Annotated in this window: 59 protein-coding genes (2 of these 59 only partly in view); 10 read left to right on the top strand and 49 right to left on the bottom strand. The window is 64.6% G+C overall.

The window, feature by feature from the left end:
- The 11 genes from metK to RRU_RS19425 all read right to left on the bottom strand — a co-directional run.
- Positions 1-491, bottom strand: partial view of a methionine adenosyltransferase gene (gene metK / locus RRU_RS19475; RefSeq protein WP_011391523.1) — the start only. It extends 679 nt beyond the left edge of the window; the window shows 491 of its 1170 coding nt (coding positions 1-491); its start codon is at positions 489-491; its stop codon lies beyond the left edge, outside the window.
- Positions 492-638: 147 nt separating this feature from the next.
- Positions 639-1112, bottom strand: coding sequence for a helix-turn-helix domain-containing protein (locus tag RRU_RS19470; RefSeq protein WP_042440526.1), 474 nt, complete (start codon positions 1110-1112; stop codon positions 639-641).
- A gap of 317 nt (positions 1113-1429) precedes the next feature.
- Positions 1430-3025 carry an apolipoprotein N-acyltransferase gene (lnt, locus tag RRU_RS19465; RefSeq protein WP_011391521.1) on the bottom strand — a complete coding sequence of 532 codons (1596 nt, stop codon included), beginning with the start codon at positions 3023-3025 and terminating at the stop codon, positions 1430-1432.
- 1 nt (position 3026) lies between these two features.
- Positions 3027-3983, bottom strand: coding sequence for a hemolysin family protein (locus RRU_RS19460; RefSeq protein ID WP_011391520.1), 957 nt, complete (start codon positions 3981-3983; stop codon positions 3027-3029).
- Entirely contained in the window at positions 3980-4582 is a 603-nt protein-coding gene (gene ybeY / locus RRU_RS19455; RefSeq protein ID WP_011391519.1) for an rRNA maturation RNase YbeY, read from the bottom strand. The genes RRU_RS19460 and ybeY overlap by 4 nt, the downstream gene beginning before the upstream one ends.
- A complete protein-coding gene (locus RRU_RS19450; RefSeq protein WP_011391518.1) occupies positions 4572-5540 on the bottom strand; it encodes a PhoH family protein in 969 nt (322 codons plus the stop codon). Before RRU_RS19450 ends, ybeY begins: the two co-directional genes overlap by 11 nt.
- Positions 5537-6940 (bottom strand): tRNA (N6-isopentenyl adenosine(37)-C2)-methylthiotransferase MiaB, encoded by a 1404-nt coding sequence (gene miaB / locus RRU_RS19445; protein ID WP_011391517.1) that lies wholly within the window; start codon positions 6938-6940, stop codon positions 5537-5539. The genes RRU_RS19450 and miaB overlap by 4 nt, the downstream gene beginning before the upstream one ends.
- Positions 6941-7006: 66 nt before the next feature.
- Entirely contained in the window at positions 7007-7966 is a 960-nt protein-coding gene (locus RRU_RS19440) for a lysophospholipid acyltransferase family protein (protein ID WP_011391516.1), read from the bottom strand.
- The gene (locus RRU_RS19435) at positions 7963-8763 is read right to left on the bottom strand and encodes a GNAT family N-acetyltransferase (RefSeq protein ID WP_011391515.1); all 801 of its coding nucleotides are present in this window, start codon (positions 8761-8763) and stop codon (positions 7963-7965) included. Before RRU_RS19435 ends, RRU_RS19440 begins: the two co-directional genes overlap by 4 nt.
- A 61-nt stretch (positions 8764-8824) precedes the next feature.
- Entirely contained in the window at positions 8825-9247 is a 423-nt protein-coding gene (locus tag RRU_RS19430) for a Fur family transcriptional regulator (RefSeq protein ID WP_011391514.1), read from the bottom strand.
- 121 nt (positions 9248-9368) lie between these two features.
- A complete protein-coding gene (locus RRU_RS19425; protein ID WP_011391513.1) occupies positions 9369-9791 on the bottom strand; it encodes a MucR family transcriptional regulator in 423 nt (140 codons plus the stop codon).
- Between the two features lie 94 nt (positions 9792-9885).
- On the opposite strand from RRU_RS19425, the gene RRU_RS19420 reads away from it, so the two are divergent.
- Positions 9886-10143, top strand: coding sequence for a sulfurtransferase TusA family protein (locus RRU_RS19420; RefSeq protein ID WP_011391512.1), 258 nt, complete (start codon positions 9886-9888; stop codon positions 10141-10143).
- Between the two features lie 23 nt (positions 10144-10166).
- On the opposite strand, the gene RRU_RS19415 is transcribed toward RRU_RS19420, so the two are convergent.
- The 5 genes from RRU_RS19415 to RRU_RS19395 all read right to left on the bottom strand — a co-directional run bounded on the left by RRU_RS19415 (position 10167) and on the right by RRU_RS19395 (position 14893).
- The gene (locus RRU_RS19415; RefSeq protein WP_011391511.1) at positions 10167-10676 is read right to left on the bottom strand and encodes a GNAT family N-acetyltransferase; all 510 of its coding nucleotides are present in this window, start codon (positions 10674-10676) and stop codon (positions 10167-10169) included.
- Positions 10673-11371 (bottom strand): tRNA (adenosine(37)-N6)-threonylcarbamoyltransferase complex dimerization subunit type 1 TsaB, encoded by a 699-nt coding sequence (tsaB, locus tag RRU_RS19410; RefSeq protein WP_011391510.1) that lies wholly within the window; start codon positions 11369-11371, stop codon positions 10673-10675. Before tsaB ends, RRU_RS19415 begins: the two co-directional genes overlap by 4 nt.
- A complete protein-coding gene (gene ddpX / locus RRU_RS19405; protein WP_011391509.1) occupies positions 11368-11940 on the bottom strand; it encodes a D-alanyl-D-alanine dipeptidase in 573 nt (190 codons plus the stop codon). Before ddpX ends, tsaB begins: the two co-directional genes overlap by 4 nt.
- Before the next feature lie 135 nt (positions 11941-12075).
- Positions 12076-13368: an Hsp70 family protein gene (locus tag RRU_RS19400; protein ID WP_011391508.1), complete on the bottom strand. Its 1293-nt coding sequence runs from the start codon at positions 13366-13368 to the stop codon at positions 12076-12078.
- Between the two features lie 136 nt (positions 13369-13504).
- Entirely contained in the window at positions 13505-14893 is a 1389-nt protein-coding gene (locus RRU_RS19395) for a PLP-dependent aminotransferase family protein (protein WP_011391507.1), read from the bottom strand.
- A 204-nt stretch (positions 14894-15097) separates the two neighbouring features.
- Here RRU_RS19395 and RRU_RS19390 point away from each other — a divergent pair, with 204 nt between their 5' ends.
- Positions 15098-15622: a LysE family translocator gene (locus RRU_RS19390; RefSeq protein WP_011391506.1), complete on the top strand. Its 525-nt coding sequence runs from the start codon at positions 15098-15100 to the stop codon at positions 15620-15622.
- Positions 15623-15760: 138 nt separating this feature from the next.
- Here RRU_RS19390 and RRU_RS19385 read toward each other — a convergent pair whose 3' ends face one another.
- A complete protein-coding gene (locus tag RRU_RS19385) occupies positions 15761-15937 on the bottom strand; it encodes a helix-turn-helix domain-containing protein (protein WP_011391504.1) in 177 nt (58 codons plus the stop codon).
- Between the two features lie 158 nt (positions 15938-16095).
- Positions 16096-18114 carry a PAS domain-containing hybrid sensor histidine kinase/response regulator gene (locus RRU_RS19380; RefSeq protein ID WP_011391503.1) on the bottom strand — a complete coding sequence of 673 codons (2019 nt, stop codon included), beginning with the start codon at positions 18112-18114 and terminating at the stop codon, positions 16096-16098.
- Between the two features lie 285 nt (positions 18115-18399).
- Between RRU_RS19380 and RRU_RS19375 the strand changes: the two genes are divergently transcribed.
- From RRU_RS19375 to RRU_RS19365, 3 genes are all read left to right on the top strand, one after another.
- The gene (locus tag RRU_RS19375) at positions 18400-18873 is read left to right on the top strand and encodes an Hsp20 family protein (RefSeq protein WP_014626654.1); all 474 of its coding nucleotides are present in this window, start codon (positions 18400-18402) and stop codon (positions 18871-18873) included.
- A 141-nt stretch (positions 18874-19014) separates the two neighbouring features.
- Positions 19015-19269: a DUF1150 family protein gene (locus RRU_RS19370; protein WP_011391501.1), complete on the top strand. Its 255-nt coding sequence runs from the start codon at positions 19015-19017 to the stop codon at positions 19267-19269.
- A 223-nt stretch (positions 19270-19492) separates the two neighbouring features.
- Positions 19493-24004: a hypothetical protein gene (locus RRU_RS19365; RefSeq protein WP_011391500.1), complete on the top strand. Its 4512-nt coding sequence runs from the start codon at positions 19493-19495 to the stop codon at positions 24002-24004.
- A gap of 126 nt (positions 24005-24130) precedes the next feature.
- Here the strand turns inward: RRU_RS19365 and RRU_RS19360 are convergent, their stop codons facing one another.
- The 13 genes from RRU_RS19360 to RRU_RS19300 form a co-directional block, all read right to left on the bottom strand.
- Positions 24131-24562 carry a DUF302 domain-containing protein gene (locus tag RRU_RS19360; protein ID WP_011391499.1) on the bottom strand — a complete coding sequence of 144 codons (432 nt, stop codon included), beginning with the start codon at positions 24560-24562 and terminating at the stop codon, positions 24131-24133.
- Positions 24563-24694: 132 nt separating this feature from the next.
- Complete coding sequence (locus tag RRU_RS19355) at positions 24695-25909, bottom strand: argininosuccinate synthase (RefSeq protein WP_014626653.1); 1215 nt, start codon at positions 25907-25909, stop codon at positions 24695-24697.
- 104 nt (positions 25910-26013) lie between these two features.
- The gene (locus tag RRU_RS19350) at positions 26014-26652 is read right to left on the bottom strand and encodes a DUF4276 family protein (protein WP_011391497.1); all 639 of its coding nucleotides are present in this window, start codon (positions 26650-26652) and stop codon (positions 26014-26016) included.
- On the bottom strand, positions 26646-27830 hold the full coding sequence (locus RRU_RS19345) for an AAA family ATPase (protein ID WP_011391496.1): 1185 nt from the start codon (positions 27828-27830) through the stop codon (positions 26646-26648). Before RRU_RS19345 ends, RRU_RS19350 begins: the two co-directional genes overlap by 7 nt.
- 83 nt (positions 27831-27913) lie before the next feature.
- Positions 27914-29017 carry a redox-regulated ATPase YchF gene (gene ychF, locus RRU_RS19340; RefSeq protein WP_011391495.1) on the bottom strand — a complete coding sequence of 368 codons (1104 nt, stop codon included), beginning with the start codon at positions 29015-29017 and terminating at the stop codon, positions 27914-27916.
- A 3-nt stretch (positions 29018-29020) separates the two neighbouring features.
- Complete coding sequence (pth, locus tag RRU_RS19335; RefSeq protein WP_011391494.1) at positions 29021-29752, bottom strand: aminoacyl-tRNA hydrolase; 732 nt, start codon at positions 29750-29752, stop codon at positions 29021-29023.
- A gap of 27 nt (positions 29753-29779) precedes the next feature.
- Positions 29780-30412, bottom strand: coding sequence for a 50S ribosomal protein L25/general stress protein Ctc (locus RRU_RS19330; protein ID WP_011391493.1), 633 nt, complete (start codon positions 30410-30412; stop codon positions 29780-29782).
- 146 nt (positions 30413-30558) lie between these two features.
- Positions 30559-31131, bottom strand: coding sequence for a DUF2889 domain-containing protein (locus tag RRU_RS19325; RefSeq protein WP_011391492.1), 573 nt, complete (start codon positions 31129-31131; stop codon positions 30559-30561).
- A gap of 80 nt (positions 31132-31211) precedes the next feature.
- On the bottom strand, positions 31212-31658 hold the full coding sequence (locus tag RRU_RS19320) for a CBS domain-containing protein (protein WP_011391491.1): 447 nt from the start codon (positions 31656-31658) through the stop codon (positions 31212-31214).
- A gap of 129 nt (positions 31659-31787) precedes the next feature.
- Positions 31788-32018, bottom strand: coding sequence for a transporter associated domain-containing protein (locus RRU_RS19315; protein ID WP_162470671.1), 231 nt, complete (start codon positions 32016-32018; stop codon positions 31788-31790).
- The gene (locus RRU_RS19310) at positions 31946-32680 is read right to left on the bottom strand and encodes a CBS domain-containing protein (protein WP_014626651.1); all 735 of its coding nucleotides are present in this window, start codon (positions 32678-32680) and stop codon (positions 31946-31948) included. Before RRU_RS19310 ends, RRU_RS19315 begins: the two co-directional genes overlap by 73 nt.
- 22 nt (positions 32681-32702) lie before the next feature.
- Positions 32703-33860, bottom strand: coding sequence for a 3-dehydroquinate synthase (aroB, locus tag RRU_RS19305; protein WP_011391488.1), 1158 nt, complete (start codon positions 33858-33860; stop codon positions 32703-32705).
- A complete protein-coding gene (locus RRU_RS19300) occupies positions 33857-34423 on the bottom strand; it encodes a shikimate kinase (RefSeq protein ID WP_011391487.1) in 567 nt (188 codons plus the stop codon). The genes aroB and RRU_RS19300 overlap by 4 nt, the downstream gene beginning before the upstream one ends.
- Before the next feature lie 236 nt (positions 34424-34659).
- Here RRU_RS19300 and RRU_RS20160 point away from each other — a divergent pair, with 236 nt between their 5' ends.
- Genes RRU_RS20160 through RRU_RS19290 form a run of 3 tightly spaced genes read left to right on the top strand, consistent with a single transcriptional unit; the run spans position 34660 to position 37458 of the window.
- Entirely contained in the window at positions 34660-34794 is a 135-nt protein-coding gene (locus tag RRU_RS20160) for a hypothetical protein (RefSeq protein ID WP_014626650.1), read from the top strand.
- Entirely contained in the window at positions 34781-36475 is a 1695-nt protein-coding gene (locus RRU_RS19295; protein WP_011391486.1) for a hypothetical protein, read from the top strand. Before RRU_RS20160 ends, RRU_RS19295 begins: the two co-directional genes overlap by 14 nt.
- Positions 36472-37458 (top strand): site-specific tyrosine recombinase XerD, encoded by a 987-nt coding sequence (locus RRU_RS19290; protein WP_011391485.1) that lies wholly within the window; start codon positions 36472-36474, stop codon positions 37456-37458. The genes RRU_RS19295 and RRU_RS19290 overlap by 4 nt, the downstream gene beginning before the upstream one ends.
- A gap of 9 nt (positions 37459-37467) precedes the next feature.
- Here the strand turns inward: RRU_RS19290 and RRU_RS19285 are convergent, their stop codons facing one another.
- The 4 genes from RRU_RS19285 to gluQRS form a co-directional block, all read right to left on the bottom strand.
- Positions 37468-38802, bottom strand: coding sequence for a KAP family P-loop NTPase fold protein (locus tag RRU_RS19285; protein ID WP_011391484.1), 1335 nt, complete (start codon positions 38800-38802; stop codon positions 37468-37470).
- A 90-nt stretch (positions 38803-38892) separates the two neighbouring features.
- The gene (locus RRU_RS19280) at positions 38893-39354 is read right to left on the bottom strand and encodes an RES family NAD+ phosphorylase (protein WP_011391483.1); all 462 of its coding nucleotides are present in this window, start codon (positions 39352-39354) and stop codon (positions 38893-38895) included.
- Positions 39354-39791 (bottom strand): antitoxin Xre/MbcA/ParS toxin-binding domain-containing protein, encoded by a 438-nt coding sequence (locus tag RRU_RS19275; protein ID WP_193384996.1) that lies wholly within the window; start codon positions 39789-39791, stop codon positions 39354-39356. Before RRU_RS19275 ends, RRU_RS19280 begins: the two co-directional genes overlap by 1 nt.
- A gap of 71 nt (positions 39792-39862) precedes the next feature.
- Positions 39863-40744 (bottom strand): tRNA glutamyl-Q(34) synthetase GluQRS, encoded by an 882-nt coding sequence (gene gluQRS, locus RRU_RS19270; RefSeq protein WP_011391481.1) that lies wholly within the window; start codon positions 40742-40744, stop codon positions 39863-39865.
- Positions 40745-40901: 157 nt separating this feature from the next.
- On the opposite strand from gluQRS, the gene RRU_RS19265 reads away from it, so the two are divergent.
- Together RRU_RS19265 and RRU_RS19260 are read left to right on the top strand one after the other, a co-directional pair.
- Entirely contained in the window at positions 40902-41465 is a 564-nt protein-coding gene (locus RRU_RS19265) for an HNH endonuclease (protein ID WP_011391480.1), read from the top strand.
- Positions 41466-41599: 134 nt separating this feature from the next.
- Positions 41600-41965, top strand: coding sequence for a hypothetical protein (locus RRU_RS19260; RefSeq protein WP_011391479.1), 366 nt, complete (start codon positions 41600-41602; stop codon positions 41963-41965).
- 11 nt (positions 41966-41976) lie between these two features.
- On the opposite strand, the gene RRU_RS19255 is transcribed toward RRU_RS19260, so the two are convergent.
- The 14 genes from RRU_RS19255 to RRU_RS19190 form a co-directional block, all read right to left on the bottom strand.
- The gene (locus RRU_RS19255; RefSeq protein ID WP_011391478.1) at positions 41977-42666 is read right to left on the bottom strand and encodes a GntR family transcriptional regulator; all 690 of its coding nucleotides are present in this window, start codon (positions 42664-42666) and stop codon (positions 41977-41979) included.
- Positions 42667-42746: 80 nt separating this feature from the next.
- Complete coding sequence (locus RRU_RS19250) at positions 42747-43265, bottom strand: asparaginase domain-containing protein (RefSeq protein ID WP_011391477.1); 519 nt, start codon at positions 43263-43265, stop codon at positions 42747-42749.
- Between the two features lie 73 nt (positions 43266-43338).
- A complete protein-coding gene (locus tag RRU_RS19245) occupies positions 43339-44091 on the bottom strand; it encodes a creatininase family protein (protein WP_011391476.1) in 753 nt (250 codons plus the stop codon).
- A 126-nt stretch (positions 44092-44217) separates the two neighbouring features.
- Positions 44218-45396 carry an ABC transporter substrate-binding protein gene (locus tag RRU_RS19240; protein WP_011391475.1) on the bottom strand — a complete coding sequence of 393 codons (1179 nt, stop codon included), beginning with the start codon at positions 45394-45396 and terminating at the stop codon, positions 44218-44220.
- A 34-nt stretch (positions 45397-45430) separates the two neighbouring features.
- Complete coding sequence (locus tag RRU_RS19235) at positions 45431-46435, bottom strand: branched-chain amino acid ABC transporter permease (protein ID WP_011391474.1); 1005 nt, start codon at positions 46433-46435, stop codon at positions 45431-45433.
- Positions 46432-47334 carry a branched-chain amino acid ABC transporter permease gene (locus RRU_RS19230; protein ID WP_011391473.1) on the bottom strand — a complete coding sequence of 301 codons (903 nt, stop codon included), beginning with the start codon at positions 47332-47334 and terminating at the stop codon, positions 46432-46434. Before RRU_RS19230 ends, RRU_RS19235 begins: the two co-directional genes overlap by 4 nt.
- A complete protein-coding gene (locus RRU_RS19225; protein WP_011391472.1) occupies positions 47331-48071 on the bottom strand; it encodes an ABC transporter ATP-binding protein in 741 nt (246 codons plus the stop codon). The genes RRU_RS19230 and RRU_RS19225 overlap by 4 nt, the downstream gene beginning before the upstream one ends.
- On the bottom strand, positions 48064-48846 hold the full coding sequence (locus tag RRU_RS19220; RefSeq protein ID WP_011391471.1) for an ABC transporter ATP-binding protein: 783 nt from the start codon (positions 48844-48846) through the stop codon (positions 48064-48066). Before RRU_RS19220 ends, RRU_RS19225 begins: the two co-directional genes overlap by 8 nt.
- Before the next feature lie 432 nt (positions 48847-49278).
- Entirely contained in the window at positions 49279-51207 is a 1929-nt protein-coding gene (gss, locus tag RRU_RS19215) for a bifunctional glutathionylspermidine amidase/synthase (protein WP_011391470.1), read from the bottom strand.
- 142 nt (positions 51208-51349) lie between these two features.
- Entirely contained in the window at positions 51350-52264 is a 915-nt protein-coding gene (locus RRU_RS19210) for a glycosyl hydrolase family 18 protein (protein WP_011391469.1), read from the bottom strand.
- Positions 52265-52293: 29 nt separating this feature from the next.
- On the bottom strand, positions 52294-53382 hold the full coding sequence (locus RRU_RS19205; protein ID WP_011391468.1) for an exopolysaccharide biosynthesis polyprenyl glycosylphosphotransferase: 1089 nt from the start codon (positions 53380-53382) through the stop codon (positions 52294-52296).
- A 9-nt stretch (positions 53383-53391) separates the two neighbouring features.
- Positions 53392-54804: a lipopolysaccharide biosynthesis protein gene (locus RRU_RS19200; protein ID WP_011391467.1), complete on the bottom strand. Its 1413-nt coding sequence runs from the start codon at positions 54802-54804 to the stop codon at positions 53392-53394.
- 11 nt (positions 54805-54815) lie between these two features.
- Entirely contained in the window at positions 54816-55649 is an 834-nt protein-coding gene (locus RRU_RS19195; RefSeq protein WP_014626644.1) for an FkbM family methyltransferase, read from the bottom strand.
- Between the two features lie 39 nt (positions 55650-55688).
- Positions 55689-56647, bottom strand: the 3' portion of a protein-coding gene (locus tag RRU_RS19190; protein ID WP_011391465.1) for a hypothetical protein. It continues 430 nt past the right edge of the window; 959 of the gene's 1389 nt are visible here — the last part of the coding sequence; its start codon lies off the right edge, out of view — the gene reads right to left on this strand; it ends in the stop codon at positions 55689-55691.

Genomic DNA, 56647 nt, shown 5'->3' with positions numbered 1-56647 from the left:
CCGAAGCTGGTGTCGCCGCCGTGGCGGAACTCGGCCAGCGACTTGAGGATCGCGTGGGAGAGGGCGATCGGCGCCGGCATCAGCTCTTCGGTTTCGGTGCAGGCATAGCCGAACATGATGCCCTGATCGCCCGCGCCCTCGTCCTTATTGCCGGCGGCGTCAACGCCGACGGCGATATCGGCGGACTGGGAATGGACGTGGGAGACGATCTCGGCGTCCTTCCAATGGAAGCCGCGCTGCTCATAGCCGATATCCTTGATCGCCTCGCGGGCGATCTCCTTCAGCCGGTCGTGAGTCAGGCTGTCGGGCCCGCGGACCTCGCCGGCCAGCACCACGAAATTGGTCGTCGCCATGGTTTCCAGGGCGACCCGGGAATGGGGATCCTCGGCAAGAAAAGCATCGACGATCGCGTCCGAAATCCGGTCGCAAACCTTGTCGGGATGCCCTTCGGACACGGACTCGCTGGTGAAAAGGTATTCGGACTGGGCCACTGTTTCCTCCAACCCCGGATCGGATTGGGAGAAGGGCGCGGACGGCGTCCTTCTCCCAACGATTGAAGGGGGTTTTTTGGCATGTCGGCCCTGGGAAGGCAAGGGGAGAGGCACCCCGAGCCCCCGATCAGTCGGCGACGGACTGGACTATTGCACCGCCACATCCTCGGCCGCCGCGGCCCCCTCGCCGATCCCGGCCAGGGTCTTGGTCAATTCGAAGACGCGCCGACGCACCCCCGGATCGCCAATGCGGTAATAGGCCCGCACCAGTTCCAGGGTTTCGCGCCGGGTCATGGTATCGGTGCCCTGAACCGGCGGTTCGCCCGGATGTTGGGCGATGTTCATCGGGCTGTGCCGTTGGGTGCTGTCATCCATTTCATCGAAGAAATAGGCCATCGGCACATCCAGGACCCGGCCGAGATCCCACAGCCGGCTGGCGCCGATCCGATTGGCCCCGCGTTCGTATTTCTGCACCTGTTGGAAGGTGAGACCGATCGCCTCGCCCAGTTTTTCCTGGCTGAGGCCAAGCAAGGTCCGGCGCAGACGCACCCGGGCGCCGACATGGACATCGACGGGATTGGGTTTTCCCGAGGGCGTGCGTCCGCGCGAAGACCGGCGGATGGCCGCCCCCTCGCCGGAGCCGGTGGGAAATCCCGGCCCATCCCCACCCAGGGACGGCCGGAAGGACGAAGAAACCACGACGGGCCCAGGGCCGGGCGTGGTCGAAGAGGATCGATCGCGGGCGAAGCGGTCGAGGTCGTCGTGGTCCAGTGAGCTCATGATCGGGCCCCTATCGCGCGGGTTGATGCTCCGATCGGCATCCTTGGTCAGGAGCACCGGCCGGTCTCGGGACTACATCCTTCCACACCGCCAAAAGACGGTATCATCAGCCCTTATAAGGGTCAAGCGGAAGAGCAATGCAACCACCAGCGTCGAATTTAGTTCTGGAACCGCGAATGCCTCCGGCCGAATATCAATCCTAGCGCGCAAAGCCCGGCGGCCAAAGCCAAAGGCAGGCCGTTCCCCAGGCGGGCGAACAGCGGCGGCGCGGCCAAGGGCTGGGGTACGGCGACATCCAGGATGCCCTCCTCGCCCAGAGCGATCGCCCCCACCGTTTGGCCAAAGGGCGAAAAGACGCCCGAGATGCCCGTATTGGCCACCCGGACCAACGCCAGCCCCTCTTCGACGGCGCGCAGGCGGGCGATCTGAAAATGCTGATAGGGGCCGGTGCTGCGGCCATACCAGCCGTCATTGGTCAGATTGAGCAGCCAGCGCGGCCGCTCTCCCTCCGCCCCGCCCGGCTTGGCGACGACGGCGCCGGGAAAGATCACCTCGTAGCAAATCAGCGGTGAAAAGGCCGGAAGCGCCCCGGCGCGCAGCGTGCGCAGACCGGGCCCGGGTGAAAAATCAACGGTGCCCGGGGTGATCTTGGCCAAGGGCAGGATATCGGCAAAGGGCACGTATTCGCCAAAGGGCACCAGATGGGCCTTGTCGTAGGTGGCGCTCACCCGCCCCTGGTCATCAAGCACGAACAGGCTGTTCCAGATTTGTAGCGGTTCGTCGGCCGGGGTGCGGCGTGGCGCCCCGGTGATCAGCGCCCCGGCCTTTGGCGCCGCCTCGGCCAGGGCGGCGCGGATCTCGGGGATCAGATCAAGGGCATAGGGCACCGCCGTTTCGCCCCAGATGACGGCATCGACATCCTCCAGCCCCGGCGCTCGGCTCATATCGATATAAAGCCGCAGGTTGGCGGCCATGCGGTCGCGATCCCACTTCATGGTTTGCGGAATCGCCGGCTGGACCAGCCGCACCCGCAGCAAGGGCGCCTGGGCGGCATCCTGACCGGCCAGACGGGCCGTTCCCGCCGCGAAAAGGGCGCCCACCAGCCCGAGCGGCAGGCCAAGGCCGGCCAGCAGGCGGCGGCGCGCCATCGGCTTGTCGTCGTCCTCCCCCTCGGCGATCAGGGCGGGCAGGCCGAAGACCAGCATGGTCAACAGCGACAGCCCCAGCACGCCGACCCAGGCCGCGCCCTGGACCATCGCGGCGAACGGCATCCACACCATGCCGATCGGCGCCCAGGGAAAACCGCTGAGGCCCCAGGTGCGGATCCATTCGCCCAACACCCAGGCGCCGGCCATCACCAGCACCCGCCCCCAGCCCGGCCGCCACAAGGGGCGGGCGAGGGCGAGGGCAACGGCGGGAAACAGGCCGAGCAGGGCGGCCAGACCACCAACGGCGAAGGGCACCATCCAGCCGAAGCGAACGGCGTCGACCAGCAGCGCCGCCCCCACCCAATGGATCATTCCCAGGAAATGGCCAAAGCCGAAGAACCAGCCCAGGGCGAAGGCGCCCTTCCAGCTTGTCGTCGCATCCATCCGCCAGATCAGTCCGGGGATGGCGATGAGCAGCAGGGGAAGGGCGTAAAGCGGCGGCAGGGCGGCGCTGGCCAGCAGGCCAAGCAGCACGGCCGCGCCGCGACCGCGCCAGCCGCTCAGCCCGCGCACCTGGGCGCGCCAGCGCGCAAGCCGGGCGCGCACGTTAAACCGGGGTCCCGGAGGGGCCGCCGGCCGGAGCGTCGGGGGAGGGCAGCGGATTGAGGCCGCGAATGCGCAGCCGGCGGATCCGCCGGGGATCGGCATCGATCACCTCGAACTCGGGTCCGCCCTCGCGCAGCACCAATTCGCCGCGCGCCGGCACCCGACCGGCCAGCCGGAAGACCAGCCCGCCCAGGGTATCGATCTCCTCGCGTTCCTCGTCGGTGAACAACCGGCCGCAGCGCTCCTCGAAATCCTCGAGGTCGAGCCGGGCGTCGACCACCACCGTGCCATCCTCGTGCACGGTCAGCTCGGGCTCGGTCACGCTGTCGTATTCGTCTTCGATCTCGCCGACGATCTGTTCGACCAGATCCTCGATCGTCACCAAGCCGTCGATGCCGCCGTATTCATCGACGATCAAGGCCATGTGAATGCGCTTGAGCCGCATTTCGAGCAGCAGGTCGAGGACCCGGGCCGAGGGCGCGGCGAACAGGATCTCGCGCAGCACCCGCTCGAGCGAGCCGGCGTCACCCGACTTGCGGCGGAGGAAATCCTTGACGTGAACCATGCCCAGGGTGTTGTCGAGGGTGTCGCGATAGACCGGCAGCCGGGAATGACCGCAAGCGGCGATGCGCTCGATCGCCACATCGACCGGGGTGGAAACCTCGACGGCGACCACATCGGCGCGCGGCACCATGATGTCTTCGACGGTCATATCGCGCAGCCGCAGGATATTGGTCAGCAACGCGCGTTCCTGATCGGTCATCGACAGGTCGGAGTCCTCGCGGTCCTCGATCAGTTCATCAAGAGAATCGCGCAATCCGCCATCGCCGTTGCGCGGGCGGAACACCCCGCGCAGGAAACTCGCCAGACCGCCGCGACTGGCGGAGTCCGATTTATCGCCCGAGTCGCCATCGCGACTACGGGAGGGGCTGTCGCCGGAGGCGGAATGACCGTTCATCGGTCGGATCCTTCCTGCTCGGGTCCACGGGCATCGGCATAGGGATCGGCGATCCCCCGCGCGCCGAGGATGGCCGTCTCCAGGCCTTCCATATCCAGGGCCTCCTCTTCTTCCTCGTGATCATATCCCAAAAGATGCAAGACGCCGTGGACAACCAGATGAAACACGTGGTCGGCCGGGGCGATGCCAAGATCGGCCGCCTCGCGCACCACGGTTTCGCGGGCCAGCGCCACATCGCCCAGCAAAACCGGCTCGCCATCCTCGGGCAGCGGCTCCTCGGCGTCGAGGGCGGCGAAGGACAGCACGTTGGTCGGCTTGTCCTGGCCGCGATAGTCGCGATTGAGCGCCTGGACGGCGGCGTCATCGGTCAGCAGCAGGCTGATTTCCAGCGGCGTTCCGGGGGTCAGGCCGTAGCCCGAGGGATCGCCGGCGGCCACGGCGGCGAGAACGGCCTGTTCGACCAGGGCGGCGACCCCGGGAACCAGGGCCTCCCAGGGTCCTTCCGCGCCGTCGACGGCAAGGCGGACCGGATAGTCGGTGGGAACCGGCGCTGTCGGGCCGGGGGGGACGGGATCGGGTAAAGCGGGGTCAGCGGGCATGGCGGGTGGATGTTTCCAGGGTTCCGTCGCGGCGGTCATAGGCCCGCACGATGCGGGTGACCAAGTCGTGGCGCACGACATCCTTGTGGGTAAAGGTGACCTTGCCAATGGCCGGATCACCATCGAGGACTTCGATCGCGTCCTTCAGTCCCGATTTGGCGCCCAGCGGCAAATCGACCTGACTGGTATCGCCGGTAATCACCATACGCGAATTCTCACCCAGACGGGTCAGGAACATCTTCATCTGGGTGGGCGTGGTGTTCTGGGCCTCGTCCAGAATGACGAAGGCGTTGGCCAGGGTGCGGCCGCGCATGAAGGCCAGCGGCGCGACCTCGATCTCGCCCGAGTCCAGGCGGCGGACCACCTCATCGCCGGGCAGCATGTCATAAAGCGCGTCATACATCGGCCGCAGATAGGGGTCGACCTTGTCGCGCATGTCGCCGGGCAGGAAACCGATGCGCTCGCCGGCCTCGACCGCCGGGCGCGACAAGATCAGCCGCTCGACCCGACGCTGAAGGAACATCGACACGGCCATCGCCACCGCCAGATAGGTCTTGCCGGTGCCCGCCGGGCCCAGGCCGAAAACCAGTTCGTGGCTGAGCATGGTTTCCAGATAGCGGGCCTGCATCGGCGAGCGCGCCTTGATCTCGCGCTTGCGGGTTTTGATCGCCACCACCGGCACGGTTTCCTCGCCGGCCATGCGCACCGCGGCGTCGATATCGCCGCGTTCGATGCCCTCGCCGCCCAAAGCCCGGGTGTAAAGGCTATCCAGGGCCTGCCAGGCGGTGCGAACGCGATCGGCCGGGCCGTTGACGGTCAGGCGATTGCCGCGCATGGCGATGCCGACGTCGAGCACCTGTTCAAGACGATCGAGATTGTCGCCGGCGGCGCCGATCAGGATCTGCAGGGCCCCGTTATCGTCATAGGACCGGGTGCTGCGGGTTTCTTCGTCGCTCACGCCCGGATGCGCGCGGGCGGCGGCGCTTCCTCTGCAAGAACCCGATCGGAGGACATGGATGAGTTCCCTTCCACAAGGCGCGCCGCCAGACTGTTGGACGTGGCCGTCTCGACGACCACGGGGGCAAGGGTGCCAAGCAGCGCCGCCGGCGCCTCGAGATGCACGGGCTGCATCCACGGGCTGCGGCCGACCAGCTGACCGGCATGGCGGCCGGGACGATCGAGGAGAACGTCCATCGGCCGGCCGACGCAAGCCTGATTGAACGCCTGCTGGATCTCGACCAGCCGGGCCTGCAAGGCGATCAGCCGCGCCGATTTCTCGGCCTCGGGCAGTTGCGCGGACAGGGCGGCGGCCGGGGTTCCCGGTCGCGGGCTATATTTGAACGAATAAGCCTGAATGAAGCGCACCTCGTCGATCAGGGCGAGGGTGGCCTGGAAATCCCGCTCGCTCTCGCCGGGGAAGCCGACGATGAAATCCGAGGAGAAGGCCATGTCATCGCGGGCGGCGCGCAGCCGGTCGATGATCCGCCGATAGCCCTCAACATCATGGCCGCGGTTCATCGCCGCCAGAATACGGTCCGAACCGGACTGAACGGGCAGGTGGATAAACGGCGTCAAGGCCGCGACCTCGCGGTGGGCGGCGATCAGATCGTCATCGACATCGCGGGGATGGCTGGTGGTGTAGCGCAAACGGGCGACGCCGGGAATCTCGGCCAGGGCGCGGGCCAGCCGGCCCAGCCCCCAGGTCCGGCCATCGGGGGCTTCGCCGTGATAGGCGTTGACGTTCTGGCCAAGCAGGGTGATTTCGCGCACCCCGCCTTCGGCCAGCAAGGCGGCTTCGCGCAGGACATCGGCCACCGGGCGGGAATATTCGGCGCCGCGCGTATAGGGCACGACGCAGAAGGTGCAGAACTTGTCGCAGCCCTCTTGCACCGACAGGAAGGCCGAGGGGCCATGGGCCTGGGGCGCGGGCAGGAAATCGAACTTCGGCTCGATCGGGAAATCGGTATCGAGCACCCGGCCAGCGCCGCGTTCGACCTTGGCGACCATTTCGGGCAGGCGGTGATAGGCCTGGGGCCCGACGACCATATCGACGATCTTGGCCCGCGCCATCAATTCAGCGCCTTCGGCCTGGGCGACGCATCCGGCGACGGCGACCAGCATGCGCCGGCCTTCGGCGGCCATCGCCTCCTTGAAGGGACGCAGGCGGCCAAGATCGGAAAACACCTTCTCGGCGGCTTTTTCGCGGATATGGCAGGTATTGAGGATCACCAGATCGGCGCCATCGGCCTCCGAAACGAGATCATAGCCCAGCGGCGCCATGACATCGGCCATGCGGCCGGCATCATAAACATTCATCTGACAGCCGTAAGACTTTATGAAGAGTTTTCTGTTCGCCAAGGCTTTCCGGCCCGAGGGCCATCCGTGGAAGTCTAAAAAATCAAGCTACCATCGCCGGACCGCGAGTCAAGGGCCCGCCGGCGGCGCGACCGTTTTGACCGCGACCGCGCCATCCGCGCCGTCCTCGACCACCGGCGGGGAAACCGGGCTTTCGGGGCTGGTCGCCGCGAGCGATTCCGGCGGCCCGGGCGGCGGCGGCGCGACCGGGGGATCATCAAAGCCGCCGCGCAACGACACCCGTAGGCCGTCGGCCACCACCTTGTGGCACCGGTCCGACAGCGCCTTGCGCGACCCGGCCTCGGCCAGGGTCAAGGAATCGTGAAAGATCACCTCGGCGGTCAGAGCGCCGAAGCCGAGCAGGGCGAAGAGATGCTCGAACAGATCCATATCGCCATACCAGGCATAGATCTGGCGCCATCCCCGGCCCATCGGCATGCCATTGACCCGGGTATAGGCCAGCGAAACCGGCTGCACGACCACCGGGCGGGGGGCCGCCTCGCCGGTCAGGGTCACGGTTTCCTGGGCGACGGAAAACAGCGCGCTCTTGAAGGGATAGACCCGGTTGCCGTCGTTCGAGGTGCCTTCGGGGAACAAGATCAGCGGCTCGCCGCCGGCCAGCCGCTTGAGGATCTCCGCCCGCGCCTCGCCGGTGGCCGAGCGCTTGCGGTCGATGAAGATGGTGCGGGCGAGCTTGGCCATCCAACCAAAAATCGGCCAGCCCCCCACTTCGGCCTTGGCGACGAAAACCCCGGGAATCAGCGTTCCCAGCACGACGATATCCAGATAGGAGCTGTGGTTGGCGACCACCAGCAAGGGCCGGTCGCCAACCAGCGATCCCCGCGACCGCACGGTTATCCGGCAGACCCCGGCGACGCCCTTCCAGTAGATCATCCCGGACTCGCGCACCCGCCAGCCAATCAGGGTGATCAGGGAATAAGGGATCATGGCCACCAGCGTCCAGCCGAGAAACAGGGCGAGACGAAAGGCGCCGGCGACCGGCGAGAACAGGGACGAGCCGCCCGTCATGCCGGCCCGAGATCGCGGGCGGTGCGGTCGTAATGCTTGTGGTACTTCTCGGAGATCAGATCGGTCTTCACCATCACGCAGATATCGGTGGTGTTGAACTGCTCGTCGACCACCGCGCCATCGCCGAAGAACCCGCCCAGGCGCAGATAGCCTTTGACCAGCGGCGGCAGGGCGTTCATCGCCAGCCGGGCGTCGAGTTGATCGGGGGGCAGCAGATCCATGCTGGTATAGCGATCGGGCAGGGCGCGGGGCCGCAGATCGACCGGCGCCAGATGATGGTGGTACAGATAGGACAACTCGGTCGCCATCGCCGAGGGATCGGTGCCATGCAGACTGGCGCAGCCGAACATCAAGGCGACGTCGTGGCGGAAGATATAGGCGGCGATGCCCCGCCACAGCAACTGCATGGTCGAGCGGTTGCGATAGCTCTCGTCGACGCAGGAGCGGCCGAGTTCCATCACCTTGCCTTCAAGGTTGATGATCGGGCTGATGTCGTATTCGCTGGCGGTGTAAAAAACGCCGCCCGGTTCAAGGTGGTCGTCGCGGACCAGCCGGTAGCAGCCGACCACGCTTTCCGGCCCCGCGCCGCGCTCGTGGTCGAGCACCAGCAGGTGGTCGGCGATCGCGTCGTAGGCGTCGAAATCCTGCCGCCGTTCGGCCATTTCGGGAGTGGGCTTGGCGCCCATTTCCTCGTAGAAGACCTTGTAGCGAAGCGACAGGGCCGCCTGCACGTAGTCGTCAGATTCGGCCAGCGTCAGTTCAAGTCCGCCGGCCCGAAGATCACCCAGAACGCCCATACAGCACCCCAACGATATGCCGCGCGCGGCCCCGACCGGCGCGCGGACGACGCTTCCGCCCTTAGCTTTTCTTTTTATCGTCCAGCGGAACGCCATACAGTTCCAGACGGTGCCCGATCAAGCGATATCCCAGCTTGCGGGCGATTTCCTGCTGAATGACCTCGATCTGGTCACTATGGAATTCGATCACGTCCCCGGTGGTCAAATTGATCAGGTGATCGTGATGATCCTCGGAAACCTCTTCATAGCGCGCCCGGCCATCGCGGAAATCATGCCGCTCCAGGATACCGGCCTCTTCGAACAACCGCACCGTGCGATAGACGGTGGCGATCGAAATACGCGGGTCAATTCCGGTGGCGCGGCGGTAAACCTCCTCCACGTCCGGGTGATCCTCGGCGTCCGACAACACCCGGGCTATGACCCGACGCTGCTCGGTCATCTTCATGCCCTGTTCCAGGCACCGCTTTTCTATGCTCGACATCATGGACGACCCATTCCTCGCTTCCGGCAACGGGCCTCATACTAGTTTGGGCCGGTCGTGTTGAAAAGGCGTCGCGGCATGGCACCACGACGCCTTGCGGAAACGATAGGTGAATTAAGACCCGTTATTCGGCGGCATTCGACCGGCGAGAGCGGGTTCCAAGGCCGATTTTCTTGGCCAAAGAGCTGCGATGATCGGCGTAATTCGGCGCGACCATGGGGTAATCAGCGGCCAAACCCCATTTTTCGCGATAGTCCTCGGGGGTCATGTCGTAAGCGGTCTTGAGATGGCGCTTCAGCATCTTGAGCTTCTTTCCATCTTCCAGACAAATGATGTAATCAGGGGTGACCGACTTCTTGACAGGCACCGCGGGCTGGGGCTTTTCCTCAACCTCGACGGGCTTGTTCCCAAGATCGGTCAGCGACTTGTAGACGTTGGCGATCAGGTCGGGCAGCTCGGACACGGGAACGGAATTGTTCGCGACATGAGCCGCAACGATGGTGGACGTCAGCTCGACAAGTTCTTTCTCGGTCAGAGAGGACGACATTGACCAGCCTTTCTTTATTTTGGGGCAGGTGAGATCGTACACAAAACGATCCGAAAAAGAAAGCATCAAACAGGTTATTCCAAGAGAGAGTGCAATGGACCGTCCCGCCGCGCCAAAAACCCATGAAATCGACATTACGGGCGAAGTCTGTCCAATGACCTTCGTCAGGACGAAACTGCTTATCGAGCGCGCTCATTCCGGCGATCTGGTGGCGGTACGCCTGAAGGGGACAGAACCGCTAAAGAACGTGCCGCGATCGGCTCGCGCGCTGGGTCATCACGTATTATCCCTCGAACGCGAAAGCGGAGAAGGGGAATTCGGTGTTCATCGATTGGTCATACAAAAGGCCTGAAAAACCGAGGTGTTTTCGGCCTTTTACGCCCCTTGCACTTCCAGACCAAGGACTATGGCATCGACCAGGCGCCCGCCGCGCCGATAATACCCGCGCCGACGCCCCTTTGGCGTAAAACCCAAGCGTGCATAAAGCGCCCGCGCGCTGGGGTTGTCTTCGGCGACCTCGAGATGGACCCGGATCCCCCCCCGGGCCTCGACGACGGCCAGGGCGGCGCCCATCAGCCGCCGTCCCACGCCGCACCCGGCATGGGGTGGCGGAACGGCCAGGGTCAGCACCTCGGCCTCATCGGCCACGGCGCGCAGGATGACGAAGCCCTGGGGGGCGTCGTGATCGACCGCCAGAAAGCCAAACACCCCGGGCAGGCCCAGCAGAGCGACGAATTCCTCCGCCGTCCACGGCCGCTCGTCGCGCGGGGTGAAGGCCGCCGCATGGAGAGTAGCCAGCACTCCCCCATGAACCGGCGCCAGGGCGATCATGGCGGGCGGCGTGGCACGGGCGATCACGCCCGGCGGCGGGCGATCGGCGCTCATGGCCGCAGCCGGCCGCCATCGCGCGGGGCGATGGCATCGGGGGGGCGCAGGTAAAGCGGCCGTGGCGGACGCTCGCCCAGGCCGCGCGCCGCCAGATCGGCCAGCCGCAGCGGATCGGCGAAGATCAACCCGGGGGCGACCGCGCAGCCCAGCAGGGCGGCGCCATCGCCGGCCAGGGTCGTCGGCCCTTCGCCAAGCAAGGCCCGCGCCGCGTCGAGATCAAGGGTCAGCAGCGGGCCGGCGGCCAGCGGCAAGCCCCGGTCATCGCGCCCGTGAAAGCTTTGGCCATGAACCTCGCCCCGCCGGTTGTCGAGCAGCACCAGGGCCGGACGGTCGGGCGCCTGGGCGAGGGCGGCATCGGCCAGAACCATCGGCACAGCGATCCCCGCCGCCGGACGACCGCAGGCCAGGGCCAGTCCGCGCGCCGTCGCCAGCCCGACCCGCAGGCCGGTGAACGACCCCGGACCGCTGGTCACGGCGATCAGATCCAGATCGCCATAGCCCAGACCGGCCGCCGCCATCACCTCGGCGATCATCGGCATCAAAACCTCGGCCTGACCACGCGCCATCGGCTGGTGGCGCGACACCGCCGGGCGGTCCGCCGCCACCACCGCCACCGAACAGGCGGCCAGGGCGGTGTCGATGGCCAGAACCGTCGGCGGCCCGCCGTCGGGCTTGGCGGCCGACAGGCTCACCGGCCGCCCCCGTCGCCCATCATCCGGGTTCCGGCGGCGTTGTCGCTGAGCACCGGATAGCGGGCGCGGGCGTTGAAAAGCTGATAGTGCCACCATTCATTGCGGTAGTAATCCCAGCCCGCCGCCGTCATCAGGCCCAGCAGAACGATGCGGTTGCGCTGGGCTTCAAGGGAAATCCCGGTCTCGCCGTGGAACGACAGCGGCCGCATGTCATCAAAGCCGGTTCCCATGTCGAGCACGGCGCCGCTCGCCTTGTCGACTAGGGTCAGATCGACGGCGGCCCCCATGCTATGGGGCGATCCGCGATTGGGATCGGCGATGAAGGTGGCGTCGGGCACGCTGCGCCACAGCACCCATTGCGCCTCGGCCGGGCGGAAGGCGTCAAGGATGCGCAGGCGATAGCCCAGGCGGTCGGCCAGATCAACGGCGCGCGCCAACAGATCGGCGGCTTCGGGATTGAGGTAACAAGCGCCCCGCGCATAAACCGGCTTGCCGGTGAAATTGCGATCGGTGGCATAGACGATATCCACCTCGACCCCAAAGGCTTCGGCGGTGATTTCGGTCAACATGATCGGAACTTTGGCTCCACAATGCCCGGGGTCCCCTTGCCTTCGGGCCGATGACGACGTTTCCCCGGGCGGGGGGATCGCATGGCTTCCCGCCGCTGTCACGCGAAATTGCGCAAAAAACGCCCGATCCCGATCCTAGGGGGCGCCCAGGGCCTGGGCGCGATAGGCGAGCCCGGTGGCGACCGAAACGAATTCGCCACCGGTGATCAACTTCGCGGCGCCAAAACGCTCGGCGAAGATCGCCCGCACCGCCGGCACCAGCGAGGTGCCCCCGGTCATGAACACCCGGTCGACGGCGCCGGCCGGGGTGGCGGTGGTCGCCAGCAGGCCATCGACGCAAGCGGCGATCTCGGCCAGTTCGGGGGCGATCCAGCCCTCGAAGGCCCGCCGGGTGATCGTTTGTTCCAGCAGCAGGGGCGGATGGCGGAAGACGAAGCGGGTCTCCTCGGCGCCCGAAAGCGCGATCTTCACCGCCTCGACCGCCCGATATAGGTGATAGCCCAGGTTATGCTCGATCAGCGTGACCAGCCGGTCGATGGTTTCAGGGTGATCGGCGGTGCGCTCGATCTCGCGCAGCATGCGCAGCGTCGAGGGCGTGCCCAAGAAACCGATGTGGTGCCAGCGGGCGAAACGGCCATAGATCCACGACGGGATCGGCAGGATCTTGGCGTCGCTGCGATAGCTGCCGCCCCGGCCGAAGAACGGCGCGATGGCCTGCTCGACGATGCGGCGATCCAGGGCGTCGCCGGCATTGCCGACGCCGGCGGTGCCGAGGATGGCGCTTTCCGGGCGGTTGAGCTTGGCCCGCCCCGGCCCCAGCCGCACCAGACAGAAATCGCTGGTGCCACCGCCGAAATCGGCCACCAGCACGGTTTCATCGCGGGTCAACTGGCGCTCGTAGTAATAGGCGGCGGCGATCGGCTCGTATTCAAAGCTGACCTCGCCAAGGCCGGCGCGGGCGAAGGCGTCGGCAAGCCGGCCAAGGGCGAAGGCGTCCTCGCCCCGGCCATCCTCGGCGACGAAACGCACCGGCCGTCCGGCGACGACGCGGAGGGGGGGCGCGTCCCGCCCGGCCATGGCGGTCGCGCTCAAGCGGCGGACCACCAGGGCGATTAGGTCTTCCAGGGCGAAGGAGGTGTTGAAGATCGAGGCGTTGGTGAAGGTGCGGCTGGTCAGATAGCTTTTGAACGATTGCAACAGCCGGGTTTCGCCGTCCCCGTCGAGATAGGCGTCGATGGCGTCCTGGCCGATGCGGGCCAGCGGCCGGCGCTGGTCGTCCTTGACCGCCTGATCGAAGGCCAGCATCGAGCGCAGCGTCGCGCTCTCCTGGCCGCGCGCCGAGGTCATCGGCACGATCCGGGCCGGGCCGGCGTCCTCGACCACGCCGACGGCACTGTTGGTCGTCCCGAAATCCATGCCTACGAACATGACCCGTCCCCCCCGTCCCGTTTCCCATCCGGTCGCCGAAGCCCCTGGCTTGCGGGGCCGGCCGGCCGGGGCGGGGGTGATGCCCGATCACGGCGCCGATGGCAAGGGCCGGAAAGGGGCGGGAAAAGGGGCGGGATCAGACGACGGCGGCGCATTCCCCCTCGTCTTCGACCAATCCGCGCAAAACCAGCAAGGTTCGGGCGAGAGACTCGCGCGGCAGGCTGCCCAGGCAGATCCGCACCCCCATCGCCAGATCGGAATCGACCACCGGGGCCAGCGGCGGGGTGACGATGATCCCCGCGGCGGCGGCCCGGCGGGCCAGCCGTTCGGCCCGGGGCTCGTCAAGCGGCAGCCACAGATGCAGCCCGCGATAGCCCTGCGGGCAAAGCCCGGGGAAGATCGCCCGGGCGATGGCGATGCGCGAGGCGGCCTCGGCGCGCAGGCCGCGCACCACGCGCTCGGCGGTGCCGTCGCCCAGCCATTGGCCAAGGACAGCGGCGGCCAAAGGCGCCGCCGTCCAGGTTGTTCCCTGGATCGCCCGGATGGCGGCGGCCTCGCGGCCGCTGGGCGGCACCACCACCCCCATGCGCAGCATCGAGCCGAGCGGCTTGGTGAAACTATTGACGTACCACACTCGCTCGGGATCAAGGCTGTAAAGGGTTTCGGGCGCCGCCTCGTCGAGCAGGGCATAGGCGTCGTCTTCGACCACCTCGACCCCATGCCTTCGGGCGACGTCCAACAGCGCCAGCCGGCGCCCCAAGCCCATCGTCGCCCCCGTCGGGTTTTGCAGCACCGGCACCAGATAGATCAGCGCCCCGGGATGGCGCGTCAGGGCGCCCTCCAGGGCTTCGGGCAGCATCCCCTCGCCATCCAGGGCCACGCCGACCACCGGCCGGCCAAGCAGCGCGGCGGCGGCCAGGGCTCCGGGATAGGTCACCGCCTCGGTGATCACCGGCCGTCCGGGCTCGGCGGCCAGGGCCAGGGACACGACGATGCCCTGTTGGGCGCCATTGACCAACAGGACACCTTCGGCCGGGGCGCTGGGGCGGTGGGCGGCGATCCAGGCGCCGGCGGCGGCCCGCAAATCGGGCCAGCCGGCGCAGGGGGGATAGCGCGAGGGATCGGGCAGGCGGCCGTCGCGGGCCAGGGCGGCTACGGCTTCGGCGAAGGCCTCGGGCGGGATCATCGTCGGCGGCAGGTTCAAACTGAGATCGGCCACGCCTTCGGGCCGGATCACCTTGTCCATCAGCCGCGAGGCCAGGGGCGTGGTGGCGACGCCGATCACGAAGGTTCCGCGCCCATGCTCGCCGCGCACCAGCCCGCGCCGCTCCAGCAGATCATAGGCCCGACCGACGGTGACGACGCTGGTCGCCAGCGCGATGGCCAGACGACGATGGGCGGGAAGGCGGGCCCCCCGCCGCAAACGCCCCGAGTCGATATCCTCGGCGATGGCGCGGGCCAACCGCTCGCACAGGGTACCGGGCGGGGCCGCGAAACGCGGCGTCCAGGGAGAAGGATCGCGCACCGGAGAAACCTTCCATCGCAGAGACCAAAAGTGACCTAGTTCACAAGACCCCTTGACTGATAGACCCCTTTAAAGCGTCCTACAAGGCGGATCGCCGCATTCTCCCCAGAAAAGACGGAATTTCCGGGAAAAAGAGCGGTCAACGGCGGATCACCTCGCCGACTTTCGCCAAAGTGTCCTATGACAGGTTGTGGAGAGAATCCGATGTCCGAGTCTCTTTTGCCTTTGGTTCTCTTCGCCGTGACCATGTTCTTCACCCCCGGTCCCAACAACGTGATGCTGACCACCTCGGGGGCGGCCTTCGGCTTCCGCCGCACCTTTCCCCATTTGCTGGGCGTCGCCCTGGGCTTTCCGTTGATGTTCGTCGCCGTCGGCCTGGGCCTGGGGGCGGCCTTCACCGCCATCCCCGGCCTGCAGCGCCTGATCGCCCTCATCGGCGGCTGTTATTTGCTGTATCTGGCTTGGCGCATCGCCACCTTGCCGACGACGGCGCCCGCGACCGACGCGGCCGGCGAGGGGAAGAAGGCGAAAGCCAGGGCCCGGCCCCTGGGCTTTTTGCAGGCCGCCGCCTTTCAATGGGCCAATCCCAAGGGCTGGGTGATCGTCATCAGCGCCCTGGCGACCTTCACCTCGCCGAGTTCCCTCGACGCCGGCGATCAGCGGCTGGCCCAGATCCTGGTGATCGTCGTCGTTTTCATCGCCGTCGGTCTGGCGAGTTCGGCGGCCTGAGCGGGCTTTGGCGTGGCCATCGGCCAATGGCTGGGCGTCAGCGCCCGCCGCCGCGCCCTGTTCAACGGAACCATGGCCGGCTTGCTGGTGCTGTCGATCGTTCCGATGCTCGCTTGATCCGCAAGGACCGGAACCGCCCTAGCGATTGGCGTGGTCGTTGACGAAGCGTTCAAGATCGGCTTCGGCGATCCGCCATTCCCGGCCGAATTTGATAGCGCGCATCTGCTGGTCGCGGATCCATTGACGGATCGTCGCCTCCTTGACCTTGAGAAGCTGGGCGGCCTCATGGACCGTCAGCAGCGGTTTACTCAACATCCCGGTCCTCCCTGTGTCCCCCGGGTCTTCGCCGGTCGACCCCCGGTCCCCGGTCCACCCCGTCTCGTCGGCTGAGATATGTTTGTATGCGTGCGCGGCGGTTCAAGCCATGGTCTTGAGGGCGGCGTTTTGCGGAAATCAAACAAAGAGGGGGCCGCTCACGGCCCGCCGCCCGCCCCCCCTCCCGGCGGACCGACGGCCCGGGGATCGGCGCCCTCGCCGCCGGGCAGGCCATCATCCAGGGTCAGGCCGCCGGCGATGACATCGGCCAGGGCGCCGCGCAGAACCTCGGGCTTGACCGGCTTATGCAGCAGTGGCAGGCCGCTGGCGTCGGCTTCGCGCAAGCGCTGGGGAGCGGTATCGCCCGTCAGCAGCAGGGCCGGCACCGCCTGGGCGAAGTGATCGCGCACCAGACGAACCGCCTCGACGCCGTTCTCCCCCTTGCCCAGGCGGAAATCGCTGAGGATCACATCCGGGGCTGCGAGAAATCCCCCCGAACCCAGGCCCTCGCGCAGGCCGTCGAGATCGGCGAAGGCCAGCACCTCGCAATCCCAAGCCTCAAGAACCAGGGTCAGGCCATCAAGCACCGCCGGATCGTCATCGATCAGCAGCACGGTCAGCCCGCGCGCCGCCTGGGCCGAAACGCCGAGCAGCCCGTCCTCGGGGCGCTCGATCGCCCTGCCTTGCGGCCCGGGCAGGCGGATGGTGAAACACGACCCGCGCCCGGGCAGCGACCGCACCCCGACGCGGGCCCCCAGCAGCAGGGCCACCCGTTTGACGATCGCCAGTCCCAGGCCCAGCCCCTCGCCCTTTTCGCGGGCCGGGTTCTCGACTTGGTGAAAATCCTCGAAGATCAACCCGTGCTGTTCGGGCGCGATCCCCGGCCCCGTATCAAGCACCTGGATCTCGACGCCGTCGCCGCGCCGCCGCGCCCCGACCAGCACCCGCCCGCTCGGGGTATAGCGCAGGGCGTTGCCCAGAAAATTGCGCAGGACGATTTCCACCAGGGCCGGATCGGCATGGACGGCGGCGCTGGAGGCGACGGCGCGCAACGCCAGCCCCCGTGACACCGCCAGCGGCTGGAATTCCTCGCTCAAGCGGGCAAGCAGCCCGCCGATCATCACGTCGCGCGGCTCGCAGCGCATCAGCCCGGCATCGAGCTTGGAAATATCGAGCAGGGTATCAAGCAGCGCCGTCAAGGCGTCGGCGGTCTTTTCGATCTTGCCGATGATGGCGGCGCGCCACGGATCGTTTTCACGCCCGGCCAGCACCGAGATGAACATATTGAGCGCCTGCAACGGCTGGCGCAGATCGTGGCTGGCGGCGGCCAGGAAGCGGGTTTTCGCCCGGCTGGCGCGATCGGCCTCTTCCTTGGCGGCGCGCAGGCGGCCCTCGGCCAGTTGCTCCTGGGTGATGTCGCGCAGATGCATGACCACATAGGCGCGCTCGCCCACCCGGGGGCGCTGCAAGGTGGCGCTGACCAGCCCCCAGACCGTCGCCCCATCGGCGCCGACAAAGCGCAACCGCACGGTCAGCGACGGTTCGATCTCGGCGGCGAGGCGGCGGATCATATCAATGGCGATCTTGATATCGCCGGGGAAAACCACGGCGGCCAGATCGCCGGGATGGGCGGCGTCGATCCCCAGCAGGGCGCGCAGCATCGGGTTGACCATGCGGAAATGGCCCTCCGTATCGATCAGGGCCATGCCATGGCCGGCGGCATCAAAGGTGCCGCGAAAGCGCTCCTCGCTATCGCCCAGGGCCAGGGCCAGGGCGCGGGTGCCGGTGACATCGCGAATCCGCAAGATCACCGCCCGCGCCAGACGGTCCTCGGCCCGGCTTTCCGGCCGGCCGGCCGCCGCCCTTTCGATCAAAGGGATCATCCGCACCGACCACCAGTGACCATCGTGGCGATCTTCGAGGGTTTCGGCCACACAGCACGCGACCACCCGGGCCAGGGCGGAGCGCCGCCCCGTCGCCACATCGGGGGGCAACAGGGCGAAGGGATCGCAGCCCAGCGCCTGCGCCTTATCGGTCAACCCCAGGCGGGCGGCGCCGCGCCGCCCGGTCGAGATCACCCGTCCCGCCCCATCGACCACCATCAGGTCATCATCAAGGCTATCAAGAAGGTCCTGCACCGTCAGGGGCGGGTCTGGCTGCGGCGAGTCTGGGAGCATGGGGTGAACTCCGGAAGGACGGACCGGCGTCCCTTGTACCGCGGACGGCTTGGGATCGAAAGGTCGAGACCCTCCGAAATACCCGAAAGACTGCATTCTTGAGCCGAAAGTCTCTTATCGCCCCCCGCGCGCCGCCCTGTAACTTGACGCGGGCACCCGCCCAACCGACATAATAGGGGCAAGGTCGGCGCCCATTTGGGGCCGACCGGCATGGCGCCGGACCTGGGCCCACCCCGTCCTTTCGCCCATGTGTGCTCGCTCGACGACCCAAGGAGGAGGACGCAAGTGACCCGACTGTCCGTTTTCAACAGTCCGCTGCTGTTAGGCTTTGACCATTTCGAACGCGTGCTCGACCGCGTCGCCAAGACCCAGGCCGAGGGGTATCCCCCCTATAATATCGAGCAGGTCAGCGAAGTTGGCCTGAGGATCACTCTGGCCGTCGCCGGCTTCGCCGAATCCGACCTTTCCGTCGCGGTCGAAGACAATCAACTGGTCATTCGCGGACGGCGCCAACAAGACGACGCCGAGCGGATCTTCCTGCACCGCGGCATCGCCTCGCGGCAGTTTCAACGGGCCTTCGTCCTGGCCGAGGGGATCGAGATCATCGGTGCCAGCTTGGAGAACGGCCTGCTGCACATCGACCTAGAGCGGCCGATTCCCGAGCCCAAGGTCCGTCATATCCGCATCGACGCCAAAGGAAGCGGCGATCCCGCCGACAGCGCCCGTACCATCGACGTTTCCGCCAAAGACCGCGCCTGACAATCCACCCGCGCGTCCAACAGACGGCGGGGCGGTCGAACCCAAGGCGATTACCGGGCGTTAGACATCATAACCACCGCTAGAAACGCCCGAGGATCAAGCCAGAGGGATCACCGGATTCGGTCACAAAGGAGTCCCATCATGAGTGACAAGAATTTCCAAGAGTCCGCCGAGCACCCGGCCATTCCCGGCCCGGCCAATATCGAGGAACTGGCGGTCCTCGGCCTTAACGCCCTGGCCTATGCCCGGGCCGCCACGGCCGCCGATGCCCAGCAGCCGATCGCCGGCTTCACCATCCACGCCGCCAACGGCCTGCGCATCGGCTGGGCGCCCAGCCTGGATCTGGCCCATGTGGCCATCCGCCAGCACGATATGCAGCCGATGCCGCTGCACTGAGCGGCGACACCCCTTCGGCGCCTTTCGCTCAAGCGGGCCCGATCGGCCAGATCGGGCCCCGAGCCGCGAAGGATATGGGATAAGGTTGCTGCAAAAAAGCGATGTGAGCATTCTTAGCAAACAGCGCACAATCTTCTGGTGCCATGTAAAAATCAATGTTTGCTCTTTTACGGCGAGCGGGTCAGATTAAAGGATCTCAATCTTTCGGATATGCCCTCTCTTTATGCCGTTGCCTGATATCGACTTTAAAAACATTCGAGAGCACGGCGGCAGCCGCCATAGAGCGTTTGAGGAGTTGTGCTGCCAGTTTGCCTCTCTCGAGCCACGCGCCCCAGAGGCGGAACATTACCGCAAGGGCGCGGGGGCTGATGCCGGGGTAGAGTGCTTCACCCGTTTTCCAGACGGCCAAGAAACAGGGTGGCAGGTTAAGTACTATTGGGACGTACATAACCTGCTCCGCGACCTCGATTCAGCGCTCAACCAAGCGCTGACCAAACACCCGATGCTCACCCGTTACGTGGTTTGCATACCGTTTGACTTGTCTGACGCTCGAACGGGAAGAGGCAAGACTCCTCTGGAAAAATGGCAGGCTTGGCGCGACAGAAAGATAAAAAAGGCCACCGAATCAAGTCGTCGCTTAACCATTGAGTTGTGGAATGCCAGCACTCTGAAAGAACGCCTTACTCGTGAACCCTCACAATACGCCGGAAGAACTTTTTACTGGTTTAACCAACAACTTCTTACGGTGGCGTGGTTCCAACAAAAATTTGAATCGGCTGCGGCTGACCTTGGCAACCGCTACACGGCCGATACAAGTGTCACTCTCCCGATCCGCCGGGCCTTACTTGGATTGGCGCGTGACCCAGACCTCCACCGCCAGATGGAGACCTGGGTACGGGATATTTTCCGCCACGGACGGTCAGCAGTTCAATCGGCCACGCTCCTGGCCGAGGTCACCGCTCCCTTACCCGCAGATTTCGCTCAATCCCTACTATCGCTCGAAGCAACCTTGCCGTCGGAGCCGCCGACCGCATCACACTTTTATCCGCTTAAGCAATGCCGGGACGCCTTGAATGCCGCCGCGCGCGCATTAGAGAGAACATTCGCTTGGCTATATAACAACGCGGACGGCGTTAAGGATGCCAAGGACCGTCGCGACAGGGCATACCGCGACCTCAGGGAATTGCACAACTCAATTCACAGCATGAGCCTTGAATTGGAAGGAGAAAGCTGGGCTTACGTCAACCAGAGCCAGATCCTCGTGCACGGAGGTGGGGGCGTCGGCAAATCACATCTGCTCGCCGACGTGGCGGCCTACCAGATCGAACGTTGCCGGCCGGCGGTGCTGTTGCTGGGGCAGAATTTCACCGAGGGCAATCCATGGGATCAGATCCTCCGTGAGCTGGATATGCCAGCAGGGACAAGCACACAGCACTTTCTCGGCGCTCTCGATGCTGCAGCTCAGGCAGCGGGTGTCAGGGGACTAATCCTTGTTGACGCGCTCAACGAGCGGAAAGGCACGGCCTTATGGCCTAGCCGGTTGGCGGGTTTTCTCAAGCAGGTGGAGGCATTTCCGCATCTTGGGGTGATCTTGTCCTGCCGCACGACTTATCTTGCACACGTCATCCCCGACTCGCTAACCGAGGAGGTTCTGCCCCGGCTGGAGCACCACGGCTTTGGCAGTAAGGATGCGCGTGCATACCTGAAGGCCCGTGGTTTTGTCCTGCCGGGTGCGCCGGTGCCGGCACCTGAGCTGAATGTCCCGCTGTTCCTGAAAACCCTTTGTGACGCTCTTGAAAGAAATCAGCAGCGCGAGTTCCCACGCGGCATGACCGGTGTGACGGCAATTTTTTCCTTCTACCGTGATGCCGTCCAAAGTTTTGTGGAACGACGTCTTCAACTGGACACCCGCCGGAAAATCGTCAAGAGGGCAATCGAAGCGCTGGCCGAGGCGATGGCCTGGGGAGTAACAGAACGTCTCCCTGTGGAGCAGGTACAACCCCTGTTCGACGCCATCTTGCCTTCTCAGGCGGACCGGAATCGCGATCTCCTTACTCAGCTTGAGAGCGAAGGCATGCTGACGGTGGAGGTTGACGACGACGGGGCCGAAGTCGTTCGCTTCACTTTCCAGCGCTTCAGCGACCATGTGATCGCTGCTCGTCTGATAGATGTTCATATAGGCGCCGCCAGTCCCGCTGCCGCCTTTGCCGCGGATGCTCCGCTGCTCCGGTATGTCACTGAACCATTGGCATGGGAAATGGCGGGGGTAGTTGAGGCTTTGGCTGTGCAGCTTCCCGAACGTTTCGGACAAGAACTGCCGGACCTGTTGCCGGCAAAGACCTCTTACAGCGTCCAAGAGGCTTTCCGTGAGAGCCTGCTCTGGCGCGCGCAGCAGAACTTCACACAGAGGACGCTAGACCTTGTGCACCGGATTTTAGGTGAGAAAGAGGTTCTGAGTATCCTGCTGCATGTGGCGACCGAGCCGGACAACCAGTTCAACGGCCTTTATCTTCACGATCAATTGAAGGCATGGCCGATGCCGGAGCGGGATGCGAAATGGTCCATCCCCATCTCGTTAATCGGAGCAGATGAACATTCCCCGATTATGACGCTTATCGAATGGGCCTGGAGCAATGGCTTCGACGTCATCGAAGATCGTCGCGCTGAGTTGGCGGGCATCACCCTAAGCTGGTGCCTCACCACTTCGAACCGCACTGTACGCGACCGCGCCACCAAGGCGCTATCTTCTCTGATGGCAAAGCGTCCCAATCTGGCCGCCAACCTGTTGGCGCGGTTCTGGGAGATTGACGACGACTACCTGCGCGAACGCCTTCTGGCGGCGATCTACGGCGCGTTGCTGCAGGGGATGATGGATGAGGGCACGATCGGCACTCTGGCCCTGGCGGTATACACGACACTCTTCGACGCCGGGGCACCGCCGCTCAATACCTTGATCCGCGATCACGGCCGGGGAATCGTGGAGTATGCGTTGTGGAGGCAGTGTTTGCCGCCTGAGGTCGACCTGACGAAAGCGCGTCCCCCGTACCGCAGTCCATGGCCGCTGGAGCATATCCCCAACGAAATCATCGAGAATTATACCGACACATACGGATCGGGAGCCCGTTATTCCGACCAAATTGTCAGTTCTGCCGTCCAGGATGGCGATTTCGCGCGCTACGTGATCGACAGCCACGTTAGGAATTGGAGCCCTGCACCGCTGGGAGTAACAAGGCTGCCAAGCGACCCTGAAGTTGGGCTGTCATGGTTAGCCGATTTCAGTGCCACGGCATCGCCCGAAGCTGTCACCGCCTTCATGGAGATGGCAGAAAAAGCAAAACTTCTTAATGGCCGCGGCCGTTGGGAACAGACGCCAGAGCGAGAAGCTTTTGAGGAAAGCGAGCGTGCCTTCCGCAGCACTATCACCAGTGACGCGTGGGAAGACTACCGGGTGAGCATCCAGCCATGGATAGCGAATGGAATGGGCTCATGGGCTGGTCGAAGCACCGCCCTGTTTAACCAGCGTTGGGCTCGTCGATGGGTTTGCATGCGCGCCCATGATCTCGGCTGGTCCGAGCAACTGCACGGGGCCTTTGACCGTGGCCGACAGATCAGTCACGGCAGGATGTCTCATTCTGTGGAGCGTATCGGCAAAAAATATCAGTGGCTTAGCTTGTATGAACTAGGAGGTCGTTTGGCCGATAACTGCGCCTTCATCGGAGGAAGAAACGCTGGCGAGGCGCCCGGATCTTATCCCGGAGAAACCTGCGGTAGCCTGCGAGACATAGACCCATCTCTCCTTGCCGAATCGGCCCAGGATGACGGGGGGACCAGATTCGATGAACCGGTGTGGTGGTCACCCATCCATCCAGTGCTGAAAGCGTCGACCCCGACCGAGCGCCTTCAATGGCTCCATAGCCAGGATGGCATGATCAATGACGTCCGCTGTATCGACGTTGCTGGGCGGGATAGCGGACGTTGGCTCGTTCTGCACAGCTTCACATCTGTTGGCGAACGGCCGTGGGGAGATGACGAGCGCGGAATGGATAGTTGGGCGCGCATCAATTGCGTTGTCGTCAAGCGGAGAGACCTGAGCCGTTTGCTGAGAGGGCTCCAGACAAAGCGCCTCAGTGACCCGCACGCCCTGCCGTTCATCGAAATCTACGGCCACGAACACTACATCGGCGAGTATCCATGGCACACATCATTCTCCGATTTTTCGGACTGGGAGGAACCGGGGGACGGGTTGGGTTCCCTTCCCACGGCCGCTCGACCCACAGTCACTGAATACACCTGCGAGCGCGGCGGATATGACGGCTCTATCGATGATGCAATCCGGGTCGAGATGCCGGCGCCATGGCTGATCCGTGACATGGAACTCCACATGTCAGATGGCCGGCGGCCAACGTTCCTCGACAGGGCTGGGTCGATTAGATTTTTTGATCCAGCCTTGACCGAGCAAGGCCCACACGCGGCGCTAGTGGACCGCGAAGCATTCCTGCGAACCTTAGACAAAGCGGGGTTGGCACCGGTGTGGGTGATTGCTGGGGAAAAAAATGTGTACGGCGGTGACGGAAAGGGCTTCGGTGGTCGTTTGAACTTCACAAGCCTGTACTGGCAGCAAGACGGAGATTGGGAAATAAAGCATTACACGTATTTCGAGCCACCCGCGAAAAAGCAGGTGGAGACGCTGTTCGGCGGTCCAGTCCCGTCATGGGTGCCTGTTTGCGAGGATTAGCGACCAGAGGGGAGGGCGGGGGGGGGCCCAGCCATTCAACTCCCCTCCTCACAGGTTGCAGTCCTCAGCTGCTAAGACAGCGTCGGCGCGAGACCCTATGATCCCTGCGGGATCCGGTCCCAATCGTTAAGCCGCTTCGGCGGGATCAAGCCCCAGGCGGTCGACCACCCGGCTCAATTGGCCGCGGATCTCCTGGGCGACATGGATAAGGCCGACATTGTCGATCGCCATCATCGCGGCGACAGGGTCGACGGCTGAAATCTCGATACGCCCGGCATCGGCTTGGCCGGCGGGAATTTCGCGCACCACCACGTTACAGGGCACCATCAGGCCGATGCGCGGTTCCTCGTGGAGCGAGCGCAAGGTGAAGCCCGGGTTGCAGGCGCCCAGGATCAGATAGGGCGGCAGATCGGCATCAAGCCTGGCCCGCAGGGTGGCGGCGACGTCAAGGGTGGTCAGAATGCTAAAGCCGTTGTCGGCCAGGGCGCTGGTCACTTCGGCCACGGCATCGGCAAATCCGCCCGAACCGCCATACAGGGTGGAGATGTGATAGGTCATGACAACGCCTCCCGCTGTGGTTTTATAATTAAGGTCTAATTTACATCAGGCGGGGCGCCCTGTGAACCCGGTCAGACGAAAGGCCCCTCGCGAGAGGGGCCTTTGCTTAAGTCTGGCACGCAGCGACCGCGATCAGCTGTCGCGGGCCATCTTGCCCAGACGCAGACGCAGGGCGTTCAGTTTGATGAAGCCTTCGGCGTCGTGCTGGTCATAGACGGTGTCTTCCTCGAAGGTGACATAGTCCATGCGATAGAGGCTTTTCGCCGCCTTGCGGCCGACGACGCTGACATTGCCCTTGTAGAGCTTCAGGCGGGCGGTGCCGGTCACCGTCTGCTGGGTCTGATCGATGGCGGCCTGCAGCATCAGGCGCTCGGGGGCGAACCAGAAGCCGTTGTAGATCAGCTTGGCATAGCGCGGCATCAGCTCGTCGCGCAGGTGCATGACCTCGCGATCAAGGGTCAGGCTTTCCACGGCGCGGTGGGCGACCTGCAAGATGGTGCCGCCCGGGGTTTCATAAACGCCGCGCGACTTCATGCCGACATAGCGGTTTTCGACCAGATCCAGACGGCCCACGCCATGGCGGCCGCCGATCTCGTTGAGCTTGGCGAGCAGGGCGGCCGGGGTCAGCTTTTCGCCATCGATGGCCACGGCATCGCCGCGCTCGAAATCGACCTCGATGTACTGGGCCTTGTCGGGGGCGGCTTCCGGGCTGACCGTCAGGCGGAACATGTCCTCGCTGGGCTCGGTCCAGGGGTTCTCCAGGGCCTTGCCTTCATAGGAGATGTGCAGAAGATTGGCGTCCATCGAATAGGGCGCCTCGCCGTGCTTGTCCTTGGGCACGGGGATCTGGTGGCGCATGGCGTATTCGATCAGCTTGGTGCGGCTGTGCAGATCCCAGGTGCGCCAAGGCGCGATGATCTTGATGTCGGGCTTGAGCGCATAGGCGGTCAGCTCGAACCGCACCTGATCGTTGCCCTTGCCGGTCGCGCCGTGGCTGACGGCGTCGGCGCCGGTCGCCTCGGCGATCTCGACCAGACGCTTGCCGATCAGCGGCCGGGCGATCGAGGTGCCCAGCAGATAGACGCCTTCATAAAGGGTATTGGCGCGGAACATCGGGAAAACGTAGTCGCGGACGAATTCCTCGCGCAGGTCCTCGATGTAGATCTCCTTGATCCCCATCATCTCGGCCTTCTGGCGCGCCGGCTCCAGTTCCTCGCCCTGACCGATATCGGCGGTGAAGGTCACCACCTCGCAGTCGTATTCGTCTTGCAGCCAACGCAAGATGATCGAGGTGTCCAAACCGCCGGAATAGGCGAGAACAACCTTCTTCACGTCACCTTTCTTCATGGAAAGCGCCTTCTTGACCATGGGAGGAATGCAGCCGGAACCCAATCATAAGGTCCCGGGTACAAAGGGAAAAAGCAAAAAACCGAGGAACGCGCCGGACAAGGTCATCGGGGGTCCCTTTTGGGGTGATCCATTTTGGTCTTGAGGTGGGCGACGAAGCGCGCCGCCCAGGGCGAGGCCGCCACAACCTTGGCCGGATCGATCGCGGTCAGCAATTTGAAGGAATGCGCGCCCTTATCGTAACGCCCCTTGGTCTCGCAGGTCTTCGTCGCCCGGGCAAGGCCGTCATAAACCCGCTGTTTCAACCAGGACTCGAGAGGGGCGCCGGTGGCGGGCAGGGCGTTTTCCTTGAACTCTTTCCCAAAGAAACTCTTGAGGGTCTCCCGGTCGGCCACGAGCCAATACTCCATGCATTGGACCATCAGGTGGCAATCCTCGTCCCTCGCCCCCTCTGGCTTATCCCATCCGTCCTCTTGTCGCTGTTTCAGATGTCGCCAGGGTTGCCACGTGTCGGGCTTGCCGGCCTGGATGTCGGGTGCCACCGGACCTTCGCTATCGACCAGCAAAACGGCGTCTTCACGGTTTTCAAGGGCGATACAATAATCGTCATAGGCATTATGGCGGCTGCCGCAGACCATGATCCGGGGCTTTTTGGACAGACCGGCGCGGCTGAGGAAGGTGGCGAAAGCCTGCCGGCAGGCGGCTTCGTGACCGCCACCGCCCTCGACGAACAGTTTCACCATCGCGTGCCGCCGATTCCACCACGGGTCCAAAGCTCGCCCAGGCGATATTTCGCCAGCCAGGGCTTGAGCGTTTCGCCATCAAGCCGGGTCAGGGTGGTTCCGTTTTCGTTTTTTTCGGCGATCAGCACGGCTTCGGGCCGATCGGTCATGGCGTCGACCAGCCCGTCGGAATGGGTGGTCACGATCACCTGGGTCCGTTCCGACGCCTCTTTGAGCAGATCGGCGAGGGTCGGCAGAATATCGGGATGGAGCCCCAATTCCGGCTCTTCGATACACAGAAGCGGCGGCGGCGCGGGATCGAGAAGGATGGCCAGCAAACACAGATAGCGTAGGGTGCCATCGGAAAGCCGGCTCGCCGGGATGGTAAAACGCCCGCCTTCGTGGAAAAAAATCTGCGAGGTTCCGCCTTCGATCGTCACGCCGTAATCATCGATTCCCTCGTAGAGAAGGCGAAGGGCTTCCAGGAAGCGTTTCTTGAGCGCGGGCTTATTGCCCAACCGCTGCAGAACCAAGGCCAGATTGCCGGCGCCATAAGGGTCGAGATAATCGTTGCGAAGATCGGTCTTCTGGTCTTGGCGTGGCGGGCTCTGCGGCCCCATGGTCCACTCGCGATAGCAGCGCATTGTCGGAAGGACCGCCCCGAGGGAAGTAAGTTCGGGGTATTGATGGGGATCCTTGCGCTGGGCCAGGATAGATTGGGTCGGATCGATCTCACTCGGAATGACAAAGGACCAAGCCTTAATCTCTCCCTCATTGGCTAGGAGAGCTCTGAGAGCACCGCGGCCATCCTTGAAATGGTACGGGGGAGGCGTCTGAGCACCTTCAGCGGCTTCCTCTTCGATCCGTTCCTCGATGATCTCGAAATGCTGACCGACCACCGTGAAGCGCAGGGCATACCGCAGGCCGCTCAAGGGGCCTTTTTCGTCGAAGACACTCTCAATGGTCGCCACCGGGGGGATTTCGCCCCCCTTCCACAACCAATCATGGATACCGCCCTCCCTCCGAAAGAAGGCGGGCGCGTCCTTTGGCAAGGCGCGAAACAGCTCGATCGCCGCGATCAGGTTCGATTTTCCCGAACCATTGGGGCCGATCACCACATTGAGCGGGCGAAGCTCGATGGTCTCGGCCGCCTCGCCGAAGCTCAGGATATTGGTCAGTTTGATCGATTTGATCAGCACCGCGCCCTCCTTCAGCCTAGCTTAAAACGGCCGTGTTCAGATGCTTGGCCGACCTCAACGATGCCGAGATCGGCCAATAGTCCTTAGACGTTGAAGCGGAACAGGAAGACGTCGCCGTCCTGGACCACGTAGTCCTTGCCTTCCGAGCGCATCTTGCCCGCTTCCTTGGCGCCGCTTTCGCCGCCCTGGGCGATGTAATCGGCATAGGCGATGGTTTCGGCGCGGATGAAGCCGCGTTCGAAATCGCTATGGATGACGCCGGCGGCCTGGGGGGCGCGCGACCCGCGCCGCACCGTCCAGGCGCGGGCTTCCTTGGGGCCGCAAGTAAAGAAGGTGATCAGCTCCAGCAGGTCATAGCCGGCGCGGATCACCCGGGTCAGGCCGGTTTCCGCGAGACCGAGGCTTTCCAGGAACTCGGCCTTCTCGGCTTCTTCTTCAAGCTGGGCGACCTCGGATTCGATGGCGGCGCTGATGACCACGGCCAGGGCGCCTTCCTTGGCCGCCTGATCGGCGACCTTGGCCGACAGCGCGTTGCCCGAAGCGGCCGAGGCCTCCTCGACATTGCAGACGTACAGCACCGGCTTGGAGGTGAGAAGCTGAAGCTGGGCGAACAGCTTGCGCTCCTCGGCATCGCGCGGGGCGACGGTGCGCGCCGTCTTGCCCGCGCGCAAGGCCTCGAGCGCCGGCTCGATCACGCCAATCAGCGCCTTGGCGTCCATATCGCCGCCCTTGGCCTTCTTGGACAGATTGTAATGGCGCTTTTCCAGGCTTTCCAAGTCGGCCAGCATCAGCTCGGTCTCGACCGTCTCGGCATCGCGCAAGGGATCGACCGAGCCATCGACATGAGTGATGTCGCCGTCTTCAAAGCAGCGCAGCACATGGACGATGGCGTCGACCTCGCGGATATTGGCCAGGAACTGGTTGCCCAGCCCCTCGCCCTTCGAGGCGCCGCGCACCAAACCGGCGATATCGACGAATTCAAGCTGGGTCGGCACCTTATTGGCGCTTTTGCCGATCTCGACCAGGGTATCAAGCCGCGGATCGGGCACCGCCACCCGCCCGACATTGGGCTCGATGGTGCAAAAGGGAAAATTGGCCGCCTGGGCGGCGGCGGTCGAGGTCAGGGCGTTGAAAAGAGTCGATTTGCCGACGTTGGGCAGACCAACGATGCCGCATTTGAATCCCATGGCTCAGCCGTTCCCTTTCTGGCTTTTACGGTCGAGGGCCTCGGCGAGCGCTGCGGCAAGACCCGTAGGAGAGGGGGGTGGGGCGCCGACCTCGGCCACCGATCCCCCGGACGTGCGCGCCTCCCCCTCTTTGGGTTTGGCCGTCGCTAGCGGCTTGGCCTTTTCGGCGGGCCGGGTCTGGGCCGCCACTTTGGACATGAAATCGGCCGGCCGGCCTTCCAGCATCAGGGCGAAGTGATCGGCCACCGCGTCAAGCATCGGCGCCAGCCAGTCTTCCTCGGCCTTGGCGAAATCGCCCAGCACGTAAGTCAGAACCCGGTCCTTGTGGCCGGGATGGCCGATGCCCAGGCGCACCCGCCAGAAGGCCGGGCCAAGGTGGGCCTCGATATCGCGGATGCCGTTATGACCGCCGGCGCCGCCACCTTGCTTGACCTTGATCTTGCCCGGGGCGAGATCAAGCTCGTCGTGAAGCACGATGATGTCTTCGGGGGCGATCTTGTGAAAGCGGGCGGCTTCCCCCACCGCCTGGCCCGAGGCGTTCATGAACGTCTCGGGCGCCAGCAGCAGCAGGCGGGCGCCGGCGATCTGGCCGTCGGCGACCTGGGCCTGGAACTTGCGCCGGAAGGGTCCGATTCCGTGCCGTCGCGCCAAGGCGGCGACGGCCATGAAGCCGACGTTATGGCGATTTCCCGCATAGCGGGGGCCGGGATTGCCCAGTCCCACCACAAGCTTCATCGCAACGGATCCTTCCGGCAGAGGACGTTACGCCGCGGGAGTGGCGGCGGCGGCGGCGGCTTCCCCGGCGGCGGCTTCTTCAGACTTCAAGCCCGACGGAGCGGCGATCGTGCAGATGGTGAAATCGCGCTCGGCGATCACCGGACGCACGCCCTCGGGGATCTTGACGACGCCAACGTGGATCGAATCGCCGACTTCGGCGCCGGTCAGATCGACTTCGAAGAAGTCGGGCAGGGCGTCGGGACGGCCATGGACCTCGATCTCGTGACGCACGACATTGAGCACGCCGCCGCGCTTCAGACCCGGCGAGGCCGTTTCATTGATGAAGTGGACGGGGATGGCGACCGTGACTTCCGTATCCTTGCCGATACGCAGGAAGTCGACATGGATCGGCATGTCGGTGACCGGATGAAACTGCACGTCCTGCACCATCACGCGGTGGGTCTCGCCGCCTTCGACCGTGAGGTCGAACAGGCGCGACGAAAAACCGGCCTTGCGCATTTCGGTGTGGATCAGGCGGGGGGCCAGGGACAGCAGGACGGGATCTTGCCGGCCACCATAGATCACGGCCGGAACCTGGCCTTCTCTACGTGTGGCGCGGGCTGCCCCCTTACCTGCCCGGTCGCGACCCTTCGCGGAAAGGGTACCGATGTCAGACATATGACTGCTCCGTAAAAAACGTTGTCCTGTCGACCTGGCCTCCAGGGGTGCCAGCGCCGATCACGCCGTCCGGATGTCCGGCGGCGAGAGGGGATCCGTGTACACCGCCCAGCCGGGGATGGCAAGGAAGCAAGGGCGCCAATCCCTCACCCGCCGGCCCTGTTTTTCGCCGGCACGGCGTAATCGGGCCATTCGCGGGCAACCACCGGGCCGTCCATGCGCAGGGCGTGGCAACTGTTGAGCAACGAGAACACGTCCTCGTCGGCCTTGCCCTCGTCCTTGCGCCGGGTCGTGCGCGCTTTCAGCAGGGTCTGGAAAGCCACCGTCGACAGCGGCCCCAGAAGCTCCACCAGATGGGTGCAGCCCTCGGCTCCGCCCAGACGCTCGCGCACCTTGCCGCGAAAGCCCGGCCCGATGGTCAGGCCGACCAGCCGCTGGAAATGATCCGCCACCTCCGGGCATTGGTGGAAGGGGGCGTGATCGGTGGCCGCCGCCACGGCGTGGATGCGCAGATCAAGATCGATGGTCAGGCGCAGCCCCATGCCATGGAGGGGTTCGCCGGCGGCGATGCCGTTGCGGTCGTGATTGGCGATGTCATAGGTTTTGGTATCGACCAGATGCCCTTCGATATCCCACAGACCATCGTCGCGTTCGTAGCCGACACAGTCGATGGTGCGGTGGTGAAGGGGCCGGCGGGGCGCCGGGGTGGGCAAAGGCATGGACGGGGGTGCTCCAAAAACAAGGCAAGCCGAAGCGCCGCCCCGACTTGCCCGTGCCAAAAAAGAAACAAAGGGGGATATCAGCTGATGCCGTACTGCTCCCCGTAAATGAAGGATTCGTGGGTCTTCATGTCGCGTTCAAGCTGGTCGGTCACCACCGCGTAAAGATCGCGAATCGAGACCATGCCAACCACTCCCTCTCCATCGACCACCGGCAGATGGCGATAGCCGCGGAGGCGCATCATGCGCAGGGCATCCTCGGCCGTATCCTCGGGGGCCAGGGTATCGGGATCGGGGGTCATGATCGCCCTCGCCATCACGCTGTCGGGATCGCCACCTTTGGCGACCAGCCGGGCGGTGACGTCGCGTTCGGTGATAATGCCCTTGAGGACACCGTCCTCCATAACGACGACGGCGGCGATCTTGTTATCGGCAAGGGTCCGCGCGACCTCCCGCGCCGTCGTCTCGGCCGAGACGAAAAAGATGGTTTGATCCCGCACGACATCGGGAACGATCCTGCGTTGCATGGCCCTTGCCTCCCAGCGATCCGGTTCAGTCCGATCTGCCCTTAATCCAGAAGGTAATCCCACCGGAAGGGTCGAACAAGAAGCAGCGGCAGACAAAAAGCCAAGAAAACGCCAGGATCTGGACAAGGTCTATATTTCCGGGTCTTTCCAGGGGTCTTCCGGTCGAACGGGCGGCGGAAGAATCTTGATCTGGGAAATCCGGTTTCTCACGCGTTTGACCACCTCGAACGTAAAACCATGGAAGCGGAAGACCTGTCCGGCCTGGGGAATCGACCGCGACTCGCGAATCACCAGACCGGCGAGGGTCGCCGCCGTCTCGTCGGGCAGGCTCCAGTCGAAGCGCCGGTTGAGATCGCGCAGCGAGACCTCGCCGTTGACCAGGAAACCGCCATCGCCCTGGGGCGGACACCGCTCACGCTCACATCGTGCTCGTCGGAAATATCGCCGACGATCTCTTCCAGGATATCCTCCAGGGTCACGATGCCGCGCAGGGTGCCGTATTCATCGACAACCACGGCGAAATGCTCATGGCGCTGGCGAAAGGCCTGAAGCTGGCCCAGCAGGGTGGTGGTATCGGGAACGAACCACGGCGGCGCCGCCAAGGCGGCGGCCCGCAGGCTGTCGATCGGCCCGGTATGGGCCTGAACGGCGCGCAACAGGGCCTTGGTGTGCAGTACGCCGATGATGTTGTCCTTGCGCTCGCGCCACAGCGGCATGCGGGTGAACGGACTGGCCAGCACCTGCTCGACGATCTCGCTGGTCGCCAGATCGGCATTAACCGAGGCGACATCGGAGCGGTGGACCAGGACATCGCCCAGTTTGACATCGGCCAGATCAAGGATACTGCGCAGCATCGCCCGTTCGTTGCGCACCAATCGGCCCGAGTCGGGCGAGGCGTGCTGATCGATCGCCCCGCGCAGATCCGACAGCGCCTCGGCCGAAGATCCCTTGCCCGGTTTGTGGCGCCGGCCGCCGCGCCAAGCCCTTAGAACCCGACCGATGCCCTTGCCGATGACCACCATCGCCCTTTGCCCGGCCCCGCCCTCAGGGCGCCACGGCGGCGCGCAGGGTGGCGAGCACGCTGGCCGTATCGGCCTCGCGCCACAGCAGCGACCGGCCGATGCCGCGCGCCAGCACGAAGGTCACCTTGCCATCCTCGACCTTCTTGTCGTGATCCATCGCCGCCAGCAGGCGCTCGGCGTTCCAGGCCGGGGCACCCTCGAGACGCCGGGGATCGGTGGGCAGGCCGACGTGATCAAGATGGGCGCGCAAGCGGGCGGCGTCGGCGGGCGGACACAGCCCCAGGCGCACCGACAGATCAAGGGCCATCACCATGCCGAGGGCCACCGCCTCGCCATGGAGCAAGGTGGGACCAAAGCCGGTTTCGGCCTCCAGCGCGTGGCCGAAGGTGTGGCCAAGGTTGAGCAGGGCGCGGCGTCCGCCTTCGCGTTCGTCCTCGGCGACCACCCGGGCCTTGGCGCGGCAGGCGGTCAGAACGGCGTGGATGCGCGCCCCGCCGTCACCGGCGATCAGGGCGGAGCCATGCTCTTCAAGCCAGTCGAAGAAGGCGGGATCATCGATGACGCCGTATTTGACCACCTCGCCATAGCCCGCCAGCAATTCGCGGCGGGGCAGGGTATCCAGCACGGTGGTGTCGGCCAGCACCAGACGCGGCTGGTGGAAGGCGCCGACCAGATTCTTGCCATAGGCCGTATTGATGCCGGTCTTGCCGCCAACGCTGCTGTCGACCTGGGCGAGCAAGGTGGTGGGGATCTGGATGAAATCGACGCCGCGCAGCAAGATGGCGGCGGCGAAGCCGACCAGATCGCCGATCACCCCGCCGCCGAGGGCGAGCAGGGTGGTCGAGCGCTCGAACCGCGCCGCCAGCAAAAGATCAAGCAGCTCTTCAAGCTGGGAAAAGCTTTTGGTCGCCTCGCCGGCCGGCAGCACGACGTGATCATGGGCAATGCCCGCCGCGCCGAGGGAGGCCAGCAAGGGATCGAGATGCAGCGCGGCGACGGTGGCATCGGTGACGACGAAAACCCGGGGCTTGCGCAAGAGGGGGGCGATCAAAGCCCCGGCGCGGCCCAGCAAGCCCGGGCCGATATGAATGGGATAGCTGCGCTCGCCCAGGGAAACGGTCAGAACGGACGACTGCAAGGCGGGGTCGGCGGCGGCATCGGCGGCTGTGTCTGGGCTCACGGGGCGGTCTCCGCATGGTCGGCGAGGTAGGAAAGAAGGCACGAGCGCACCCGCAGGGCGGAGGCGTCCTGGCTTTCGTCAAGGGCATCGAAAACGATATCGGCCTCGGCATAGACAGGATGACGCTTGGCCATCAGCTCGGCCAGTTTTTCGCGCGCGTCGCCGTTATTGAGCAGCGGCCGGTGGGTTCGTCCGGCGGTGCGGGCGACCAGAAGATCAAGATCGGCGCGCAGCCACAAGGATAACCCGTGAAGGCGGATTAGGGCGCGGGTGTCTTCGGCCATGAAGGCGCCGCCGCCGGTGGCCAGCACGCAGGTGCGCCCCGCCAGCAACCGGGCCATCACCCGCCGCTCCAGGGCGCGGAATTCGCTTTCGCCATAGGTGGCGAAGATCTCGGCGATGGTGCGTTTGGCGGCGCGCTCGATCTCGACATCGGCATCGACGAACGGCACCCCGGCCATCTGGGCCAGACGGCGGCCGATACAGGTTTTGCCCGCCCCCATCAGCCCGACCAGAACCAGGGTGCGCGGCAGTGCCAGGGTGTTTTCCTCGGCTTCAATCATTCGGCCAATCCCTCTCATCGCCACCCCCCGACGAGGGGCGCGGATACGGACGGCGGGCGACGTTGATCGCCCGCGACGGAGCCGGTACACTGCCTTCCTCTCGCCATGGTCGGGACTAAATACAAGGTTTGGCGGGTTTACGGTAGGGGCAATGGCCCCTTTCGGCCCCCGCCCGCCGCCGCCGCATGCCCTTGTGTCCCGGCCTCTCAACCGGCCCCTCAACCGGAAAGCCCCCCATGCGTTTCATGATCCGATTCATTCTCCTGGCTGTCGTGCTTGGCGTTATCGCGCTGGGCGTCACCCTGGCCGGACTTGATGGGGCGCCGCCCCGCCAGACGGTGGAAAAGGTTATCCCGAATGACCGGTTCTAAACGAGTCCGCCGTTTCGCCGCCGCCCGCCGCCGCACGGGACCCGTGGCTTGCGCCCTGGCCGTGGCCGGCACCCTGATCGCCGCCGCGCCCGGTCTGGCCCAATCCCCCTATCCGTTGACGCCGGGCTCGGCGGGAAGCCGCTCGGCCGGGGCGCCGCCGCTCGCCGGGCCCTTCGGTGCGGCCCGCCCGGGACGCCAGGGCATCCTCATGCAGGATCTGGGGGCGCCCAGCGCCGATGGCCTGGGTCTGCTCGCCCCGGCCGAAGGCGGCTTGGGACCGGCCCTGTGGCAGGGCCTCGGTCTGCAAGGCGCCCTGGCTCTGCTTGATGGCCTGCCCCCGGCCCTGGCCTCGCGCGCCATGGCCGATCTGACCCGCCGATTGCTGCTCAGCTCGGCCAATCCGCCGGCCGCCAGCGGCGCCGCGCCCGCCGATAGCCTGCTGCTGCGCCGGGTCGATCTGCTCGGCCGCTATGGTTTCCCCGCCGAGGTGGTCGCCCTGGTCGAGGCTTTGCCGGCGCAATCCCTGACCCCGGCCCTGGCCCGCCGGCGCGCCGAAGCCCTGCTGATACAAAGTCACCCCGAGCAGGCCTGCCAGCCCACCGCCAATCCGCCGCCGACGGCGACCCCCTTGGCCGTCGAGGATGACGTTTTCTGGCACAAGCTGCAGATCTTCTGCCAGCTGCAGGCGGGCAAGCCCGAACAGGCGGCTTTGGGCATGGCGATGCTGCGCGAGCAGGGCATCAAGGACGAAGGCTTCTTCATCCTGGCCGAGCGCATGGGCAAGCTGGCCAAGGGCAAGCCGCGCAAGCCGACGGCTTTCGACGCCCTGACCATCGCCCTTTATCGCGGCGCCGATCAGCCGATTCCGGCGGAAGCCGCCTCGCCCCCCACCCCCTGGCTCGACCGGGCGATCGCGCTCTCGGCGCCAACGCCGCCGGCACAGCGGCTGGCCAGCGCCGAACGGGCCGAAGCCGGCGGCGCCTTGCCCGCCGATGCCCTGGCCTATCTGTATGGCGACACCCCGATCCGCGCCGCCGACCGCACCAAGATCCTGTCGACCCTGCTGACCGAGGGCACGCCCCTGGCCCGCGCCCAGGCTTTCCAGGCCGTGCGCGCCTTGCGCGATCCCGTGGCCAAGGCCAATGCCGCGGCCGAGTTGCTGCGCGGCCTGCGCCAGCGCGATGGCGGGCTTTATCTGTCGATGGTCCGCGCCCTGCTGCCGTCGCTGCGCGAGATGCTGGTGCTTGATGGGGCCTTGGCCGCCGCCCCGGAGATCGCCCGGGCGTTCTATGGGGTGGGCGACATTCGCGCCGCCGGCCCCTGGGTGCGCCTGCTTCAGGCCAACAGCCGCGACCTGTTTCGCGGGCAGGGCGGTCTGGCCTCGCTGGTGACGATGGACCGCCTGGCCAACCAAGGCGACATCGACGGCGCTTTTCCGGCCAATCCGGCGGCGATCCTGATGAACCCGGCGGTGTCGCTTGACCGCCTGGGCGCGGCGGCGGCGCGGCGGGCGACCGGCGAAACCGTCCTGCTCGCCCTGTCGACCCTGGCCGGGGTTGGCGGTCCGACCAAGGCGCCGCCGGGGGTGCTGCGTCAGGTGGTCCTCGCCCTCCAGGGGGTTGGCCTGAATGATGCCGCGACCGCCATCGGCCTGGAGGCCCTGGCCGTCCAGGCGCCATGACCACCGCCGAGTCCGGCGACACGGCGCCAAGCAGCCGCGGACCGTCGCTGGCGGTCCAGGCCGAGGCTTTCCTGGAGATGATGCTGGCCGAGCGCGGCGCGGCGCGGCGCACGGTGGAAGCCTATGGCCGCGACCTGCGCGATTACGCGGCCTTCCTGCGCGAAAAGGGCCTGGACGGGCTGACGGTGTCGCGGCCGACCCTGCGCGCCTATCTGGCGACGATGGCCGCCGCCGGACTGGCGCCGCGCAGTCAGGCGCGCAAGCTGTCGTGCCTGCGCCAGTTCCACGGCTTTCTGGTCAGCGAGGGCCGCCGCCCCGACGACCCCACCATTGGCCTGGATTCGCCGCGCCTTGGCCGACCGCTGCCCCGGGTGCTGTCGGAAGCCGAGGTCGACGCCTTGCTGGTGGCGGCCGAGGCCGGCGAAGGGGCGCGCGGCCTGCGGGCGCGGGTGCTGCTGGAATTGCTCTATAGCACCGGCTTGCGGGTCTCCGAGCTGGTCAGCCTGCCGCTGTCGGTGGCCAACCGCGATCCCGAAACCATCCTGGTGCGCGGCAAGGGCGACAAGGAGCGTCTGGTGCCCCTTGGCCTGCCCGCCCGCGCCGCCCTGCGCGACTGGCTGATCGCCCGGCCGACGACCCTGCCCGCAAGCGGCGCGGCGCGGCGCCGGGCCGACCGCTTCTTGTTCCCCTCCTCGGCGGCGGAAGGCCATCTGACGCGCGACGGCTTCGCCAAGATGCTGGGCGAGTTGGCGCTGCGGGCCGGCATCGATCCGGCCCGGGTTTCCCCCCATGTGCTGCGCCATTGCTTCGCCAGCCACATGCTGGCCCATGGCGCCGACCTGCGCGGCGTGCAAACCCTGCTCGGCCACGCCGATATCGCCACCACCCAGATCTACACCCACGTCCTCGACGACCGCCTGACCACCCTGGTCCGCACCGCCCACCCCTTGGCGCGGCTCAAGGGGGAGGGAAATAATAAATAGATCACCTCTTCAATCAATCTCTTTAGATAACCTAAAGCTATCTAGAATTTTAGTTCCAATTTTTTGGAAATCCTGCCCTTTATCTATTGGGTGTTCGAATTTAAGTTTATTTTCTAAATCAGATTCTTTTCCTGTGAAAAATTTCCATAATTTAATTGAATATTCCCAATCTTTCTCGGGCCATTCTTCGAATCCAAAAAAATTATTTACTTCTTCCCAAGAAAGACCACCAACACGGGCCTTTCTATAAAGATCACTGTCAATATGGCGAACAATGGAGAGGCCAGTTATTAAAATTTTAATAACTGGCGAAGAACTCATTTCCATATAATTAGCAATAGATAAAGAATTTATTATTTTATCGATTGTTCTAAAATTTATTGTTTTTGCTATTGCTATTTTTTTTATTTCGTCTTTCATGCGACTATCTATTGGATGTCCTTTACAAGCATAATTAATATATTTATGAATAGCTTCTATTTCATAATTACTATTTATAGGGAGATTTATTCGAATATCATAAAATTTTTCTAGATACAGATTCCCGTTCGTATCTGCTCCATAACATCCACGAACCGCAGCCTCCATTTGTTTTAGATTCGTCACGACAACAAAGACAACACCATCGACAGAAAATAAGTGTTTTATTCCCTCGATAACATCCAATGCGAATGATGGTTTGCAGCGATCCAGCTCATCAATGATAAAAACTAGAGGCTTTTTATCTTCACAATCCTCACCTGAATTAGCCAATTCTCGGGAAAGCTTTTCAAGGCATTCCCTAAATTTTTTAATAACTTCTTTCTGTTGCTTAGCGCCCTCCAGCTTTTCCCCAATGAGTTTTTCCAAATAATCCGCACTAAGCTCACTACTCTCTGCCACACCTTCTTTAATTACCTCGGCAAGAGAGTCAGATAGCTCTGCGCCATTCACAAAACCTAGTGTTGCTATTTTCAGGGAGGTCTTCACTGCGATCGGGATTAAGGAAGTACCAACCTTTATTGCAACGCGAAGAAAATTTTCGGCCTTTTCTTCAGATATATTTTTCGCAAAATCAATTATTTCCGATGTTATCGAAATAAAAGCATCATCATGATAATCATTAGAAAATGCGTCATAATAAATCACCGGAACCTTTTTCTCTTTTCTCAAATGACCGGCCCATTGCTTAATAAATGTAGTCTTTCCGCTTCCCCAAGGGCCGTCCAGAATAATGGTTAATGGTTGATCAAATTCACAAACAAGAGAGGAAAACTTCTCTCCAAACTCTCTATATCCAAAGAGATCATTTTCGGTGAAGCCTTCATCATCGCCTATTTTTACAGAAGGAACAATTCTGCCCATAATTAACTCTCCGGATTGCCTCAGAGCATTAAAATATCTCTTTGGTTGCGAGCCGACAAGGACGCACGCTGCGCACGGTATAGCTCTCCTTCAAAACAATCGGGAATCGAGCGTGAAGGGCCAAAGCCCTTTCAGAGCAATTTTTGTGGTGTCGGGATGGGTATGGTTGATCACGATCGTGCGGTCGGGGGATTGGGCAAGGGGAAGGAGCGCCGAAGGGACCTTTAACAGAGGGGAGGGTCTGGCCTCGTGCCAGCGATCACCCAATCCCTGAGTCATCCCCTCCTGGCGCTGCCAGCCGTCGGGCAGGTCTTCAATCGCCACGATATCCATCCCCAGATCGTCGGGACCCTCGTATTGAATCATAACCAGATCCGGCAGCAGGCTTGGATCCTCGATATGGACCAGCTTTTCCAGAACGCAGAGCGCGGGCGAGGTGGCGCAATAGGTGACGGGATGGCCGATGGTATTCCAACGACCGTTGAAGCGCAGACCATAGCCGCCGTCAAAGACCTGGGCATAGTCCACTCCGGCAAGGCGCCAGAGCAGCATCAGGCGGCCGCGCCCCAGGCGATCTTGCCCAGGATGGTTTCAATGACCCGTCCCCCGGCCTCGGTCTGGGCAACGACTAGAGGTGTTTCCCCCCCCAGTTCCGTCAAAGGCCGACGCAGCCAGCGACCGGCCTTTTCCTCACCGCCAAAGGTCCGCTCGGCCAGTGTCTGAATGCGCAGCAGGCGAACCGCCCGGTCGGATTCATCAACCGTCAGCGATTGCCGCTTTTGCGCCCGATGCCGTCGGGTTCGCTGGGGGATAACAAAAGAGTCAATCTCCCCCTCGCTTAATCCTGCCTCGGCCAAACCCTTGAGGGCGCTTAGGGGCAGCCCCCCGCGCACGACGCTGGCGAGATCGGCCTGAGAGGTAACTTCGGCACCAAGAACCGGCACTCCACCCAACTTACGGGCCACGGCTTCGATAAGGGCTTCGGACATCAGAACCTCCCAGGCTATCGGCAACATGCCATATAGATAGGCGGCATCTTGCCGCCCGGCAAGCCCCCCCCTTAAACCGCAGGCAGGCCGATGCGTTGGCGCAGGGTGGCCGGGGTTTCGCCGGTGGCGCGCAGGCTGGCCAGGGTCAGGGACCGGTCGCGCTTGGCGTAGCGTTTGCCATCCGCGCCTTTGAGCAGGGCGTGGTGGCGATAAAGCGGGCTGGGCAGGGCGAGCAGGGCCTGAAGCAGGCGGTGGACATGGGTGGCCTCGAACAGGTCGCGGCCGCGCACCACATGGGTGATTTGCTGCAAGGCGTCATCAACGGTGACGGCCAGATGGTAGCTGGTCGGGGTATCCTTGCGGGCCAGCACCACATCGCCAAACAGATCGGGACGGGCGACCACCGCCCCGGCCTCGGCGTCGTGCCAGACCAAAGGACCGCAGCGCGCCAGGGCCTTGGCCGTATCCAGACGCAGGGCATAGGCGTCGCCTTTGGCCAGTCGATCGGCGACCTCGGCGGGGTCCAGGCGCTTGCACAGGCCGGGATAGGGCGCGCCTTCCGGGCCGTGGGGGGCCGAAGGGCTGCGCGCCACCTCGGCGGCGATTTCCGACCTTGTGCAAAAGCAGCGGTAAAGCAGCCCGGCCTCGTCCAAACGGGCCAGGGCGGCGCGGTAATCGGCCCAATGTTCGGACTGGCGGCGCGGCGTGGCGTCCCAGCGCACCCCCAGCCACGTCAGATCCTCAAGGATCGCTGTCTCGAACTCGGGGCGGCAGCGCTGGGGATCGATATCCTCCAGGCGCAGCAGGAAGCGCCCGCCCTCGGCCCGCCGGCTGTCATGGGCGAGCAGGGCCGAATAGGCATGACCCAGATGCAGCAGCCCCGTCGGACTGGGGGCGAAGCGGCCGGTGGTCGGGGCATCGGCGGGGGCTTTCGCCGCGTCGCGGCGAGTCATCGGGTCGACCGGGGAAAAACGGGGGAACCGGCGGAACGGCTAGCCATTGTTTTCTTTATACGTTTTTACTGAACTATCATATTCGCTTTGCGGTGGAAGGCGTACAAGGTAGCATTCCTTGACGCAGATTGGCCATTTTTTACAAAGGAAAGGGCCCTTGCGTATTGCGGCGAATGCATGTCCCGCCCTGGTCCTGAACGCTGATTTCCAGCCGCTCAGTTACTTCCCGCTGTCTTTATGGTCGTGGCAGGAGGCGGTGAAGGCGGTTTTCATGGACCGGGTCTGCGTGGTCAGCGAATACGACCGGGTGGTCCATTCCCCCAGCCTTGATCTCTCCTTGCCCAGCGTCATTTCGCTGAAGGAATACGTTCCCGTCGCCAAGCGGGCGGCCTTCACCCGCTTCAACGTGTTCTTGCGCGATGGCTTCGCCTGCCAGTATTGCGGCATCCGCCTTCCCGCCCATGACCTGACCTTCGACCATGTCGTGCCGCGCTCCAAGGGCGGGGTGACGGCCTGGAACAACGTGGTGACGGCCTGCGGGCCTTGTAACATGCGCAAGGCCAACCGAACGCCGCGCGAGGCCGCTATGCCGCTTCTTCAACGCCCGGCGGAGCCCAGCACCCACCGCCTGCGCAACGAGGGACGCTCTTTCCCGCCAGGTTATCTTCATGAAAGCTGGCGGGATTTTCTTTATTGGGACGTCGAGCTCGATCCGTTTTAAGCCCGCCCTGTCGACTCCCTTCCGCGCCCCCCTTGGCAAGAGGCGGGCGGTGGGGCAAATATTGGCCGATGGCCGCGCGACGCGCCGCCATACCCCACGCGAGACGCGCCTTCGCCGGATGGTCGGGATAAAGCATGAGTGATCCGAAAAAAGTGCAAGCGGCCCTGAACACCTCGTTGAAGGTGCTTGATTCGGTGGTCAAGGAACAGGAACGCGCGGTCAACCGCATCCTCGGTCTGGCCGAATTGCTGATCGAGAAATCCCCCGATCAGGTGACCGCCATGCGCCTTGAGGCGATCATGGAGGCCTGCGCCTTCCAGGACATCACCGGCCAGCAGATCCGCAAGGTCGCGGCCTTCCTCAAGCACCTTGGCACCTTGCAAGGCGGCCTGGAAATGGCCGCCGGCGCCACCAACCATGTCAATGACGCCCAGGCCAAGGCGGTTGGCGGGCTCAGCCAGGATCAGGTCGACAGGCTGCTGCGCGGCGAGGCGCTATAAAGCGAACCGCCTCACACGGCCATCGCCCGGCACAGCGCGTCGATCTCCTGGGCATGAAAGGCGCGCAGGAAGCCGACGATATGGGCGGCGATGGCATTGGCCGCGGCCGGGGCGTCGCGGCGGCGCATTGCCTCGACCACCAGCCCCAGGTTTTCGATATCGTGGTAGGTATCGGCCAGGGACTCGCGGTACAGGTACCAAAAGCGCAGGGCGACGTTATGGGCGTTGTCCATCAGGGTCGCCAGATAGGCATTGCCGGCGATATCGCGGATCTTTTCGTGGAACAGGGCGTCAAGCGAGATGAAGGTGACGTATTCGCCCGTGTCGATGGCCTGACGGCAGCGGCCGAGAAGAGCATCGAGATCGTCGATCTGGGCGGCCGTCGCCTTGACGGTCGCCAGGGAGACCGCGGCGCGCTCAAGGGCCAACCTGACCTCGAAGATCTCGCGGATCCGCCCATAGTCGATGGGGGCGACGAAAACGCCGATATTGGGTTGCCAGTCGACCAGCCCGACGTAATGCAGACGTTGAAGGATCTCGCGCAGCGGCGTTCGGCTGACGCCCAGCCGCTCGGCCAGTTCGCGTTCCTTGATCGCCGAGCCGGGGCGCAGTTCGGAATAGATGATCCAGTCGCGGAGGCGTCGATAGGCCTGCTCCTTGCCATCGGCCCGTCCCGATCCGCCGTCCGCCTGCTCCGCCATCGATCCTCCTGTGCCATCCGGTCGAGACTTTGAAGACAAGGGGCGGCGGCAAGGACACCCAAGGTTCCCTTTTCCGCCAGCTACTCCTGGTCGTCGATGGGCTCGAACCGGCCAAGGCCGCGATTCTTCCGGGTTTTCGCCGGGTCGAAAACCTTGCCGTGCATAGCAATATAGACTCCCGGCGCCAGCATCAACGCCGCAGCGCAGGCGAAACCGATATTGAAAGCCGCGTCGCTTCCCCCCACCCGGCCGGGGACCATCGCGCCGCTCAACACCACGGTCTTTCCGGCGAGTTCGGGCAAGCCGCCAAGATAGCGGGCGGTTTCAACCATGGTGTCGGTGCCGTGGGTGAGAAGGATATGATCCTCCACGGCTTGGCCGACCGCCCGGCCGATCGCTTCGCGGTCGGCCTCGGTGAAATCCAGGCTATCCTTGCGAGACAGCGCGACAATCGACACCGCGCCCGCCAGACGGGCCGTTTTCAGGACCTCGGCGACGAAGGGGTCGCCGACGACCAGCCCGTTTTCTTCCAGGCGATAGTCTTTATCGATGGTCCCGCCGGCGGTGAAGATGCGCAGGGGCGAGGGGGAAACGGCCATGGCCTTGAGGATCCTGTGGCAAGGGAAGGGGCGACGCCAAGCAAACCGGCGCCGCCGAAAATCCCCGTAACTGTTATTTCGGGTTATAGGCCCAGTTGGTGTCGCGGCGCTTGGTCAGATAGGCCACCAGATAGTCGACGAGCACGTCGTACATCGCCTGACCCTTTTCGCGCGTGGCCTTTTCCGGGGCCCCGGTGGCGCCGTAGTCGGTCAGCTCGGAAAAGTCCCACAATTCCTTCACGTTCTCATCGACCTCGGGGATCATCCCCCGGGCATGGGCCATGTCCACCAGTTCGGGGAAACAGGCCAAACCGATCGAGGTTTCCCCCTCGCCGCCGTGGCCCAGACCATTCCAGACCTCGAAGGTGTCCTTGGGCAGCAGGTTGCCGGCGGTGACCCACCAAGCGTCGAGAGAGCCGATCTTCATGTCGGGATGGCGCAGGCGCGCGGCGCGGGCGGCGACGTCGATGGCCGAGATATTGCCGTCATGACCATTGATGATCAGCACATTGCGGATCTTCCAATGGGCCAGCGAGTCGAGAATATCGGCGATCACCCGGATATTGGTATCCTGGCTCAGGCTGATCGACATCGGCTTATGCCAATAATGCTGACTGAAGCCGAAGAACGTCGGCGGCAGAACGAAGACCTTTTCCATGCGCTCGGCCACACCCAGGGCCAGCTTATGGGCCGTCAGCGCATCCATGGCGAAGGGCAGGTGATCCCCATGGCTTTCGCAGGACCCAAGCGGGATCAGGGCGGTGTCGTAAGCCCCTTCAACGAAGACCCGGGTGTTCATGTGTTCGAGCTGAACGGTTTTTTCCATGGCGTAAGCCCTCCTTGGACAGCAGGGATGGGGGAAGTGGCGAGCCGGTAAAGCGCAACGACGGAAAGGCCGCCCCGGGTCGGACCATCCCGGCCCGGGGCGCGACGACGGGCGAAGCCCGACCGATCAGGGCTTGGGCACGAAGGTCGGCGCCATCTCGGCCGCCTTGTAGAGCGCCTTGTCCTTGACGCCGATGACGGTCACGCTCTTGACCGGAACGCGGCTGCCCTCGGCGAAGGTGACCGCGCCGGTCACCCCGGCCAGATCCTTGGTCTCGGTCAGGGCCTTGCGGATGGCGGCGGGATCACCCGAACCGGCCCGCTTGATGGCATCGGCGACCAGCATCACCGTGTCATAGCCAAGGGCGGCGAAGGCGTTCTCGGGGGCGTTGCCATAGGCCTTGCCGTAGGCGTCGAAGAACGTCTTCATCGGGCCGGGCGCGCTGTCGGACACGAAGGAATGGGTGGTGAAATAGACGTTATTGGCCGAAGCGCCGCCCACTTCGAGCAGCAGCGGCGTGTCATAGCCATCCCCGCCGACGATCGGCAGCTTCAGGCCGGCCTGACGGACCTGACGCACCACCAAGCCGATCGAATCGGGCGTGGCGGCGATGTAAAGGATGTCGGGCTTCTCGGCCGCCGCCTTGATCTTGGTGATCTGGGCGGTGAAGCTTTTGTCGCCGGTGCGATAGGTGTCGCGCCCGATCACCTTGCCGCCCAGATGCTCGAAGGTCTCGCGGAAATACTTCGACAGCAAGGTCGCGTATTCATTGGCGGTATCTTCAAGGACATAGACGCTTTTGGCCTTCAGATCGTCGATGGCGAAAGAGGCGCCGACGGCGGCCTGGGTGTTATCGCCAAAGCAGGCCAGGAACATGGTGTCGCCGATCTGGTCGGGCAGCTTGGGCGAGGTCGCTCCGACGGCGATGAACGGCACGCCGGCCTTCTGGGCATTGGGACCAAGGGCCAGAACCGGATCGGAATCCGAAAAGCCGATGATCGCGCTGACCTTATCGGAATTGATCAACTGGCTGCCCAGCGAGGCGACCACGGCCGGATCGGTCTTGCCGTCATAGACCACCAGCTCGAGCGGGGTGCCATTGACGCCGCCGGCGGCGTTCAGGGTATCAATGGCGAGTTGGGCGCCATTCTTCGCCGGACCGTCAAGCGAGGCCTGACCACCCGTCAGATTGAAGGCGCCGCCGATCTTGATCGGATCGGCGCTGGCCGCCGGCCCGGCGAAGCCGATGGCCAGGGCGAAGGCGCCCGCCAACAGGCCGGCGCGTGTCGTGGAAACGAAAGGCATGCCATGTTCCTTCAGTGGGAGGAGAACGCCGCCGTCAGCCCTTGCGGCCAAACGACGTCAGCTCGCGGTCTTCGAGAAGGCCGCGCGGCCGGTAGATCATGACCAGGATGAACAGCAAGCCGAGGACCACCTGACTTGCACCAAACAGCGGGGGGACGACGACGAAGCCGAGGTCCATCCCCCGCTCGAGGTTCCGCAGAATTTCCGAAAGCGCCGTGACGACGACGACCCCGACCACGGCCCCCGACAGGCTTCCCATGCCGCCAAGAACAAGCATGATGATCAGGCTGACCATCAGCGGGAAAAAGAACGTCTGGGCCGAAAAAGACCCAAGATAATGGCCATAGAGCGAGCCGCCGACCCCGGCGAAGAAGGCGCCGACGGTGAAGGCGAGCAGCCGGGTCTTGAGCACGGACAGTCCGACGGCCTGGGCGGCGATGGTGTCCTCGCGCACCGAACGCAGCGCCAGACCGATCGGCGAATAGATCAGCCGGCCAAGCAGCGCCAGGGTGATCACCATCCAGATCAGGGCGACGGGCAAGGTGATGTCGGTGGGAACGCCGGTGAAGGTGCGGGCTCCCCGGGTGAAGCTCTCGGCGTTGACGATCACCGAATTGACGATGATCATGAACCCCATCGTCGCCACCGAAACGTGGTGTCCCGACAAGCGCATCAGCGGCAGGCCGACGATCACCGCCACGCCGGCGCAAACCGCTCCGGCGAGCAGCGTGGCCGGCACCGTGCCCATCTGCACCCCCGCCAGAAAGGCCGGAAGATCGGGCAGATAGGCCGCCTTGTCGGCGACCGACAGCGACAAGATCCCCGAGACATAGGCGCCGATGGCGACGAAGCCGACCTGCCCCAGCGAAAACACCCCGGTAAATCCGTTGGCCAAGCCCATCGAGGCCACCAGGATGACGCTGATGCAGCCCATGATCAGCAGGCGCTGCCCGTAATCGGAAACCACCATCGGCAGGCCCCAACCGGCCAGGGCCAGCAGGCAGGCTCCACCGAGCATCAGGACAAGACGACGGCTCACAGCTTGATCTCCCGGTTTGGCCGCATCAGCCCGCCCGGCCGGAACAGCAAGAAGAGGATGAGCAGGGCGAAGACGATGGCGTCGCGGTAGGGGGAAATCTCCGGCGGGCCAAAGCCGACGATGAGGATTTCCAAGGCGCCAAGCAGGTAGCCGCCCATCACCGCCCCGGCGATCGAGCCGAAGCCGCCGACGATGGCCGCGACGAAAGCCTTGAGCAGCGGCGAGAAGCCCATGCCCGGATCGACCACCCCCGATTGGGCCGCCCACAGCACCCCGGCTAGACCGGCGAAGCCTGAGGCGATGGCGAAGGCGGTGACGATCAGGCGGTTGAGGTTGAGGCCGACCAGGGCGGTGGCCGCCATATCCTCGGCCGCCGCCCGCATGCCAAGGCCGGTGGTCGTGCGGGTGACGAACCAGCCAAGCCCGAGCAGGCTGCAGAGGGCGAGGACGGTGGCGCACAGATCGATGCCGGTGAAGGTGATGGCGCCATCGGAAAAGCTATAGACCTCGCCCATCCAGTCGGGCAGCGGCATGGCGCGGGGCGAACTGGAAAAGATCAGGATGGCGAGATTTTCCAGAACATAGGTCAGGGCCAGACTGGTCAGCAGCAAGGTGACATCGGGCGCCCCGCGCACCGGCCGATAGGCGATGCGCTCGGCCAGAACGCCGACCAGCACCGAAACGCCGACGCCACAGACGACGGCCACGCCGAAAGGCAGTCCGGCGACCGTCAACAGCACAGTGGCATAGGATCCGGCCATCATCATGTCGCCATGGGCGAAGTTGGTCATGCGCAAGATGCCAAAGACCATCGACAGGCCGACGGCGACCATCGCATAGAGGCTCCCCAGGCTGATGGCGTTGATCGCCTGCTGGAGGATGAATTCGAGATCGGTCACTCTGTTGCCCCCAGATAGGCCTGAAACACCCGCGGGTCATCGGCCAGTTCGGCCGCCGCGCCCGACAGCGCCACCTTGCCCGTTCGCAGCACATAGGCGCGATCGGCCAGGGACAGGGCCAATTTCACGTTTTGCTCGACCAGCAACAAGGTGGTGCCGGCCGCCTTCATTTCGGCCAGCCGCGAGAAGATCATCTTGGTGATCAGCGGCGCGACACCAAGCGAGGGCTCGTCGAGCATCAGAACCTTCGGCGCCGCCATCACGGCGCGGGCCAGGGCCACCATCTGCTGCTCGCCGCCCGACAGGGTTCCCGAAACCTGCTTGCGACGTTCGGCCAGGATGGGAAACAGCGATTCGATATGGGCGAGATCGCGGGCCACCGCCTTGGCGTCACGCCGGGTCGCCGCGCCCAATCGCAGGTTTTCCTCGACCGTCAGACTGCCAAACAGCCGCCGGCCCTCCGGGCAATGGGCGATGCCCCGGCGCAAGATCGCCTCGGCCGACAAGCCGCGCACCGAGTCCCCGGCATAAAGGATATCGCCGGCCGTCGGGCGGAGAAGGCCCGAGATCGTCCGCAACAGGGTGCTTTTACCTGCGCCATTGGCGCCGATCAGGGCCACCGCCTCGCCTTCATGGACATCGATGCTGACATCGGACAGGGCGACGACGGGACCATAGCGGACATCGAGGCCGCGAATGGCGAGCAAAGGGGTGGAGGGGGACAGGCGATCAGTCATGGCCAAGATACGCCTCCCGCACGCGGATGTTGTCCTGGATCGCTGCGAAGGATCCCTCGCCGATCACCGTTCCCTGGGCCAGAACCTGAATGCGTTCGCACAAGGTTCCGATCAGATCCATGTCGTGTTCGACGATGATGACGGCGACGCCATACAGCTCGCGCAGCTGCCGGATCAGCGTCATCAACTCGGCGGTCTCATGGGTGTTAAGGCCGGCGGCCGGCTCGTCGAGCATCAACAGCTTCGGCTTGGTCGCCATCGCCCGGGCGATCTCCAGGCGGCGCTGGGCCCCATAGGGAAGATCCCCCGCCCTGCGGTCGCCCCATTTCCCCAGACCGACCAGATCAAGCATCTGCTGGCCAATGGCGACGATCTCGTCGGTGCGGCGCCGGTAACCCGGTGGACGCAGCAGGGTGGAAAACAATCCGGGACGAAGGGCGAGTTGGGCGGCGGCCTCGATGTTTTCGGCCGCGGTCAGCGCCTTGAACAGCCGCGATCCCTGAAAGGTGCGGGCGATGCCCTGGCGAACGATCGCATCGGGGCGCCAACCGGTGACCTCGATGCCATTGAGGCAAACCCGCCCGGCCGAGGGCGGCGAAAAGCCGGTGATGACGTTGAAAAGGGTGCTCTTCCCTGAACCATTGGGACCGATGACGCCAAGGATCTCGCCCGGAGCGACCCTGAGAGCATGGTCGCGCAGGGCCTTCAGGCCTCGGAAGTTCTTACACAGACCAGCGGTTTCAAGAAGAACCGCGGGAAACGGAGAAGCTGGCACTTTGGGGGAATCCCTCGGGTGCTTTCGCCGCCGGGCGGTCGCAAGGGCCACGGCCGGGACGCAGGGGAAGGTCGGGGGAGCGGAGAGCGAACACGTTGGTATTTTCTTGGTACACAGAATTTCTGCTCGCTTAATCAGCGACCGTCAACCCTCTTGAAGGACCTGATTATATTATGGGCATAGCCGGCGGTGCCGGGGCCTGCCGCCGCGCCAACCCTGGCGTGAAACGAACAGCCCGGACCCCCATCGAGGGGTCCGATGACCGAACCTCCCGGTGTCTGTCTTGATTGTTTTGTCTTTGAAAGGGCACCCAGGGCGAGGGCTTCAAAGCCCGGCTCGGGTGTGATGCCCCCGGTCGCCGGTCCCCCTCCCGGCGGCGACCAGGGCCAAATGGCGGGCTTCGCCTTCCGTCCGCCGGGAAAGCGCCGGCGATTACGGGGAGGACGGGGCCCGCGGGTCGGCGTCCTCGGCGAGCAGCGCGTCTTCGACGATGCGCAGCGCCAGAAGATCGCTGTGGGTGGTGATGATCGCCGCCGGATCGACGCGGACGCTGGAGCCGGCATAGCGGCCGCGCACCGAGAAGGTGCCGATCTGCACGTTGTCGCCGCCGATTCGCGGCAAGGGGCACAGTTCCTGATAGATCATGGTGCGATTGCCGAACTGGCCGGCGGTTTCGCCGATCAGGTCGCTGGTCTTATCGAAAATGCTGATGTTCGATCCGCAGCGCCCGACGATCGGCTTGGCGACATAGCCGCTTTCGCGCAAGGCATTGGTCACGCTGAACTGGCTGTCGAGCAAATAAGGATGGTTGGGAAACATCATCCACAGCACGGGCAAGATCGCCTTGTTGCTGGGGATCAGCGTCCACAGCGGCTCGAAGACCATCACCTCCTTGCGCAGCAGCACATCGATCAGCCGCGGCGGATGGCGCGAATGGTCGACCGGCCGATGCAAGCGGATTTCCTCGTCGTCGGCGGCGCATTGGGCGCGCAATTCATCGATCGCCGTTTCCCAGGCCCAGGTCTTCCACACCCAGGTGATGCGCACCCCATCGGCATCGGTGACAAAGCCCTCGTCGTCCCACAACAGGCCATCGACACCGGTGATGATCTTGCAGGCGATCCCCGCCTCCTCGATCGCCGTTTTCATATAGAGGGCGTGGTACAGCTCTTCCTGGTCATGGTCGAGCATGATGTGCAAAACGCTGTCGACCCCGCTTTCCCGCCAGGCCGCGACCAGGGCGCCATGCACATCCTCGCCCGAACAGCGCCCCTCCTGACAGCCGTAATAGGCCGCCCAGGCCTGTTGCACCTTGCCGCATTCCATATGGCACGAGGCGGAATCGGCGTTGTATTCGTAAACTTTCAGCCCGCGCTCCGACATCGAGAAGTCGAAGCGACCGGTGATCATGCGGCCGCGCCGATTGGCCCAGGACTGGCGGATGCGCGGCCACAGGGCCTGGGGCAGCATGAACTGGGCGAGCAGGGCGTCGTTTTGCAGCACATGATCGGTGGCGTAGAGGAACATGGCATGCAATTCGTTGGTGGCGCGCTTCAATTCCCGTTCGGCGGTCTGGCTGATGCGGAAATAGGTTTCGCGGTCGGCCGGGCGATTGGTCAGGGCGCAGCCACCCATCATCGCCATATAGGCCGCCTCGTCGGGTTTGGCCGGGTCGAGCCACAGGGCGGGCGCGCCTCCGGGCTTGGCGGCGACGGTGCGGCGTTGGGGCACGAACAACTGGCGGTCGGCCTCGGTGGTCTCTTCGGAGAACAGGGGATCGGCGGTCTGCATCACCCAACCCAAAATAGCCGTGTCGGCAAAGGTGCACGCCACATGATAGCCGCCCTGGTCATCGACGCGGGCGGGCAGTTCCCGCGAATAGCTCTGACCTGTCGGCCAGACGCGGTCATCGACGTTTTGTTCAATGCAGCGCAGGCGGTCGGCAAAGACCTCGGTGACCACGGCGACATGGCCGGTCACCTCGAACTCGCCGCCCTCGTCCCAGATCAGCAGGGACCCGGCCTCGGGCCAGCGGCGCGCGCCGTTGCGAAAGGAGCGCAGCGGCAGGTGGCGGTCCTCGGCGACGACGCGGACCGTGCGCAGGCGGAAGATGTCATAGGCCATGGCGATATCGTCAAAGACATAGCCGTGGGTCAGATACAAAAAGCGCCGCGCCAGTTCGACGCATTGCCATTTATGGCCCATGTACTGGCCATCGATGACGCTGCGAAAGCTGGCGCGATCGGGCAAAGCCCGCCGGTCGACGGTATCGTAATCGGACGAATAGACGGCGACCCCGCCGGGGCCATACCCCAGGACGGTGCCAAAGGGGGCGGACTCGGCGGTATGATGGTGGCTCATGGGGAAAGGGTTCTCGTCACGGGAAAGGACCAGGAAGCGGCACGATCCCCATATGGGGTCGATCGGTCGCCGGTGTTATCGGGAAAATTCCACGGATCGCGCCCGCCCGTCCCTCCGCCAGGGCGGGCAAGGCCGGCCGGGGTCAGGGCGCGACCGGCGGCCTTTCGCGGGCGATCTGCTCGACGATGTCATTGGCTGAAAGCTGGCCGGGCTGCGGCGGGATGCCAAAGGCATAGAGCATCATCCCGGCCTTTCGATCCGCGGCGATGGCTTGGCCCAGGCGGGTAAGCTCGGCGGCGGTCAGATCGGGCTGGCGCCCGTTGTCGGGGGGAACCAGAACTCCCAGGCTCAGCGGCCCCGCCCAGACCGCCCGATAGGCCCGATAGGCTTCGACCGGGTCATAAGCGGCGGTGGCGTTATAGGCCATGATGGTCACCAGATCGATCTCGGCGCTGACCGGATGGCGAAACAGCGCCAGAAGCTCGCCCGTATGCTGGCTGGTCGGCCGCGCCTCGGCCCAAGGACCCTCGCCATAGGCGGCGACGCTCCACCCGGTCAGGGAAATCACCTTCGGACGGGGCAGGGCGGCGCGCAGGGCCTTGATCGTGCTGCGCCAGACATAGCCGCCGGTACACGAGATACGCGCCCCGCCGTCGGACTGGCAGGCCGGATTATCCAGCTCGAGGTCGATATCCACGCCATCGGCGCCGACGGCGGTAACCAGCCGGGCGATCGCCGCGGCGTCCAGGGCGTGCCAAGCGGTATAGGTGGCGCCGCCGACGGCGAGCAGCACCAGACTTCCGGGCACCCGCGCCTTGCGTTCGGCGATGGCTTCGGCCAGAACGGCGCGTCCATAGGCGTAACCCAGCCCGGTCGGGCGCAGATCCTCGCCGCCGGAATAGACCGCGTCGGGGCGGACGAAGGACAAGATGGCGACATCAATGGCGGCGGGCAGACCGACCAGACCGCTGTCGCGACCATGGGCGGCCGGGCCGTCTTCCCAGCTTTGCACATAGGCGACAAGCGGGCGTTGGGGGATGTCAGCCCGGGCCGGCAAGGCGGGAAACGCCAAAACGGCGGCGGCGATCAGCCCGGCGAGCGCAGAGCGGAGGGGTCGCGCAGGCCGCCGAAAATCGTCCGCCAGAGGATCTTGATGTCGAGCCATGGTGTCCAGTTCTCGATGTAATAGATATCCAGTTGCGCGCCGCGCCGGGCCTTTTCGATATCATGAATGCCGCCGCGCATGCCATTCACCTGGGCCCAACCGGTGATCCCCGGCCGCACCCGGTGGCGGGCGACGTATTCGCTGACACTCACCCCGTAAACGGTGTTTTCGACCAGCATGTTGGGAACATGGGGACGCGGGCCGATCATCGACATGTCGCCGCGCAGGACATTGAGGACCTGGGGCAGCTCGTCGATGCTGGTGGCGCGCAGGAAGGCGCCGACCCGGGTGATGCGCGGATCATTGGCGATGGCGCCGTTCCGCCCGTCGTCATTGGGATCGAAGCGCATGGAGCGCAACTTGAGCATGGAAAACAGCTTCCCGCCAAGGCCGATGCGCCGCTGATGGATCAGGGCCGGGCCGGGGCTTTCCAGGCGGATCGCCAGCATGGCCAGCAGCAGGATCGGGCCGATCAGCGTCAGCGCCAGAACCGCCAGGGTATAATCCTCGATCCTTTTGAAAACGCCGGCGAACCCCTGGAAGGGCCGCCCCTTGATGCACAGGAACGGCAGGCCGCCGATCAGGTGATAGCTGGTCCACGAGAAGTGCTTATCTTTGTGCTCGCGCGGCAGATAGATATCGACGGCGGTGGTGCCGATGCGCTCGATGATCTCGAACATGCGCGCCGAGGAGGCGCCGTAGAGCGTCAGAAGAATGGCGTCGATCTTGCCGGCCTCGGCAAGGTCGCGCAGGCCGCTCAGGCCCTTTTCCACCGGTTTGGCACCCAACACCGGTGGCCGGCGATCGCCGCGTTCATCGAAGATCGCCACGACGGTGTAATCGTCGCGGGCGTCGTCGGATTGGAGGAATTCGATCAGGGCGGCGGCGGGAAGACCGGCGCCGACCAGGGCGACGCGCATCGGCCTAGGAAGGCGGGACGGCGAGGACGGGCGCCTCGTGCCGCGCTTGTCTTCGGCCAAGGCGTGCAAGGATGTCTCTGCGGAAGCCATGCCGATCATTCACCTCGTATTCGTCGGGGAAACGGAAGACACGGTGGGGGGTGAACCAAACAGCACGCGCGCGAGGCCGGCCGGCAGCGGCAGGCTCCATGACGGCGCCGCCGGCAAAATCCACGATACGGCCGAGGCCGACAAGGTGGCGCCGATCGCCAGGGGCAGGGCGCTGGCGATCGCCGCGCCCATCATGCCAAAGGGCGCGATCAGCACAATGGCGCAAACCACGCAGACGCCGAGTTGCACCAGATTGATCTGGCGCAGCATTTTCCCATGTCCCGTCATCGCCAGGATGACGTCCTGGCCGGTGGAGACCGCATTGACCACCTGCCCCGCCGCCATCACCACCAGGGCCGCCGCCGCGCTTTCATAGCCGTCGCCGACAAGGCCAAGCAGCGGCGAGGCGAAGCCGATCATCACCAGGGCCGCAAGGCCGCCGGTCAGCGCCCCCAGGGCCTGAAGGGTGCGGTTGAGCGAGCGCAGCCGGGGGAAATCGCCCAGGCGATAGGCCGCGCCGATGCGCGGCGCGGCGATGGTGCCCAAGCTGATCAGCACCACCCAGACCAGTTGGGTCATGCGGTTGGCGATGCTGAAGGCGGCGACATCCCCGGCGGCGGCGACCACGCCGAGCAGCAGAACCGGCAGGTTCGACAGCGAGACCTGAACGACCTCGACCACGCCCAAGGGCAGGGCGGTGATCAGCAGCGGCGTAAGAGTCCCGGCCGAGGCGGCCGTCCGCGGGGTGGGAGTCGCCGCCAGCCGCCGGCGTTCGCGGCGGATCAGCGCCAGACAGAGCCCCGCCCCGCTCACCCCGGCCACGGCGAAACCGGCCAGCAGATCGCCAGCCGAGCGCAGGCCAAGGCCGACCAGGGCCAGCAGCACCAGCGGCCACCAGGCGTTTTGCAGGAATTGGGCGATCACGCTACGCCCCAGGCCGACCAGAACGGCGCAGAGCATGACGTTCACGGTCTGGGGCACGATGGCCAGCGAGGCCATGGCCAGCACCGGCGCCAGACCGGGCATCGAAAAGACGTGACGTTCAAGCAGATCGGCGCCGCTCCAACTGAGCAGGGCGACGATCAGGGCGAGGCCGCCGCTGGTCAGCAGCCCCAGCCGGACATCGCGCGCCGCCGCCCGCCGATCCACCGCCAGTTCCGACGAGACGTGCAAGATCAAGGCCCGGTCAAGGCCAAAGCGGGTCAGCGTCGACAGCACATGGGCCCAGGTCAGGCACAGGAAGAAAAGGCCGCCCTCGCTGGCGCCAAGGAAGCGGGCGACCAGGAAATACAGCAGGAATTTGCCGCCGACCTCGAGCCCGCGCACGACCAGGGCGGCGCCGGCGCCATAGACCATCGCCCGGACGGCGCGCCCGGGGCGGGGCGGCGGCAAGGAGGCGGAAGGGGGGGGCGGGCGGCGCATGATGCGATCGTTCAGCCGATCTTCTCGTTCGCCGGATGGGTGGCGATGACATTGCAGAAATCATCGGGAGGGGCCGTCAGCCTCACCGGTCGGCCACCCAGGATGCGGTGGAAGCCATAGCCAAGCCCGGCCAGGAAGGTCCAGGCCTGATCCGTCGGGCTGCCCCGGCGTTCGAGGATGGCGGTGTTCATTTCCAAAATGACGGCGGGATGGAAGCGCTCCAGGGTGGCGCGGCCGCCGGCCAGAACCATCGGCTCGACGCCTTCGGCGTCCATCTTCAGGCAGTCCAGGCGGTCGATCGCCAGATCGGCGCAGACGGCGTCAAGGGTGGTCAGCGGCACGGTCTCGGCATCCTTGGCCGTCTCGTCCGACAGCAGCGAGAAGGCTTGCGGATCATAGCCGTTGCCAACGTGATAAAGCGTCGCCGTGCCGATATGGTCGCTGAGCGCGGCGGCGACAACGGTAATCGTCCGTCCGGGATTGAGCGCCAGATTGGCCCGGAGCGCCGTCAGGGCGTCGCGTCCCGGCTCGACGGCGATCACCCGCCCCGCCGCTCCGACCAGGGTCGCCGCGCGCAGGGAATAGACCCCGACATTGGCGCCGATATCAATGAAGGTATCCCCGGGCGCCAGCAGATGGGCCAGATAATGCAGCTCGGGTTCCAGGTGATCGCGCATGACGAAGGTGGTGACCGTGGTATAGCGCAGATTGGCATCGACGCGCAGCCGCTCGCCCGCCGGCGTCAGGCTGAAAACGAAGGGGCGGCCAAGGGCCACCCGGCCGAGAAGCGCCGCGCAGCGGCCGAGCACGGCGATCGGATTGGCACGGAATCCCGGATGGGTCACCAGTGTCCGAATTTTTCGCAAAATGATTTTCACGGTGAGCTAACCCCTTTGCATCCCGCCGCCGCGCGCCGGAACGCCCTTGTCCAGGTAGATCAGAAAGGCCGTCAGACCGGCGACGATGCCCGGCGTGAAGACCGGCGAATAAATCAGGGTCTCGACGCTCACCATCACGATCATGTCGCCCAAGGCCCCGCGAAAATCGCCCGCTGGGCTGCCCGGCGGGGCGATGCCCGAGCGCAGGGCCCGGCGCAGGCCGATGGCATAGACCAGGGCGATCAGGATCGACCCGATGGCGCCATATTCAAAAAGCACGCCAAGCCAACCGATATCGGCGAGGAAAAACATTTTGGAGGCGAAGATATCGTTCAGCGTGACCGGGCTGAGCCGGGTGATCGCCCCCGAGCCCAGGATCCACGACAACGGCGAGGCGAAGATGACGCCAGCCGCCTTCGCCGCCGTCTGCTGGCGCACCGACAGTGAGCCGCCGAAGTCGAACAGCGAGGTGATGGCGTCGGCCGGACCGCCGGGCGGGGCCAGCAGCACGATCACCCCCCCCAGAACGGCCAAAGCCCCGCCAAGGGCCACGGCGCCGATCAGCATCGGCCGGGGCAGCCGGCGCAGCACGATCAGCCCGACGACGACCAGGGCGGCGGCGATCGTCGTGCGCTGTTTCAAAATGACCGCCATGGTCAAAAGACCAAACAGCGCGGGCAGCATCCAGATCCAGGCGCGATGCGTAGAAAGAAAACGGCGAACGGAATAGAATAATAAGATCAAAGAAAAAGTCATTGGGAAATAAATATGGTAACTGCGCAACTCATCCCATAAAAATAACTTCGTCATCCCGATCTGGCTTGAATAAAACGACTTCGGGATGAAAATCCACATCAGCCACATGACGGCCAAGGTCGCCAGACCAAGACCAAGAACCTGGGCGCGCAGCCGGTCCTCCTGGGGCCGGGCGATCCATAACAAGCCAAGAAAACTAAAGAAATAGG

Source organism: Rhodospirillum rubrum ATCC 11170, assembly GCF_000013085.1.
GTDB lineage: Bacteria > Pseudomonadota > Alphaproteobacteria > Rhodospirillales > Rhodospirillaceae > Rhodospirillum > Rhodospirillum rubrum.
This window is presented reverse-complemented; position numbering and strand designations above follow the sequence as displayed.

Coding starts and splice junctions, on each gene's coding strand:
- RRU_RS19460 (WP_011391520.1), bottom strand. CDS start 3,983: ATGAACGGTCATTCCGCCTCCGGCGACAGCCCCTCCCGTAGTCGCGAT.
- ybeY (WP_011391519.1), bottom strand. CDS start 4,582: ATGCCCGCTGACCCCGCTTTACCCGATCCCGTCCCCCCCGGCCCGACA.
- RRU_RS19440 (WP_011391516.1), bottom strand. CDS start 7,966: ATGACGGGCGGCTCGTCCCTGTTCTCGCCGGTCGCCGGCGCCTTTCGT.
- RRU_RS19435 (WP_011391515.1), bottom strand. CDS start 8,763: ATGGGCGTTCTGGGTGATCTTCGGGCCGGCGGACTTGAACTGACGCTG.
- RRU_RS19430 (WP_011391514.1), bottom strand. CDS start 9,247: ATGATGTCGAGCATAGAAAAGCGGTGCCTGGAACAGGGCATGAAGATG.
- RRU_RS19425 (WP_011391513.1), bottom strand. CDS start 9,791: ATGTCGTCCTCTCTGACCGAGAAAGAACTTGTCGAGCTGACGTCCACC.
- RRU_RS19420 (WP_011391512.1), top strand. CDS start 9,886: ATGGACCGTCCCGCCGCGCCAAAAACCCATGAAATCGACATTACGGGC.
- RRU_RS19415 (WP_011391511.1), bottom strand. CDS start 10,676: ATGAGCGCCGATCGCCCGCCGCCGGGCGTGATCGCCCGTGCCACGCCG.
- ddpX (WP_011391509.1), bottom strand. CDS start 11,940: ATGTTGACCGAAATCACCGCCGAAGCCTTTGGGGTCGAGGTGGATATC.
- RRU_RS19400 (WP_011391508.1), bottom strand. CDS start 13,368: ATGTTCGTAGGCATGGATTTCGGGACGACCAACAGTGCCGTCGGCGTG.
- RRU_RS19390 (WP_011391506.1), top strand. CDS start 15,098: ATGTCCGAGTCTCTTTTGCCTTTGGTTCTCTTCGCCGTGACCATGTTC.
- RRU_RS19385 (WP_011391504.1), bottom strand. CDS start 15,937: ATGTTGAGTAAACCGCTGCTGACGGTCCATGAGGCCGCCCAGCTTCTC.
- RRU_RS19380 (WP_011391503.1), bottom strand. CDS start 18,114: ATGCTCCCAGACTCGCCGCAGCCAGACCCGCCCCTGACGGTGCAGGAC.
- RRU_RS19370 (WP_011391501.1), top strand. CDS start 19,015: ATGAGTGACAAGAATTTCCAAGAGTCCGCCGAGCACCCGGCCATTCCC.
- RRU_RS19365 (WP_011391500.1), top strand. CDS start 19,493: ATGCCGTTGCCTGATATCGACTTTAAAAACATTCGAGAGCACGGCGGC.
- RRU_RS19360 (WP_011391499.1), bottom strand. CDS start 24,562: ATGACCTATCACATCTCCACCCTGTATGGCGGTTCGGGCGGATTTGCC.
- RRU_RS19355 (WP_014626653.1), bottom strand. CDS start 25,909: ATGAAGAAAGGTGACGTGAAGAAGGTTGTTCTCGCCTATTCCGGCGGT.
- RRU_RS19350 (WP_011391497.1), bottom strand. CDS start 26,652: ATGGTGAAACTGTTCGTCGAGGGCGGTGGCGGTCACGAAGCCGCCTGC.
- ychF (WP_011391495.1), bottom strand. CDS start 29,017: ATGGGATTCAAATGCGGCATCGTTGGTCTGCCCAACGTCGGCAAATCG.
- pth (WP_011391494.1), bottom strand. CDS start 29,752: ATGAAGCTTGTGGTGGGACTGGGCAATCCCGGCCCCCGCTATGCGGGA.
- RRU_RS19330 (WP_011391493.1), bottom strand. CDS start 30,412: ATGTCTGACATCGGTACCCTTTCCGCGAAGGGTCGCGACCGGGCAGGT.
- RRU_RS19325 (WP_011391492.1), bottom strand. CDS start 31,131: ATGCCTTTGCCCACCCCGGCGCCCCGCCGGCCCCTTCACCACCGCACC.
- RRU_RS19320 (WP_011391491.1), bottom strand. CDS start 31,658: ATGCAACGCAGGATCGTTCCCGATGTCGTGCGGGATCAAACCATCTTT.
- RRU_RS19310 (WP_014626651.1), bottom strand. CDS start 32,680: ATGGTGGTCATCGGCAAGGGCATCGGTCGGGTTCTAAGGGCTTGGCGC.
- RRU_RS19300 (WP_011391487.1), bottom strand. CDS start 34,423: ATGATTGAAGCCGAGGAAAACACCCTGGCACTGCCGCGCACCCTGGTT.
- RRU_RS20160 (WP_014626650.1), top strand. CDS start 34,660: ATGCGTTTCATGATCCGATTCATTCTCCTGGCTGTCGTGCTTGGCGTT.
- RRU_RS19295 (WP_011391486.1), top strand. CDS start 34,781: ATGACCGGTTCTAAACGAGTCCGCCGTTTCGCCGCCGCCCGCCGCCGC.
- RRU_RS19290 (WP_011391485.1), top strand. CDS start 36,472: ATGACCACCGCCGAGTCCGGCGACACGGCGCCAAGCAGCCGCGGACCG.
- RRU_RS19285 (WP_011391484.1), bottom strand. CDS start 38,802: ATGGGCAGAATTGTTCCTTCTGTAAAAATAGGCGATGATGAAGGCTTC.
- RRU_RS19280 (WP_011391483.1), bottom strand. CDS start 39,354: ATGCTGCTCTGGCGCCTTGCCGGAGTGGACTATGCCCAGGTCTTTGAC.
- RRU_RS19275 (WP_193384996.1), bottom strand. CDS start 39,791: ATGTCCGAAGCCCTTATCGAAGCCGTGGCCCGTAAGTTGGGTGGAGTG.
- gluQRS (WP_011391481.1), bottom strand. CDS start 40,744: ATGACTCGCCGCGACGCGGCGAAAGCCCCCGCCGATGCCCCGACCACC.
- RRU_RS19260 (WP_011391479.1), top strand. CDS start 41,600: ATGAGTGATCCGAAAAAAGTGCAAGCGGCCCTGAACACCTCGTTGAAG.
- RRU_RS19255 (WP_011391478.1), bottom strand. CDS start 42,666: ATGGCGGAGCAGGCGGACGGCGGATCGGGACGGGCCGATGGCAAGGAG.
- RRU_RS19250 (WP_011391477.1), bottom strand. CDS start 43,265: ATGGCCGTTTCCCCCTCGCCCCTGCGCATCTTCACCGCCGGCGGGACC.
- RRU_RS19245 (WP_011391476.1), bottom strand. CDS start 44,091: ATGGAAAAAACCGTTCAGCTCGAACACATGAACACCCGGGTCTTCGTT.
- RRU_RS19240 (WP_011391475.1), bottom strand. CDS start 45,396: ATGCCTTTCGTTTCCACGACACGCGCCGGCCTGTTGGCGGGCGCCTTC.
- RRU_RS19225 (WP_011391472.1), bottom strand. CDS start 48,071: ATGACTGATCGCCTGTCCCCCTCCACCCCTTTGCTCGCCATTCGCGGC.
- gss (WP_011391470.1), bottom strand. CDS start 51,207: ATGAGCCACCATCATACCGCCGAGTCCGCCCCCTTTGGCACCGTCCTG.
- RRU_RS19205 (WP_011391468.1), bottom strand. CDS start 53,382: ATGGCTTCCGCAGAGACATCCTTGCACGCCTTGGCCGAAGACAAGCGC.
- RRU_RS19200 (WP_011391467.1), bottom strand. CDS start 54,804: ATGCGCCGCCCGCCCCCCCCTTCCGCCTCCTTGCCGCCGCCCCGCCCC.